We start from the raw sequence: 46,688 nt of genomic DNA, 5'->3' as shown, positions 1-46,688 counted from the left end.
TCGCCACCCGATATGAAAAACTTGCAGCCAATTATACAGCTATGATTACGATCGCCTGCATTTTGTTGTGGTTATAGTTTGAAAACACGCCCTAGCGAGGAGTACGCCTCGCGAACGAAGTTTCAGATTTTGGTGCGTAATACTGTTTGACTTTAATTAAATTATGATACAAATACGTTGGTGTCAACTTAACGTAGAATTTAGGCTTGGCAAGCTTTTGAGGTTTGACCCTCACCCCCAGCCCCTCTCCCAATTTTGGGAGAGGGGAGCAAATTCTCTAGTTCCCCGAATCCCAAGGTTGGAGAAGGGGTTAGGGGATGAGGGCAAAACGCCTTCTCAAAGCAGATTTTTTGTGAAGTTGACACCAATGGGCTTTTTCTGTGCCCCTACGCGAAATCTATATGTATCAGGGTTTTAGTGAAATGGTATAAGTCCAGTTAAATTCAGTCGCTAGTAGGAGGAGACACAGCACAATATTTATTAAAATAGTTCAGAAATATTCTAAACTACTTGGGAACAGCAGATGCCTCTTCACAAACTTGAACATTTTGACCCAGACTATCGAGAAACTTTTGACGGAGACGACGTTAAAGCGCTAGAGCTTTATACTGAGGGAGGAGAGAGAGTTGGCTCAGTGGCCGATGTTTTAGTTGATGACGATGGTCATTTTCGGTATTTAATTATTGATATAACCTTAGATTTTCTTACTAAGAAAATATTACTACCCATTGGTCTTTCCCGAATTGATTATCCTGCAAGACGCGTTTATGTTGATGGGTTAAGCAGGCAGCAAGTAGAAAGTTTACCTGATCACAAAGAAGACGCGATCCTTAATAATGATTATGAAGAAAAGGTACGTAGTGTATTTCGTTCTCCAACCAGTGGTGTAACTTACGATCGCGATACATACAATTATCAGAAAGAACCAGCTTTATATGGGTTAAATGAGCAATCTGATCAAATTTTTAAACTTTATGAAGAACGATTAGTTGCGAACAAACAACGCATAAAAAGCGGAGAAGTAACGCTTGGTAAGCACATTGAAACAGAAACTGCAAGCGTTACAGTAGATATTCAAAAAGAACGAGTTCTGATTGAGCGAGTTGTGCCAACAGAAGCAGGAAAGGTTGTAGATCCCAGTGAACTTCAGTTCCAAGAAGGAGAAGTAGCACGCATAGAAGTGTACGAAGAAACGCCTAAGATACATAAAGAAGCGTTTGTGCGTGAAGAAGTCCGAGTTAAGAAAGTAGTAGAACGAGAAACTGTGGAAGCACAAGACACTATTCGCCGAGAAGAGTTAGATCTTAATACTGTGGGTAATTTACATGTCGAAGAAAATCGTCCCACTACAGATGAAGCTATTTAAGTAGCTGGTCAATAAATTTGTGATATTATTTGAAAATAATCATGCAGGCAAAGTTAATTTTTATCTCTGCCTGTGTTTTTTTATTCAACAACAAGACACCTGACTTATTAGACAAGTTGGAAATTTTGGCCTTTACAAAATTTACATTCTGATAAACCCTGTAGAAATGCAAAATTTTGCGGTGAGTATTTTAATATATACGGCGAATTCCATGCACCAAGGCTAAACATATTTTTACAAAAGTTCAGATGCTCCCAATTTCGCATCTTTAGTTAGCCATAGATAGAACAATATCTATAACTTTTGATTATTGAACCATTGAAATAATTCATTCGGCAGAAGGAGGTAAACAAGTAAATAAATGTATAGTTTAGTTATTAGTAGATGAAGAGAAAATTTTTGAGGTAATATAATGGTTCTCTACAAACTGGAAGATTTTGAGCCTAACTACCGGGATACCATTGAAGGCCAGGACATTAAGGGGCTTGGGGTTTATACACAAGGAACTGAGGAAAAAATTGGCACTGTCAGCGATGTTTTAGTGGATGAAGAAGGTCATTTCCGCTATTTCGTCGTTGACTTAGGCTTCTGGATTTTTGGTAAAAAAGTATTACTACCAGTTGGTCGTGCCCGTATCGACTATAACAGTGATCGCGTCTACACAATTGGCTTGACTAGAGTGCAAGCAGAAGATTTACCTGAGTTCAATGAACGCCAAAGCCTTGATTATGACTATGAAGAACGGGTGCGTGGTGTATATCGCCAACCCACAGACTACGCCCTTCCTCTAGAAGCTTCATTAGCACAACCGGGAGACTACGCCCTTCCTGTAGAACCAGCATTACCATTGCAAGCGACAGCACCAGTAGATACAACCTATAAGCAGCCGATTACACCTACTTACAATCGTGATAGCTACACTTACGAAAATGAGCCTTCTTTATATGGGTTAAATGATCAAGATCATCAAACTCTAAGATTATATGAAGAACGCCTGATTGCTAATAAGAAACGCCAAAAAACTGGAGAAGTAACGATTGGCAAGCGTGTTGAGACTGATACTGCACGGGTTGCAGTGCCAATAGAAAGAGAACGAGTTGTGATTGAGCGTGTCACTCCAGCAGATGCAGGTACTGCCGCTTCTGGGCGCGGAGCAGATTTTCGTGAAGGCGAAGTTACTCGGATAGAACTCCACGAAGAAACTGCGGATATTCGCAAAGAAGCATTTTTGCGTGAAGAAGTCCGAGTTAAAAAAGTGGTAGATCAAGAGACAGTTGAAACTCAAGAAACTGTGCGTCGTGAAGAGTTAGATGTTAATTCTGGTAATCTTCCGATTGAAGAACGCTAAACAACGTAGTTATTAGTTAAGAACCAATAACTAATTTGACAGAGTACAGGTGGGGCTGTTTAATTAGCTTTGCCTGTACTTTTAAAGGGTCAAAAATAGATTTAATATAGCTAACTAGAAAGCAGTTCAGAAGTTTTGCATATGAATAGCTAACCGATGACCAAAAACATTGGACAGGCAAATACGAAGACTCGCACTAGCACCTCACTAGCAGATTTAAGAAAGAAGGTGAAGAATTTTGTTGTCATCGATAGGCAAGGTGAGCTAGTAGGAGTAGTTCATGATTTAATTGTTGATGCTAATCGCCGGCTAAACTTAATTATATCTAACCAGGCGAATCAAGAAACTCTAGAATATGGTCAGCAGTTAGCTAATAAACATCCTTCTTTATTTCAATTGCAGAGCCAGAGAATAAAACAAATTGACAAGCCGACTAAATCTGTTTTCATAGACTTAAACAAATCAGAAATTGAATATATGCCTGAATATTTAGAAGCAGAAACACCAGGCGATGGCACACTATCAGAAAACTCAACCAAGCAACTAGTCAATAATCAAAGTACAAATAGCCCAGTTGAGCCAGTAAATTTAGAATCGGTTAACGAACAACAGATTATTCGTTTACTAGAAGAACGACTAGTTGTTGAAAGCAGTAAGCGTAAAGTTGGTGAGGTGATTGTTCGCAAAGTCATCGAAACTCGGATGGTACAAGTTCCTGTCCGGCGTGAAAAGCTGATTGTGGAACAAATTAGTCCAGAACACAAACAACTTGCAGAAATTGATTTAGATGAAGGGGAAATTCTTGGCGTTGACTTGACCGAAGTAGAAAGACTTGAAGTTACACGCTTTGATAGCGGTTTAACGGTAAGTGGCGAATTTAGTTCCCCTAAAATTGCTAGTTTATTATTGAATGCGATCGCACTAGAGCAAAATCACGGATGCAAGCAGGTGCGAGTGACGATTGTTATTGAAGATGAGTCACACCAGAAAAAATACCAGGAGTGGTTTGACCGATGTTCTAAAAGTCAATCATTAAAGCCGGAAAAATAAGTTTATAGCAGATAAATTAGTGGGGTGGGCATTGTCCACCCTATTTTTTTACTAATTTAAGAAAAGAAAGTTAAATTTTCGTTCCTTTGCGGGTAAGTGAAATGTCTCGAAAGCAACTTAATTTACAATACTAAGCAGTTGCCGTTTTTTTGGCTACTTGCAATGAAATTTCGACTAAAGAGACTTTCACCGAAGAAACGACAGCGTTTTATCCCACTGATTCAGATTCAAGTTCGAGATGGAAAATTTGAGATTATGGGTATGGGTGCATGGTATTCCTACTGGCGTGATCCTTACCATCTGCTGCTAACGATTCCCTGGACTGCCTTTTTCATCCTGGTTTGTACTTTCTATGTAACGATTAATGCTCTATTTGCCCTAGCTTACTTGATAGGAGGAGATTGTATTGCCAACGCCCGACCTGGCTCTTTTTTAGATGTCTTTTTCTTTAGCGTGCAAACCCTAGCATCCATCGGCTATGGGGCAATGTATCCTAAAACAACTTACGCCAACATTATTGTCACCATTGAAGCAATGATCGGTTTGATGGGAATTGCTGTGATGACAGGACTAGCCTTTGCTAGATTCTCCCGACCTACAGCCCGTGTGCTGTTTAGTCGTGTTGCTGTAATTACATCTCATGATGCGATGCCGACTCTCATATTTCGCACCGCTAATAAGCGTCGCAATATGATTCTGGAGGCGCAGATGCGAGTTTACTTAATGCGCGACGAAGTAACCTTAGAAGGGCAGTTCATGCGTCGGTTCTACGATCTCAAACTGCTGAGGAACCAAACACCTAGCTTCACGTTAAGCTGGTCGGTGATGCATGTCATTGATGAGTTTAGTCCTCTATATGGGGTGACACCAGAATCCTTAACCCAGACAAATACTATGCTGGTGATCTCTTTGAGTGGCATTGATGAAACGGTTACACAGGTCGTCCATGCCCGTCATAGCTATGGTGCTAATGAGATTTTGTGGAACAATCAATTTGTCGATATCTTCCACCACGCACCCGATGGACATCGCTACATTGATTACAACCGCTTCCACGATGTTTTCCCTTTAGATGAAAAGAGTTAAAATGCCTGAAAGTTACTCAGAAGTCTGATTGAGTGGTGGTTGCAAGGGTTTAACCACAACTCGACCATTTTCAACTACAGTGCAACTTTTAACCATGCTCTTGCTGTAGTTAACTGCCACATCCTGGCACTGATTTTGGTAGCAGATATTTTGATTTTGCTCTTGTTGTTGATTGAGGACCACAACACAACACGCGCTGGAGGAGATGGACATATAACATATTTTGATCTCTATATCTATTATCGCTCTACTGATGCTGTTTAGCTCAAAAATTTGCTGCCCATGTGTTTTGATTTCTCCCTCTGCTAAAAATGTAGTAACTCGCATCAACTCAAGCCAAATGCATCTGAGATTTTCTCAAGATATAAAGTCCCTGTTGCAACGCCTAGCTGAACAACCCCTGACTCTAGGTGATATTCTATCAGAAACCTCAGAACGAGGGTTCAGCCTGGTAATTACATTATTAGTTTTGCCCTTTTTATTTCCTATGCCACCGGGATTAACTGGCCCTTTTGGTGGTGCTTGTTTACTGTTGTCAGTGCAAATGGTTTTAGGGAGGCGATCGCCTTGGCTGCCGAAAAGAATCGCTAACTACAAATTTCCTCGTCCCTTTGCCCAGTTACTTTTGCAAAATTTGGGACGTTTTACCAAAGTTTCACATAAAATCGCCCGTCCCCGATTGGCAAAAATAGCCCATAATCCTTTGATTTGGCGAATTAATGGGTTTTGTATCTCTTTATTAACAATATTACTAATATTACCAATTCCGTTTACAAATCCTATCCCCACTGTAGGTATTTTACTTTTGACTGTTGCCACCATTGAATCTGACGGTTTATTAATTGGCATCAGCTACGGCATCACTGTCCTGATTACCTTGCTGTTTGGATTTATTGGTTATGCAGTATGGTTAGCTCCCAGTTTGCTGCCATCTATATTTAAATAATAAAAGCCCCCAGCTTTCGGCTGAGGGCTGCAATTTATTAGGGTGCATCTACCATTTATTAATCCGCTTGATTGATTGCCATATCCGGGAAGATTTAACTTCTGAACAAAGTTATTTTCTTCACGTATTAAAAAATATCAGCAATAAAAAAGCCTTCAACTAAAAGCTGAGGGCTTTGATTTAATTAAGGTGCATCTACCATTTATTAATCCGCTTGATTGATTGCCATATCCGGGCAAATTAAACTTCTGAACAAATTTATTTTATTCTCAAATTAAAAAATATCAGTGATAAAAAAAGCCCCTAACTAAAAGTTGAGGCCTGTAATTTAATTAAGGTGCATCTACTATTTATATATCCGCCTTAATTATTGCTGCATCAGGAAGAATTGAAAAGAGAATGCTTTTGATTATCTTCACCAAAGATAAAATTTATTTCTACTTCCCTAGTTTCACTTAAGTAACAATAACTACCCTAGCCTCCCGGAGGATAACCTCCCGTATTTGACTAGGTAAGCATGGCTTATATTCACAATATTTTTACAAATAGTTGATATTTTCCCTGAATATACAAAGTTTCTGTCAATATTTTTGGCAGCATAACCGCAATATCACTAATTTAGTTTAGTACTTAGGTATATGACTATAAAAGTTAGATGCACCCAACTCAATGAAGCGATCGCAATTTATATTAGCCCTTGCTAGTTTTAGTATTGTCGGGGTAAGCTTTTTTCTGAGAACAACTTTTAGCAGTACTAGGGAACCTAAAATAATAACTAATACATCACGCTACAAAGAAATTCGTAATCAACTATGGTCTAATAAAGACGAAGTAAAACATTTTCCTAATGAGATTCCCACTGATGCCAAAGACGTTCGCCTTGCTTACTCTCCCCAATTTTTGCCAGCAGGTAGTTTTTTTCAAATTAGACTAAAAGAACCACCAAAAAAAATAGAAAAATTACTTTCACAATACAGTAGTAATGCAAAACACAAATATAAGGGTGGCAACACAAACGACCACATAAACCAGCCTAATGGTGTGCCGACAACTTTCTTCTACACCAGTGACTCTCATACAGAATCTTTTCCAGCTAATTATGAAATATTAGTATTAAATGCAGAGGATAAAGGTAGACCTGGCTTCAAGTGGAATCATGGAGATAGTTACGGTGTCGCAATTAATAGTTCAGCCTCAGAAATTATCTATTGGTCTGAAAAATGGTAATTAGCAATTCAATTATCCTTTTGAGGATATAGCATTTCCGAATAAGAATGAGGTACAGCTTAACCTCACCCCGATAAAGCTGTGTTTTATCTCCCCTCTCCTTAGTAAGGAGAGGGGTTGGAGGTGAGGTTTTGATATGATGTACTTCATGCACCTGGAAACCGCTATATCACTTTGGGTAGTTAAAACTTATAGCTAGCATCGCTAAGATTTTAATGGTGCTTAAAAACTATCTGAATATGTAGAATGCCAACTGCTTTAATTACTGGTGCATCTAGTGGTATTGGTAAAGCCTTTGCCCATGAACTAGCTGCACGCAAGACAAATCTTGTACTCGTTGCTCGTTCCGAAGAGAAACTAAGCCAATTAGCTAAACAACTACAAGAAGAACACAAAATTCAAGTAGACGTTATAGTTAAAGACCTCACAGAACCTAATGCAGCTGCTGCTGTATTTGATGCCACAAAAGCAAAGGGATTAACCATTGACTTATTAATCAACAATGCTGGTTTTGGTTACTATGGCGATTTTGCTGAAGGGGATGGAGAAAGACAAATTAAAATCGTACAATTAAACATTTTGGCATTGGTAGATTTAACCCATAAATTTCTACCCTTAATGCGGCAACGTCGTTCTGGAAGTATTATTAACGTATCTTCTATTACCGCATTTCAACCGATACCATACCTTTCTGTTTATGCTGCCAGTAAAGCTTTTATTCTCAGCTTTAGCGAAGCACTATGGGCAGAAAATCGTCAATATGGTGTGCGTATTTTAGTCACTTGTCCCGGGCCAATAGAAACAAACTTTTTTGCAGAAGCTAATTTTCCTCCAGCGCTGGCAAGTAGTACAAATAAAGTATATTCTTCTGAAAGAGTGGTTTGGGAATCTTTAGAGGCTTTGGAAAAAGGACATCCAACTGTGATTAGTTCTGATACTAACACTCAAATTAGAAGCAAATTATCTCGGATCGTACCGCGCAAACTTCTGCTGAATATGTTAGCAAAACACTTTAAAGCCTAAGTATATAGTTAGGAGTTAGGAGCAGAGACGCGATTAATCGCGTCTGTACAAGAGTTGGGAGCAGAGACGCGATTAATCGCGTCTATACAGGAGTTAAAGAAAGTGGTGAATTTAAAACTTCTAACTTTTTACTATTAACTCCTGACTTCTGACTTATTAGATATATCTTGTTAATTGAACTCGGTAACGGTCTTTTTTTGTAACGGCTATTTCCCCAACTTCTAAACGTCCTTTAGAGCGAATAGCAATTAAGTCGCCTGATTTTACTTGAGAACTGGCTTGAGTAACTTCCTTCCAATTGACGCGGACATCACCAGCATCAATGAAATCAACCATTTTGCTGCGGGACATCCCAAAACCAGCAGATGCGATCGCATCTAATCGCAAAGAAGCCTCCACAGTAGTTAATTCTTTTTTCTTGGGTTGCGGAACCTTTAATTCAGTTACCTGAATCTGCTGAGTTTTCACAGTAACCGATCGCACCTGGTTAAGACTCATTGACAAAAATTCCACTAACTCTGGGGCGACAATCGCCTGCGCCCCCCGTTCTCCCAAAACTATAATGTCTCCCGTCTTTTCACGAACAATTCCCGTTCCCAACATTGCGCCTAAAAAGTCGCGGTGAGAGGCAGTATCAAACAGGAAATTACCAGCAATTTCCACGGCGACAAGGCTGACTTGAGATTGATCTAAGGGAAGTTCCGAACGAGCGATCGCTATTCTTTGGCGTTCAGCTTGCGGATATCCACCCCACGCCACTAATTGCACTTCTGTTAATCGACTAAACACCCGTTGAATTTCCGCCAATTCTGGGGGAGATAGAAAATCTGTCAAAACCACTTCCCAAGTTTTGATCGCTTGTTCCGCTTGGTCAATTACACGAGCTAGACTATCTCGATTTTCAACACCTTTTAAAAGTTCTTCTCGTGGTAACATTCTTAAAAATTATGAGTTATCAATTGAAAATTAATCTGCTATAACTGTCTTGATTTTAGCTTTAATTCCCATTTCAGCAGGTTTTCATCTCTACCAATATGATTCATTCCACGGTATTTGTATCAGCATAACCTTGGATATTTTCGGGATCAAACTGACGTAATATTCGCGTTGCTTGCCGAGTTAGAGTTTCAGAACCTTGAACGGCAACTAAGTATTTACCTGCATCTAAGCGGTTACGATAAGGCAAAGCATCACCACCACCTACAAATAAACCGACTCCACCACCGACAAATACACCACCCATAGCACCACTAGCAGCACCCAGCAGTCCGCCAACGATGTGATTGCCAACTTTACCCGCCCAGGCAAAAGTATCTAAACCAGTGATCAGGCTGAATGTAAAACCGGCAAAAAAGCCAAATGGGATCAGCCAGGTTGCCATCAGTTGTGCTTGCTTTTTCGCTTGGTCTTTGGGGTCAATTAAGCCAAACTCATCAGCCGTTTTATACCCCCTCCCCAGAATAGTACTGTTTATGCCTTCTTTTTCTAAAGCTAAGTAAGCAGCTTCGGCTTGAATGCGGTCTGGTAATACGGCAACAAGGTAATTCATTGATTTTACAATTTGTTTAAGAGAACTTTTGCCTTAACTAACAGCGTATCAGTCCTGGTGGAATCAATTGCAAACCGCAATCGCGATCGCGGAGCGTCTCGTAGAGAAGCGCTGCGGCGTTCGCCCTTGGGAGAAGCCAAGGGCGAACGCTCAAGTTAAATCTATATTGGCTGATCACTTCAGCGAATCTAGTGGCTCACAAAAATGGTTCACGCCTTGCTTGAGGACATATATCAAAACTGGTGTTGCCAAAATCTTCGGAAACGTCGGCGTTGCTTTTAGATGTTCCATGATCTTTTGAAGTGAAGTATTAAGCAAATCTTCCCGATATTCTTGTTCGCAAATGACCACACGCCATTTTCTAGCCAAGGCATCTAACCATTCGGAATTTGCTCTTTCTGGTTGTTGTCCTGCCCGGATAGCTAGTGTCATCGCCGCATCTTCTAAATCTCCATCACAGTCTTCAATCAAATCCAGTGCTTCCATATCGCTGGGATCATCTGCCAATTGAGAGCGAAACTGTGCAATCTCTTGAGATGTTACTTTAGTCATGAGTCTTTGAGAAGGCGAGCGATGCCTACGGCGGTAAACTACGAACATTCAGTTATGGTACATCATTTCACAAAATTCCTGTTACAAATTTGAATTTTGATTCAAAACTATCATGAATTGAGGTTAGCCATAAACAGTAAAATACAAACATACAAAAATCTATGGTTAATATCATCGAAAACTTAGAACAGTCATATTGTGTAATCCAAATTGGTAAGGAAGTAACTGAACAAGATACTCTGAATTACCTTGCTCGCTTTACACATCTGATCAATCATCAAGAACGCATCGGCTTTGCTTTTGAATACTTAGGTGGGAAACCGAGAAAATCAAAAAATGTTGACAAAATGGAAGGTGATTGGCTACGTGGACACAAGAAAGAACTTGAGAAATATTGCTTGGGTATAGCTATGATTACTTCTCCTAGTTTGGAGTTCCTGCTACAACGAATAATCATGAAAGGATCTGGGAAGCGTTTATTTGGTTGTGATTGCGAACTATTCTATAGTTTGGATAAAGCAGAAGAGTGGTTTAAAACTCGTAGCCAAAGCAGATAATAGGAATTGGGGATTGGGAGGGCAAACGTATCTAATTTCACCAAAAAGCCTCATTTTTCAATGAGGCTTTTATAATTTTTAATTAGGAGATAAATCAGCAGTAAGGTGTTGGACATTTAACTTGCATATTACCTAGAAGTAAAACTCTTGTGGGGTAGGCCGGAAAGCTCGCCCTAGTTATGCAAATTAAAAGTACATTAGCTTACTAGCGTAGCGCTCTGAGGGTAACAGACCGTTGTAACTGAGCTAAAGCGCGGTTGTAATTCAAAATAGCTGTTACCCGATTACCTTCAGCTGTTGTGAGGTCATTTTCAGAGTTAATGACATCAGTTTGAGTACCTACACCAGCTTGGAATCGCAAACGGGCTAAACGTAGAGCTTCCCTAGCCTCTTCTAAACCAGTATTAGCGGTTTGAACATTGGTCAAACTAGATTGCTGGCTAGAATACGCTTGTTCTACCTGAAAGCGAATTTGGTTGCGCTGTTCGGCAAATTGAGTTTCGGCGATCGCAATATTAGCTTTTGCCTGATCTGCCCTTGCTACTGCTGCTCCCCCATCATATAAATTTAGGCTTGCCCTGACTCCTACTGCATAACCATCAGTGACGCTGATATTATCATTGAACTGATCTAGTAGGCTGTAGCTGGCTACCAAACTAACTTGAGGGCCTAGTGATGAAAGTGCTTGCCGTCGCTGTTGTTCGCCAATGTTACGTTGCGCCAATTGCTGTTGCAGTTCCGAACGGTTTTGAAAAGCCAGGACAATAGTTTGTTCTAGTGACTGGTTCCAAAGACCAGCTAATTCTACAGGGTCAGCTGCGCTGATATTCACTGACTGCGACAAACTTATGCGAGTAGCCAACTGACGACGGGCAACTTGCTGCTGGGAGATAGCATTAATCAGGTTTTGTTGGGAATTTGCTAAATTCACCTGCGATCGCAACACATCAAACCGCGTACCAACCCCAGCTCGCTCTAAAGATTGTGCATCACGCAAACTAGCTTCGGAGTTCTGCACAGCCGACTGGGAAATACGTACTTGTTCATCCGCTTGTTGCAGATTATAGTAGTCAGTGGCAACATTCAAACGGATTGTCTCAAACTGAGTTTCTACAGCCAGTTGATCGGAGCGCTCCTGTTCCTCTGCCTGTCTGATGGTAGCTTGCCGATTCCCAGAAGTATAAACGTTATATGTCAGTTGTGCAGATCCGTTGAAAGCTGTCGCAGGTATGCCTGCGTTAGGAGAGACTAAACCTTCCTGTTGGTATAATTTGTCCTCAAGCTGACCAGAAGCAGACTGACTGCGAGTGATATCACCAGTAAGACCAAGAGTCGGAAGCAAGGCAGCTTGTGCCTCGCGGACAGCAGCACGGCTGCGTTCTAGCTGCAATATCGACACCTGTAGATCGTGATTGTTACGCCGTGCTAGCTCTAGAGCCTGTGCCAAAGTAATCGCCTGATTTCCCTCAAGTCTTACTTCCTCTGGCTTGGTGGGAAATTGCAGGGGATTTGCATTGGGAGTGAGGTTCTCTGGAACTTGCACCGAACCTACCGATGCAGGAATGACATTTCCTGGCACATTCTGAGGTTGCACCGAACCTGCCGGTGCAGGAGTTACGTTTCCTGGAACAATTTGAGGTTGCACCGAACCTGACGGTGCAGGAGTATTACTCTGAGCTAAAAGTTCCCCAGACCCATTTTGTCCTAAACAGGTGCTTGATACTAGTAGCAAAGAAGCCGAGGAGTCAGTTTTGCTTTTCCCCAACTCCTGTGGACACCTCTGGGCTGACAACAGTTTTGCGGCTCCTGCACCTGTAGTTGAAGCTTCTAAAAATGTCTGCAACTGATTAACAGTATTTACCTGTTGAACCACTGGCGGCTGTAAAGAAGACAGGGACAAAATTTGTTTTTGGACAGAATGAGGTTTTGAAGTGTAGTTAGGAACTACTACGCTCTTTAATTTCTGCCCATTGGGGTCTGAATTACTGTTTTTTTGATTATTTTGAGCAGAACGGCTGACATCAGGCTGTTGGGAAGGATTAGAGGTAGGTATCAAACTGAAAAATCTACCTTTATCTTTCTTAATAACTTGTTCTATGGGTACACCAGTAGTTCCAGTGATTAACACTGGGATACTGTTATTCCTTAAAGGCTTCAGACTAAGTTTAGTAAAACCAAAAGCAGGTACTAGGGTTGGAACACTAACATCTGCACCATTAGGCAGTTGCGTATTCATGGTGTCCACAGCCAAGTCTTGACCAGAAGTAGAAGTCAAAACACTAGGAGAAGACGCCAGTTGTACCCCTGTTAGTTTCACAGTATCAGCCCAGGCGGGCCCAGTTGTTAAGACTGCTGCTGTCAAACCAGGTAAGAAGCTATAAAATAATTGCTGTCCTTTCACCGCATCCCCTCACACGAAAATCAATCTAGCGGCAGAAAACCTTTCTTCACCACAGAATATAGCACGATACTAAACTTAGGAAAGAATATACTACGATACTAAATTTAGGGTTCGGAACTCTGTTTGTCTTCAAAACGTCTAACAATGCGAGAAAGTTCCGCCTTTTCATCGATATTAACGCGAGTAGGAGCACCACTGATAATCCGTTCGTAGTTTCGGAAAGAATCTTTAATATCGGGACCATCCGCAGTGATATTATACTCACGAATGCCCTTATCATGCCAAGAGCCTCTCATTTTGAAGACGTTAATTACCCGCGACATTTCTCCGCGAATTTCTACGTACTGTAACATCAGAATTGTATCGGTAATCGTGGAAATATGGGAGTCAGTAATCGAATGCGCTCCCAGAAATTGCTCAGTTGTGTTGGTAAAGAAACCAGTAATTTCTTCTTGTTTAGCATAACCCGTTACACCAATTACAAACTGCCTAAATGCATTATGGCTCACTCCTCTCGCTAGTGCTGAAAGGGAATCAATGGCGATGCGAGCTGGTTTGAATGCAGCAATTTCTGATTTAATAATTTGTAGGTGGTCTTCTAAACCAGTTGATTCGGGATAGGTACAGATTATTTTGAGTAAACCTTGATGTTCTAATTCTTCAAAATCAATTCCCCAAGAGGAAGCATTACGAGATAGTTGGGCGCGTGATTCTTCATAAGCAAATAATATTACCTGTTCTCCATTCAGGCAGCCCTCTTGAATAAACTTACTAACTAACAAGGTTTTACCAGTACCGGTGGCTCCTGTTACTAAAATAATTGAATCTTTAAAGAAACCACCACCGCACATTTCATCTAAGGTTTGGACACCAGAAGATACTCTGACATTAGAAGATCGTTGACTTAAGCGCATTGCCCCCAATGGGAAGATGTTAACTCCTTGATTAGTAATTGTGAAGGGATACTCACCTTTCATATGAGTTGTGCCGCGCAATTTGAGGATTTCAATTGTGCGACGGCGGCGTTCTCCTTCTAAAATATTGCGAACAATTACGACATTATCGGAAACAAATTCTTCTACTCCAAAAGAGGCAACAGGTCCATATTCTGCACTACGTTCAGTGGTAATTACAGTAGTGACACTTAGTAGTTTCAGACGTGCTACTAGGCGAAAAATCTCGCGTCGCACTACTCCCATCGCTTCATATTGCTGAAATACTGCTGTTATTGAGTCGATTGAAACTCGTTTAGCTTTGTATTTGCGGATGGCATATTGCAAGCGCTCAATGAGCGCAGAAAGGTCAAAATTCCCCACGATATCTTGACCTTCTGGATCTGGAGAAGCATCAAGAATAAACAACTTGCCTTCTTCGATTAGGTGCAGCAAGTTCCAACCAAAAATATGGGAATTTTTAATAATATCAGTGGGTGATTCTTCAAAGGTAACAAACACTCCTGGTTCATCAAAGTAGGTAATACCGTTATAAAGAAACTGAAGAGAGAATAAAGTTTTGCCTGTGCCGGATGTCCCACTAATCAAGGTAGTTCTACCAATTGGGAAACCACCATGAGTAATATCGTCAAATCCTTCGATCATCGTCCGAATTTTTTCTACACCCCCAATTTTCGGTGGTTGCTTTGGTTCTACTTGCTCGTTTTCACTCATTGCTTGATCACAAAAGGGTATTAAAATAATTCGTAATTCGTAATTCGTAATTCAGTTTTGTAAGGGTGATAAAGACAATAACTACAAAACTTACCGCTTGTTAGAAGCTCAAGCGACTTAAACTCACAGAATTGGTTAAAGCCGATTTTTTATTACTAAAGTTTGGACTCAATTTTTTGATGATTAAAATTTTACTCTTCAAAATCTTCTTCACTGAGTTCTTCATAGAGCAAATCTAATCCAATCAATACTCTTTCTCTATCTGAAAGATCGCCGATAATTTTGCGAACGGGTGGAGGCAAAATTTTAGATAGTGTTGGCGTTGCCAATATTTTATCTTCTTCTGCCAGTTGCGGGCTTTTCAGGACATCGATGACTTTTAAAGCATAAACACCTTCAAACTCCTCTTCTAAAATGTTTTTGAGTGTTTTTAACGCCCGGACTGAATTCGGGGTGTTCCCTGCTACATAAAGCTTGAGAACGTAGGTTTTTCTGGCTTTATTCATCTACTTAATGGTTATTCATGATCAGAAAAATATAATATTTGTTCGCGGATTGGGAGTCTGTAACAGCAGTAGCTTGTTCCAAGTTGAATATCGATAAATTTAATTTATTTAGAAGTAGAACTCCTATAGACTTCGCACAGGTGAGCCAGGATATCTATCAACGTTAGGCGGTAATCAAGTAAAGTTTCATTGCTCCTTCCTTCTAATTTTAGCTGGTGAGAAAATTCTTCAATTAACTCCATGTGAATTTCGATGATTTGGGGCACAGGAATATGAGCATAAAATATAGTATTGATAAATTTATCAATTTTTTCTGGGAGTGTTTTGTCTGTGGTAAAATAATATATAAGAATCAGGCTGTAATCTGATTTAAGCTCTTTTAATAATTTTTGCCTTTCTGGTGTAGTCATCTCCTGGAAATGCTGTTGGCTTTTTTGCATGTGACTGGCAAATACCTGTATGTATTTGCCAATGTATGCCTTACTTGGATTTTGTCGCGGCCAATTTGGTAAGTAGTTGATTTTTCCACAGGTAGTTGCAGCAACAGGTAAATAGCAAAATTGGGCAATGATTCCATCAATCAATTCCCACGCCCACACGCTCAAACCTTTTTGGTTGGCTAAGTCAACTCGATTATCTAAACATTTGTTAATATCAGGTTGCAGAATGAATATCGGTAATAACATCTATTTTTGAATATATCCCTTTGATCGCCCTGACCAATAAACGTGGGTTGATAAGTTTGGTAAAGGCTTCTAGGGTAATGCTGGGTGTGCAGTAAACTGGTGATTCTAACCCCAAAATAACACTATGTGTTAGCAGATAGTGCTAGCCACTCAGTAACTTAGTTGTATGACTTAGTAGGTCTTTGATGATCAGGTATATGTCGGCATAGCAAGACACAGGAGCTAATTTATTATTTACATATCTCTGTATCTAAATAGATTTTTTTATTTTGCTCATTGATAAGATACTTAAACGAAGTTAAAGGTTTGTCGCATTCTAAATCATTATAATTCCTCAAGGTTCTAAAGCGAATCTTTAGGGTGATAATTGTTTTAACCGTCGCTATCGATCAGGAGTTTAAATACCAGTAAGAGACTGGGGAGGCTAGTTGCTAGAAATCAGAAACGTCGCCTCTTTTGAAAAATGCACTTGTCCGCAAGCAAGTGTCCGTGAGGTAAAATCCCGTTGTTTTAATGGCGTTGAAATAACCAGAGTTGCTTAGATGAGTCTTCTTAGAGGATATGACTTCAGGCGAAAAAACCATCAACTGGCAGATGGAAATGCCGGAGGTTTCCAGAGGAAGAATGACCCCCAAAGCCCTATGTTAATGCTACATTACCCGCTTTATGACTTTCAGGCAACCGTACCTAGCTGCCCCCAAACAAGTTCTCTGGCAGTGGTGTTGGAGATTTTTGAGCAGGAGCAGTGCGATCGCTTGGTAGTAGTGAATCAACAGCAATGCCCCATCGGATTGCTGTATTCTGTCCGTTTAATCCCAAAATTATTAGCAGATAGTGACGATAAAAATCTAAATTTACACCAATCACTCTCAACTTGGGGTCAAGCTCTAATTGAGCCAATACAGACAATATCAGCTTCTGAGTGTGTAGAGCAATTAAGTTTGCGCTTGGGTTATCTCCAAGGCGAAAAACCCCAGAACTTAGATTGGGCGTTGATTGACTCTGATGGTCGATATTTGGGACTGCTGGATAGTTCACGCCTGTTGCGATCGCTGGCTAAGGAACGCATGGCTGGGTTACAAAATTCAGGTGAGCATCGCCATGAATATGATCCTGGTGTGCAGAACCCAAATGAACCCAAGTCATTGGGACACCAGCCACTAGTACACTTGCTGGAAAGACTGCCTTGGCCTTTGATGTTGCAAACGGGTAATGGCGAGGTGGTAGCACGAAATCCCGCCTGGTGGCAGCAATTAGGAGCCTTGAAAGATCCAGAAGGAGTTAGGGAACAGGTGGAGGCAATACTTGTTCCTAAACCCTCCGAAAAACCAGAATATACCACCCAAGGAGCAATCAAGGTTCATCGCAATGGTCGGGAGAATCAGCTTGATGGTGAAGAGGAACCGACTCAGCAAGAAGCATCACCACAGGCTGTATACAGTCGGTGCTATTTGGATAGTCAGGTGGGGACTTGTACCTGCGTTCTCGAAGTGCAAAATGGTCAGGAGCAAATCTGGCAATTTGTCAAAATTCCCTTAGATAGTCCTGAGTTTAAAGTCATAAGTGCTGAGTCTGAGATTGCACTCAGCAATGATTTGTGGTTAATTTTAGCTACTGATGTGACTGAGCAGCAACAGCTTTGTAAAGAACTGGCAGCAAAAAATGCCGATTTAATTCAACTAAATCGGTTGAAAGATGAATTTTTAGCTTGTATTAGTCATGAACTCAAAACTCCCCTAACTGCCGTTCTGGGATTATCGCGGTTGCTCGTGGATCAACAGATGGGAGAACTCAACGAGCGTCAAGCCCGTTATGCGGGACTGATTCATCAAAGTGGACGCCACCTAATGAGTGTGGTTAATGACATTCTAGATTTGACCCGCATGGAGACGGGACAAATGGATTTGACGCTAACTCCGGTGAAAATTCGGGCTGTGTGCGATCGCGCCCTATCGGAGGCTAAAGCCATCCACACTCAAACTACCAAAGCGACATCTGCCTCGCCAACTCAAAATGCCCGTTTATCTGCTCCCCAATTCTGCCTTTCCATTGAACTAGGCTTAGATCAGATGGTGGCAGATGAATTGCGCTTACGCCAAATGCTAGTACACCTACTTTCCAACGCCTTTAAATTCACCGAAATATCTGGGGAAATGGGGCTGCGGGTGAGTCGTTGGGAAGGATGGATTGCCTTTACCGTTTGGGATACAGGCATTGGCATTCCTGAACACCAGCAACACTTAATCTTTCAAAAATTTCAACAACTAGAAAATCCCCTCACCCGCCAATTTGAAGGCACTGGTCTGGGGCTGGTATTAACTCGCGCCTTGGCTCGTCTCCACGGAGGAGATGTCAGCTTCTTATCTCGTGAAGGAAAAGGTAGCCAGTTTACACTACTTCTGCCGCCCAGTCCCCCGAAAACAGGCTTTTCGGAAGCAGATATGGGAATCAGAGAAGAGGAAGAAACACGACATCACCAGACACGGCAAAACCCCGTAGTATCGTCTACTTCCACACAGCATCATCCGGTTAGTTCGCAAGGGTTAGTCTTGGTAGTTGAGGCAGTAGCCCGATATATTGAAGACTTGACTGAACAACTCAAAAGTTTAGGATATCGCGTAATGATTGCGCGATCGGGGACAGAAGCAGTTGAAAAAGCTCGGCGCTTGCAACCAATAGCGATATTTTTGAATCCGTTGCTACCCCTGCTATCAGGCTGGGATGTGCTGACTTTACTAAAATCTGACACCGCAACCCGTCATATATCTGTAATTGTTACCGCGACGGGAGCGGAAAAGGAACAAGCATTTGCTAACCGAGCCGATGCTTTCTTAAGTTTGCCAGTAGAGCATCAGGTTTTAGCACCAGTTCTAGAAAAATTATGTGCTACACAAGCCGTTTTGCAACTAGGGTTAGATAACAGCGCAATTATACCAACTAAAACTCCACTGCGAATTCTCAGATTGGTGAATCCCCAGTTGGAATCGGTGAATCCCCATCTCTCACTTCGAGAACATCGGGTGATTGAAGTAGATGACCTAGATCAGGCAGAACTTTTGGCGCGGGTATGGCAGTTTGATGTCATTTTGCTAGATGTCGAAAGTACCACTGCCCAAATTTATCTGCAACAACTAATTGGGCATCCACGTTTGGCGGCTATACCACTGGTTACTTGCGATGTTGCAACTACCCTAATAGCTTCTAAAATACCAGAATTATCTGTATTTCCTTACTTAACACCATTTGCTAAAGACAACAGTAGTCGCACCGAGAAAACAGACGCCTTACTATCAGTACTGCAAATTGCTTCTGGTATTTGCTGCCCTCCTAACATCTTGGTAGTGGATTTGACAATGCTGCGTGATTTTCCCCAGGTAAGACGCAAGCAAGTTAAAGGTTATCAGACTGAAAAAAATTCCTTAATTAGTAGTGATGCTGAACGGGGTTCTGAGTGGTTCCAAGCTTTAATTCAGTATCTACAAACAGCAGGTTTTAAAGCGGCGATGAGTCCCTGTTGGGCAGAAGTATTACAACAAATTCGCCACCAAAGCGTTGACTTACTGCTAATTTGTTTAGGAGAATCAGCTATCCACAAAGACGTACTAAAAGCACTGAAAACATTGGGAGATTCGCCTTTAAAGTTACCACCAATTTTGGTACTGAATCAGCGATTAAATCACCCAAAAACCAGTTTTCACACTGGGGTAGCTTACAAGGAAATTGACAAGCAGAAGAAGAATATTTTGGAATCGATAGAAACTGTTGTTGGTGCGATCGCTACTCAAATATTACCGCGATCGATATCAATGGAAGACCTCTTAAATCAGATTAATCAAGCTTTAGTTGTCAATGGTTACAATGGCAAATGTTAATGGGAGTAAGAATTTTAGATTTTAGATTTTGGATTTTAGATTGAAATTTAATCCAAAATTGAATTGCCCAATTATGATATGTCTATTTTTTCATTTTTCTTTTTCTTAAAAGGAACTCGAACCAAGTTATAAGCACCCTTGGTCGATAAATTCTTGTAATCATCTGGCTGTAAGTCCATTTGTAAAAACTTTTTCTGTTCCGCCAACAGCAGCAGTGAGCGAGGTTTTAGCCCCTTGGCAGCCTGGTTTTTAATATGCTCTACAGCCTCTTGGGGAAATCCTAAATAATTTACGTGAATGTGGCTGTAAAAGACTACACTAGGCTTTTTGAAGCCAAGCATGATCAATTCTTCATCTGGTTGTTTTGCTTCTAGGATGACCGCAGACAACTCTCTTAAGGGTAATTGACGTTCTTGATCAATGAAAAAGGAAGCAGGTGATAAAACAAAAATTAAAAACGCCGCAAATCCTAGCAAGTTAATACTGATAATGTAGTTCCAACGGCGATTTAGTAAAAAAACCGCAACCAAAACAGCACAAACAAACCAAATCACGCCGGCTATGACTGGTAGACCAGATTGTTGAATTACTTCGTGGAAGTTGGTTATCGCTGGATCACTACCTAATATATGGGTTATGTTAAACAGTGCTATTGCCAAAAATGATAAAAACACTACATTCACCCAACCACTCCAGACGAGTAAGGGGGAGATGGAAGAAGACGCGGGGAGATGATCAAATACTCTCTCTGGATCATTTTCATTCTCCATGTTTGGTAAAAGGTCGCTCCACAACAGGGCTACCAGAATTGCTGCTGCTGGCATTAAAGGCAAGACGTAACTAGGGAGTTTGGTAACAGCAATGGTAAAAAAGCTAAAGATGCTAGCAAACCAGAACCAGGCGAATAAACCAAACTGCTGAAAACGTTCTTGAGAACGCCAGTGCGATCGCTGCCAAAACTTTAGTCTGATTATAGAAGCTGGTAAATACACTGAGTATGGCGTAAAACCCAGCAACACCACTATAAAGTAAAAATACCAAGGTGCTGAATGACCATTAACTACTTCTGTAAAGCGTTCCAGGTTGTGATAACCAAAAAATGAGTTAATGTAATTCCAGCCATTGCGCCAAATGACTAAAGCATACCAGGGCACTGACAAACCGATAATTATCAGTATACCCATGAAGAGGCGCATTTCCCGCAATACCTCTGGTAGCTTTCCCACGTAAAGCAAAAAGGCACCAACAATTAGCCCTGGCAAGACAATTCCGACTGGACCTTTAGTCAAAATTGCGCCAGCAATCAGCACATAAAAAGCTAAGTACCATTTATTAGGGAATGGGGCATGGGGCACTTGTACTGAGCGTTGCCGAAGTATTGGGGATTGGGGATTGGTTATTAATGCTGCTCCCCTGCTCCCCTGCTCCCCTGCTCCCCCTGCTTCCTGCTTTCCGCTTCCTTCCTTCCCTGCGTACCCTAGAAAGAAACATAACAAAGCTGATGCCATGCATCCGGTGAGCAACATATCAGAAACACCCGTTCTCGCCCAAATAATGGTTTCGACATTGAGTGCCATCAGGGCTGCTGCTATAGAAGATGTTAAGTAGCGGCGAGTCGGACGTGAAACTTGCTCTAATTCGTCTTGTTTAGCCAAATACCAGTGTACGGTGTAAAAAGCTAAACAAATTAAGCCGAAGGCCGCGATCGCAGAAGGAAGGCGTACTGCCCACTCATTCACGCCAATCATTGCATAAGCGATCGCCTGACACCAGTAAATTAAAGCAGGTTTATCGAAACGAGTGTCACCATCGAAAAATGGGGTTATCCAATCACCTGTGACTAACATCTGGCGGGAAGCTTCGGCAAACAGTGGCTCTGTCTCATCAACCAAGCCAGTGTTGCCCAAATTCCACCCAAAAGCTACCCAGCCAATCACTATCAACCACAAAATCGACACAGTTATACCAAGGGCTGGATTCTTTTCTATTTTGTGGAACCACTGATCAACAGTGCGCTTAACACTCAATTTCATTCTCATTAGTCAATAGTCAACAATCACTAATCAATAGTCGTTGGTTATCTATCTTTTGTTCTTCGGAGTTTTAAATTTAATAATTTTCCTCTACTCAGTACTTTATTGGACTTTGGACAAAAGTCCAGATTCTGGGAAGCTTGTAGCCGGAGAGAATGATTTGTTGTAGAGGCGATAATTGGTTCTATTATAAACAGAGCGATCGCACATCGACGATCAGTTTTCAGTAACGCCACCCGCGCACCTTCGACTATCGAAGGCGGAAATCTCCACCACTTTTGTTTTAAGGGATGAAAATAGCCAAAACGCCACCTGATGAGTTGTCCGACAAATTCTCTACTTAAGGAAGAGTCTGCAAACTCAGGAACTGCGACTTACATACACAATTGTTCATACCACTTAAGTGATGAATTGCTGCTTTCAAGGAATGATATTCTCGTGGCGTAATCTCTCGAAGAGATCAAGGAAGGACAGCAGCGTTTTTTGATAATCGAGAAATCCAAGGCCCCTGCTCTTCGACATATCGTAGAGGCATTCGATTTCCCGACCCAAATCTGCATCGGTATGCCACCAAGAGGCAAGTTGGGTCAACAAATGCGGCTTGAGACCGTGTTGAGCAACAATACCATCCCACACTGGTCCAGCCTCTCTCATCTGCTTAGCCAAAGGAGTCGCATACCCTGGGTAAGGTGCGGCCTCTATGCCAAAGAATGCCGCGAGTTCTGGCCACAGCCAGCGCCAGCGGAAGATATCACCATTGACGATGTTGAAAGCCTGGTTGGCGGCTTCAGGCGTAATCGAAGCCCACTCAAGATGCCGTGCGAGCAGATGTGCGTCAGTGACATCAAACAAGCCGTTGTACTGCTGGGGCGAGCCGGGGAAGAGAAAGGGGTGTCCGGTTTCGCGGCAGATAGTCGCGTACACTGAGAGTGTGACGCCCATGTTCATCGCGTTGCCGAGTGCGTAGCCAATGATCGTTGATGGCCTGTGAACACTCCACTCGAAGCCTCGCTGCGCGGCCTTTTCAAACAGAATGTCTTCCTGCACATAGTAGAAGTTCAGACCGGGGACGCGAGGCTGCTCCTCCCGGAACGGCGTATCCAACGTGCTTTGTCCATAGGCCTCGAACGAGCCTAGATAGTTCTTCCCGCCGGTCACAAGGGCAACGTGAGTAAGCCTGGGTGCAGCATCCAGCGCCTCAAGCAGGTTGCGAAGCATCGCACCGTTCACATCGCAGTTCTCTTGCTCGGTAGCCTGGCGGGACCAGGTACAGAAAAAAACGTGCGTCACATCGATTCCTGCCAGCGCCGACTTCAGTTCGTCACCGTCGAGCAGATTTGCCGAAACGGGAAGGATTCCTTGCTCTGTCGATGGGTTGCGGGCTAGCCCGTACACCGTCCAATCGCTCGTCCTTACAAGGTGGTCGGAAAGGTTCTTGCCCACAATGCCTGTCGAACCTGCGACAAGGGCAATTTGTCTGGTGCTCATCAAGATCGTCCTTTCTACTGTAACTGTCAGTTTCAATAGTGCCACAGGTTGAAAACAAGTACCATCTGTGTAAATTTTCTTAGGCTTTAGGCGTTTAACTCAGTTTGAAAAATAGCTGGGGTAATTATGATGCCTAGATTTTTTATTCGCGACAGATTTACGCGAACACTTCTTTTTGTCCAAAATCCAATACTTTACACTTTACCAACTGTCGGGTATGGATGTAAAAATAAAGATATCAGCGAAGGGTAAATAATGCCCCTTCCGCACGGGCTAAACCTAGCTATCCGCTAACAGCACTATTTATGGACTCAACACTAGTTGCCATTCTCTGTTTTGGGAATTCCACTTAGGTAATTGAGTTTCGCCGACAACATAGGGACCCCAGTAACGACGCGAACCATCTTGTGCAAAAGCAACTAAAATATCTCCCTTCTCCAGCTTTAAATTATTCTCAGGTAGGGATAGAATCAGCCCTTTATCACTACCTTCTTCGGGAGCAAAATCCCAATGTGCCGGTACATCATAGTTCGTCTGTTTAGTACCAGAGCCTTTTCCTACCGACTCTCGCGCCAGTAGAGCCAGCCGCACAGGCTGATTTGTTTGATTGCTCATCCGCAAAGTCCCTTGATATTTGACTTTGCTAGCTGATTTATCACGATCTGCCAAGACAGGATGAGTATTCTCTCTACTGTTATGTTCTACTTGATTGGTTAAGGGGGAAATACCTTTTTCAGGTGAAACGGGTGTAGATGAAGTTCTTTCCAACTGGGTAGTTTCATTTGGCAGTTGTGAAGATGTATCTGGGTTTGTGGACTCAAAGGATACGCTCACTCCAAAGCATCCTACCAAAGCAACAAACAGTCCCAAGCAACAAGCTGTAACACCGACGTTACGATACACTGAAGATTTCATATTGATAGTTATTAGAAATAAATATTTTGTCTAGGCTTGACCAAATAGTAGCCTATTATCACAAAAGGCAATCATAAAAAGTAGCTTAATATAGACTTTCTGAAAATTAAGGGCACAAATGTATTATAAGTATCATTTTAAAAAAAACATTTTAAGTAAGTAATTTCTTTGATGTTTGACAAAAAAGGGATAGAGTTACCCATTGCTTCGGATCTTGACCGTAGGCTTAGATAAAAACAAAAAATTAGATACCGAGCCAGCTAATTCATTTTGATCAAAAAATAAAAGTTTCCTGAAACCGCTAACGGTTTCAATCAGGCGTCCTTGGCCACAGTGAAAGCCCAGCACATATAGGACTCATACTTGATTTTTATAATACAGGTATGGTGCGTTCCCATAGCGTAACGCACCTCTGTAGGGTTTTAGTACCGTAGTCTCGGCGATAACACACCCTACATATACTTAAGTTTTTTCAAAAATCAAATTGGATTGCTATATGTATAATATTAACAAACAAGCTTAGGCTAAAACCAATATCTTCTTTAATAAATATAGAGATATTTTAAGATATCTTGACTTTCCCCCAGAAGTCTATCTGATGCAAAACACTCGTCTCAATAACTTGTTCGATGCCATTGCTAGAGGCTTGGGGCAATGGTTTTTAAATCCTTGGCGGCGACTATCGTTGCTGATAATTAGTTTTTTGTTCGGTTTTTTTCTGGGAAACGCAGTTTCCACTACATCTGGTCAACAGGGTATATTGGACGTTGTGATAGCTGGTTTTTTAGTACTGTTGACGGAAATTACCAGCAGGATATTTTATAGTCGCAGCTTTTTGTCAAAGCGATCGCTCTTGGTAGAATCACTAAATCTCCTGAAAGTTGGTTTTACCTACAGCCTGTTTCTCGAAGCCTTTAAGCTGGGATCGTAGGGAGATGGGGAATTTATGGATTTGTGGCTGGGTGAAATTTTGGCAACGGATGCGGTGGGGGAAACTTGGCATCAGCAAGCAAGAGAAGCAGCGCTGGTAAATAAGTTAAGGGCTAAAGCTTTTGGGATCACGCCGGAAAATGTCGATGAAGTGATAAAAAGGCGATCGCATTTACTAAAATCTATCCTCCCAGCTTTTAGCCAATTTTGTCAAACTACTCTCCAGGTACAACCCCAGGAAATGTTACAGGTATTGTGGGACTTGTGGCTTCCTTTGGGGATCAAACTCGCATTACAGCGCCAACAGTTGGGACGCCCCCTGATTCAGGGAATATTGGGAGGACAAGGTACTGGTAAAACCACAATATGCAAAATTCTCAGCTTGATTCTCGATCAGTTGGGATACAGAACTCTGAGTTTGTCTTTGGATGACTTATATAAAACTTACAGCGATCGCTTGCTTTTAACACAGCAAGATCCCCGCTTGATTTGGCGCGGGCCACCAGGAACTCACGATGTAGATTTAGGCTTAAATGTACTAGATCAAATCCGCCAGTCGCAAAGCCCAGTTATGGTTCCCCGTTTTGATAAATCTGCATACAGAGGCGCTGGCGATCGCACGACTCCAGAAATGGTAACAGGTGTAGATATTGTACTATTTGAAGGTTGGTTTGTGGGTGTGCGCCCAATCGTTCCAGAGGCATTTAATACTGCACCGCCGCCAATTCTCACAGATGAGGATAGAGCATTTGCCCGTGATATTAATCGTCGCCTCCACGATTATTTACCACTATGGGAGCGATTAGACAGCTTAATTTTGCTCTATCCCACCGATTACCGGTGTTCTTTGGAGTGGCGCAAACAGGCGGAACAGCAGATGATTGCTGCGGGGAAGTTGGGGATGAGCAATGTAGAGATAGAGCAATTTGTCAATTATTTTTGGCGATCGCTTCACCCGGAATTATTCATCAAGCTGTTGGTAAAAGATGCGACAGTGGTTGATATGGTGATTGAGATTCATCCCGATCATAGTTTTGGTGAAGTATATTGCGATCGGATTAATTCATATTATTCTCAATATTACAGCAGTTTTCATGTATTTGAACCACATCTGTCGTAGGGGCACAGAAAAAGCTCATTGGTGTCAACTTAACGTAGAAGTTAGGTAAGGCATACTTTCGAGGTTTGACCCTCACCCCCAGCCCCTCTCCCAAAATTGGGAGAGGGGAGCAAATTCTCTAGTTCCCCTTCTCCCAAGTTGGGAGAAGGGGAGCCAGAATTTCAAAGTCCCTCTCCCAGATTTGGGAGAGGGATTTAGGGTGAGGGCAAAAACTACGCTTATAAACTTAGATGAAGTTTAAATTTTTGGATTAGGGGACTTGAATTTGTCCACCCTGTGGTTTTGATAATGCTTGTAATTCTTCCCAAGAATAGTGAGGGAGTAGTTCAATAGGTTTGTGATTGGCTCCTAATCCCAATCCACTTGTCGGCTGGAGTTCTGTAATTAATTCTTCAGCGTACCCTACCAGCTTATTGGCTGCAACCCCACCAGTAATTGCCCCTGCAATCCCACCAATTGCAGCACCTAACTTACCACCAATGGAGCTACCCAGTGCGGCTCCTGCAACACCACCTCCCAGAGCACCTACACTTGTAGCCAGGGGATGAGGCGAATCTGTCGCTTCTAAATTGTCCGGTTGAGATTGAATCTGTGGTTGCTGTTGTGGTGTAATTTGCTGTTCATTGTTCGTCATAATTTTTGCCCTTTTTGAATCGTTCAGCTATGCGTTAGCGTTCCCGGAGCGTCTGCTTTGCATTCAGCGTTGCTGCAAGTAGGTTGCCAACGCGCAACGCATTCGCCATAATCGTTAATGTCGGGTTAGCACCGGAATTTGACGGGAAAAAACTACTATCTACCAAGTAGAGATTATCGACATCATGGGTACGGCAATTGACGTTAAGGACTGAGGTTTTGGGATCTGTCCCAAATCGACAACTACCACATTGATGGGCAACTGCTTGTTCAGGTAGGTTAGTACGGGGATAAAGGCTAAATGGCAGGACGTGTTTAGCAGAGTCAGGGATTGATTTAAGTACAGATGTCCAGCGATGGATTAAGCGATCGCTTGCTTCGGTATTATTAAGTGTATAGTCAACGTGAATCTTGTCACCCATCACCCGAATCCGATTATTCGGATCTGGTAAATCCTCTGTTTGCAACCACCAGCCAACCGATCGCTCGGCTAGCAAATGGCGCTCATAATGAGGAATCAGCTTGACAAATGGTGCCATCAGTGGTGGAGCTTCTCCGGGAATCATATCGGCTAGCACATTACCTGTATTTTGTACCATGCCCATCGGATAAGGAAAATCCGGCTCTCCCCAATAAAAATCGTTGACAGCGATCGTTTTTTGAAAGTTGGCGTGATTCACCTCTAGATGTATGGAAACTATAGCTGTTTCCAGTTGCTTCATGAAATTCCGCCCCACCTGATCGGAACTGTTTGCTAATCCGTTGGGATGCTGATCGTTAGCAGATCGTAGCAGCAAAGCAGCTGAGTTGACAGAACCACAGGCAACAACCACAATATCGCTTGTGAACCAATGTTTTTCCCCGGCAATTTCAGTTTCTACTCTTGTAACCTCTCGCCCCGACTCATTGGTATGCAGCCGCAAGACTTTGGCATTAGTTAAAAGGGTCAAATTGGCATACATCTCGCGGGTAGGACGAATGGCGTTAACATCGGCATCGGCTTTTGCACCTACGAGACAAGGATATCCGTCAAAGGTATCGCAGCGAATGCAGGGACTCTTGGTGCGATCGCTTTCATTGAGCTTTAATCCTAGTGGTAGGTGAAATGGGTAGTAACCCAGTTCGCGGATACCATCAGCAAGTGACTCCATATCTGGCTCATGACTAACTGGCGGATAAGGATATGGTTCGCTGCGAGGTGGTTCTGTGGGATCTTCCCCTTCCTTGCCATGCACATCATACAGCTTTTCTGCCTGTGTGTAGTACGGCTCAAAATCTTGATACTTCAAAGGCCATTCTGGAGAAATTCCTCCCTTGTGAATTACCCTTTCAAAATCTCGCTCTCGGAATCGAATTAAGGCCGCACCGTAGAGTTTAGTATTGCCACCAACCCAATAACCTGTCTGGGGCTTAAAAGCTTTGCCTTCCTTGTTATACCATTGCTCATCTGTATGGTAGCGATGTTTTTCATAAACCTCCTCTGGATTCCAGTTAGCTTTTTCTCTGGGCAAAAAGTCGCCTCGTTCCAGCACTAGAATTTTTTTACCTGTAGGTGCAAGGCGGTGAGCCAGTGTCCCTCCACCGGCTCCCGTACCGATAATGATGATGTCGTAGCGCTCAGTGATGTTCATCATATATGTAAGATGTTTGTACGATCTATATCGATGGTTTGAGGTAAATTAAAAGTCATTTAATAATAATTATCTTTATACCAATTACCTAAAGAATTATACTTAACAATTAGCGATAAACATATAAATATAAGTTATAGAGGACTCGTATTTGATTTTTGAAAAAAATCAGTACACCCCGAAAAGGCTTCTTCCCATTCGGCTACGGTCACGGCAAGCCCACTCCTTGTCTACGCAAATAATTTCAAAAATCAAAGCAGACTGCTATACACTCCGTTGGGAAAAAAGATTTAAGTATACCTTTATATAGAACTAGTATTTGATTTTTGAAATGAACGTAGTGCACTGTCTAGGCTAAAATAGTGCATTAGACGTAGGTTGGGTGGAGCGGAGCGCAACCCAACTGATTATCAGGATGTTGGCTTTGGCAAAGCCTCCACCCAACCTACAATTTTTTTGTAACATTCTAGCTTAGACAGGCTACTACAAGACTATCGAGATTTTTTCAGAAATCAAATATGATTCCTATAGCAATTTAATATTAACTTGAACCGACTATTTATCGCCAGTAAGCAAGTTAAATAATAAGATATTCCTATGCCTGAAGCCATTGAGATTTATGACGATCGTATGTCTGCCTTACTACGCCCAGGTGCTTCACTCCAAGAGCTAGCCAACGGTGCAGTCCATAGCGAAGGCCCTGTTTACTTCCATGAAGATGACAGTATTGTGTGGAGTGATGCTCACGGCAACCGCCTGTTGCACTGGAGTCCTACCAACAACGTCAGTGTCCTCCGAGATCCATCTGATTACCAAAGCGGTAATTACCGCGATTTGGAGGGTCGTCTGGTTGGATGTTCCTCCGGTCTGCGTGCGATTATTCGACGCGAACATGATGGTGAATGGAAGGTTTTAGTCGATCGCTACCAAGGCAAACGCCTTAACAGTCCAAATGATTTGGTAGTCAAAAGTGACAACACAATTTGGTTCACCGATCCGCCCTATGGTATCACCGAGCCGAACCAAGGTTACGGCGGTGAACAGGAACAACCGGGAAGTTACGTATATCGCTTCGATCCGGCTAGTGGTGAGATTTATCCGGTAGTAACAGACATGGTGCGCCCGAATGGACTGGCTTTCAGTCCAGACGAAAGCCTTTTGTATGTCTCAGATACAGCTGGGTTTAATATTCCTGGTGGACCTCATCATCTTCGCGTCTACGAGGTTGGAGACGTAGGCGTAGCCCGTCGTAGACATCGCCATCTGAAGAATGGCCGCGTTTTCTGTGTCATCGATCCAGGACAACCGGATGGACTGCGGGTTGATGAACATGGCAACATTTTTACTAGTTCTCAAGACAGTGTGCAGGTATACGCCCCCGATGGAACTCAGTTGGGAAAAATTCTTGTGCCAGAGATCAGCACTAATCTAACTTTCGGTGGAAAGGAAGGCGATCGCCTTTTGATCACAGCCGGTCATTCCTTATATGTTATCGACCTGAATACCCGTGGTGTACGACTATGATTTATCAATTTGGGCTGGGTGTAGCGATCACCTTTTTTCTAGCTGAATTTAATTACCCACAGCTAGGACTACACTTGTTAAGTTCACTCTCTGGTGTGTATGCTGACGGACTCCCAGGATTGGCACTTTTACTACTAAGAGTTAGTCTTGGCGGGTTGTTTATACTACACGGCTATCCAAAAATAATGCACCTTCGACGCTGGGCTGAGGCTCTAAAAATGCCTGTCTTTCTTTGCTTTTTATCAGCTGCGTCGATGTTAGGTGGCGGAATTTTTCTCATAATTGGATTCCTCACCCTCTTAGCAACCTTGCCGATTCTCGGCTCAATGATTTATGCGATATATTTAGATATTTCTGGAAGTAAGCCTTTTGTAGCCCAAGATCCCTACTTAATTCCTGAAGAACAGTATCAGGGACCTTTAGGAAAAGGTGAACCGCCAAGTTGGGAAAAAGCCTTTATGTACTGCGTGATGCTGATTGCGATCGCGGTTTTAGGCCCTGGTGCTTATTCGCTGGATGCTGGGATTTTTGGAAGATGAATCATTGAATCCTTACCAAATATTTATGATTCAGTTATTAATCAAGGCTACATCATAAAATTTAAACTTCTGAGCTACAGTAATTATCGTTAGACCTTCTACCAAAGCCTGAGCAATTAACATCCGATCAAAAGGATCTTTATGATACATTGGCAAATCAGCAACCTTTATTCCATGTGCCAAGGTAATCGCTAAAACCTCTAACTGACTAAAGCGCAAAGCCTCCTCTAAATTACTAGGAGCTATTAACTTTCCTAAAAACTGTTTAATCGAAATTTACCAAGCACTAATAGCACTTACAAAAATTAAATTCTCAGGGTTAGTAATTACTTCTCGTACCTGATTTGACAACTTAGAATCATTTTCTAAAAACCATAGCAGGATATGAGTATCTAGCAGAAAACTCATTAATCTTCCCCATAAAAAGCAGCGATCGCCTCTTCTGAAGTGTCATCAAAATCATCAGAAAGCTTAACCTGTCCTTGCCAAAAACCCGCAACTCTGGGTTCTAAAACATCTTCACTACTGATCACCAGCGAGCCATGATTTAAACCCGCTTTTTCAACTATAGAGTCTGCTTGAGACAGAGGTAAAATTTTTGCCCAAGGAACCCCTTGACGAGTTAGCGTAATTTCAACATGATTTTGGATATCTGATAATAAATCAAGTAAGTTATCAGATAAGTAAGCAATATCGAAAGTTTTTTCTGACATTTGTATTTATGTCCTACTGACTACAAGCATTATAGCCAGAGAATAAAGTCAGAGTTTTGATGACACAAGGCTTTTGACCAAAAAATCCTGATTAATAGCATTGTGTGAGAAAATCAAGGCTTAAATCCGCTTCCTATTTCAAGATTCCGCAATTAGCAATATTGCGTGTCCATCAGGGTCTTTAACTAAACAACCGTTACGATCAGGACTTGCACTATCAGTAAACTGCACAATCCGCGATGACACAAACTGAACCCCATTCTGCCGCAGTATCTCTACTGCTTGCTCAATGTCATTGACAACAAGTTCAATTTGCACCTTCGCAATATCGCAACTTTTCCAGTCACTCGGTATAGGACGGCCTTTTCCAGGCAAAATATAGTCTAACAGTTCAATTCCCACACCATCTTGAACAGTTCGTAGTGCTGTAATTTGGACTTTCGCTCCTGGTAAATTATCCAAGCGAGTTTGGGTTGACTGCCAGTTAAGACTGCGGCTATCAATTTGCATTCCCAGGAGATCGCAGTAAAAGTGTAGACTTTGCTCGGTGTTAGAAACTGCGATTGCACTATGATCAATTCCCAAAAATAAGCGGTCGCTGTTTTGATGCCATTTATCTTTTCCTTTATCAGGCGGAAACCAAATTAACTCTAAATCATGACCGTCAGGGTCTTTAAACTTGAAGGCACGCACACCAGCAGATGCTTCATTATCAGGTGGCATTGTCTGAGGAGAAACTGAAATTGCTTCAATGGGAAATGAACGCAAGTGAGCATAGGCGCGATCCATATCACTGACCACAATCGCCAGATGTTGAAACCACAGGTCATTACTTTGTGAATCGCTGGGAATGGGTTTACCCTGAATCTTGAGATACTCCATCAACTCAATAAGTTCATCACCTAGTCGTAAAGTGATAATGCGAACTTTTGCCTCAGCCACATCTTGTAGATCGCTGTAATCCTGTCCTTCAACAGTGATGTCGGAAACTAGTTCAAAACCAAGCGCTTCTTTATAGAACTCCAAAGAGCGATGTCTACGACGGGCTACGCCTACGCAGTTCGTCACAGTTAATCCAATAGCTCGAATTCTTTGTACCTGTATATACTTTTGACTAGGCATCTTCGACAGCCTCTGTACTTACAATTAAGGGCAGCCAGACATAATACAATTGATATAATTGCCTCTGCTTGAAATGCGGATAAAATATCTTAATTTTATTATTATATATAGCGGTTTTACTTTGGATGCAACCTCACTTCCATTCCTCTCTCCTTTTAGGAGAGAGGCTTTGAATCTAACTCCCCAACGCTAGTAGGGAAGGGGCTGTTCTTGTTAGGTCTGTATTTCACTCAACTGAGAACTGCTATAGTTTTCTTCTTTAGGTCATTTAGATTGATTAACTAAGAATTTCACCTTAACTAATAACCCAAGTCTGAATATACCATAAATCTTTATTGAGATTGATATTAGCTTAAAAATTCAAATTTTACAAATCTGAAAAAATAAAGACATACTCTTGTCACAGAAATGACAAATAATTGAAATATTAGTCAGTAAAAAAATATACTGTTTATCTTTCTCTAGATAGATTAGAAAAATCCTCAATATTTCTTAAAATCAGAAAGCAAAAGTTTTTCTTCTTGAATCTATAATTGACCGATTATGACAATCTAAATTCCCAAGGTAATACTACGCCCAGAAAGCAAAAATATTATACAAATGCAATACAAATGCAAGTTTTAAAAATATCGAAAGCATTATGAGCTATTCCCCTTACTTACTCAAAGGTCAAAAAGCACTTGTGACGGGTGCTAGTTCTGGCATTGGTGAAGCGATCGCTCGCTATTTAGCTTTATCAGGTGCCGCAGTAGCTGTAAACTATCATTCTGAAGCCGAAGAAGCGCAAAAAGTTGTTGATGATATCAAAGCCGCTAATGGTGAAGCATTTGCCATTCAAGCTGATGTCAGCAAAGAAGACGAAATAAAGGCGATGTTCAGCCAGACGCTCCAGCAATTCGGCACTCTTGACATTTTAATAAACAACGCGGGTCTTCAAAAAGATTCACCCCTTGTAGATATGACCCTTGACCAATGGAATACAGTCATCGGGGTAAACCTGACAGGACAATTCTTATGTGCTAGGGAAGCTGCAAAGGAATTCTTGCGCCGAGGCGTACAGCCCGATATTTCATCTGCCGCAGGTAAGATTATTTGTATAAGTTCAGTGCATCAGGTAATTCCTTGGGCAGGACATATTAATTATGCCGCGAGTAAGGGCGGTATAAATATGATGATGCAAAGTATTGCTCAAGAACTTGCACCCCACAAAATTCGCGTCAATAGTATTGCCCCTGGTGCAATCAAAACTCCAATTAATAAATCAGCTTGGGATACTCCAGAAGCAGAAGCGAAGTTACTAAAACTGATTCCAGCCAAACGTGTGGGAGATGTAGAAGATATCGCCAAAGCAGCAGTTTGGTTGGCTTCTGATGACTCTGATTATGTTAATGGTACAACACTGTTTGTAGACGGTGGTATGACCTTGTACCCCGGTTTTACAGAGAATGGCTAAAATAATTCGTAATTCGTAATCAAGTTTTGTAACTGGAATTTAGAAAGAGCCACAAAACTTGCTGCTTGTTAGAAGCGGGGGAATTAAAATCACATAATTGGCTAATTGAGAATGCCTACAAAAGTTACTGTCAATCCTGGTTTGATAACCATCAACGATGGTTCCTCTTTTCTAGTAACAGCTAGTGATGGTTCCATCGACGAAAATTTAGCTCAAGGTTTTTTTGTTTGGGACACACGCCTAATTTCTTACTACGAAATTTCTCTGAATCGCTACCCCCTTTCGCTGCTAGCCTCTAGCAATATCACCCATCATAATGCGCTTTACCAATTCACCAACCCGCAACTTACTACTATCAATAGCTCTTTACCTCCAGGTAGTTTGCTTATAACTGTTCGGCGCGACATTGTGGAAGGTATGCATGAAGATATTGATATAACTAACTATCACAATGAAGTTGTTAATTTTCAATTAATGCTAGCTGTGCGCTCAGATTTTGCGGACATTTTTGATGTCAAATCACAGCGACTCTTGACGCGGGGTGAAACAGAAACCAGATGGAAAAATGGTGTACTCACAACTGAATATCGGAACGGTTCTTTCTTCCGAGGTATTGAGATTGAACCAGTTTGTGGTACTTCTGAGCCACGCTATGCCAATGGTCGTTTAATGTTTGATGTGGCGATACCTCCGGTGAGCTGCGCTAACGCTCCTGGCAAGACATGGCACACTTGTATCAACTTTACAGCCTTAGCTGATGGAAATGTCTTCAAACCTCAAAACACCTGTGCTATACCTCACAATACAAAAGCCGGAAAAGTCAGGGATGAGTTTCTGATTAATGCCACAAAGTTGCGATCGTCTAATGCTGAAATTGCCGAATATTATCAGCAAGCGATCGCGGATATGGGAGCGCTACGGATTGAGGTGTATGATAATGGGCATCAATTTTGGATGCCTGCTGCTGGTATTCCTTGGTTTGTCGCCGTTTTTGGCCGCGACTCAATAATTGCTAGCTTGCAAGCGATCGCAGTTTATCATGAATTTGCCCGTGGCACGTTGCTGAAACTGGCTCAACTCCAGGCAACTGAGTTGGATGATTGGCACGATGCCCAACCGGGCAAAATGCTGCACGAAATGCGGCGCGATGAGTTAACTACACTCAACCTACTTCCATATCATCCCTACTACGGAACAGTAGATACTACCATCCTTTGGATTGTTACTTTATCTGAAGCCTATAACTGGAACGCCGACCTCAGTATGCTTGATGAGTGTCGAGCGCCACTGGAAAAGGCGCTAAATTGGATTGATAAATACGGCGACTTGGACGGGGATGGATTTGTTGAGTACTTAACTCATTCGTCAAAAGGATTACGCAATCAAGGTTGGAAAGATTCGGGTGACGCAATAGTTTACCCAAACGGTGAGTTAGTTGAGCCGCCAATCGCTTTGTGTGAAGTTCAAGGCTACGTTTATGATGCGTGGCTAAGGGCAGCTTTAATTTATGAAGTCTGGGGCGAAAAAGAACAAGCGAAAAAGCTGCGTCAAAAAGCCGAAGAACTTTATCAACGATTTAACGATCGCTTTTGGATGGATTCAGTTGGCTTTTACTGTTTAGGATTAGACGATAAAAAGCAGCAAATTCAATCAATTACCTCAAATCCGGGTCATCTGCTCTGGTCTGCTATCGTCCCACAGGAACGAGCAAAAAAACTTGTTAACCGACTTTTTCAACCCGATATGTGGTGTGGTTGGGGTGTTCGGACTCTTTCATCTGAAAATCTGGCATATAACCCGATTAGTTATCAACGCGGTAGTGTTTGGCCTCATGATAATTCGATCATCGCGGCTGGATTAAAAAAGTATGGCTATCACGAAGAAGCTAACCGGATTGCTGAGGGTATTTTTGCTGCTGCTAGTTATTTTCAAGCTGGGCGAATGCCAGAATTGTTTGCGGGAATTGAACGCCAAGATGATAACTTTCCAGTCCCCTACCCAGACGCTAATATACCCCAGGCTTGGGCTGCTGGTTCAATTTTCTTACTGATTCGTACCATTTTAGGACTTAAAGCTGATGCCTCAAAACAACAGTTAAAAGTACAGCCCTCACTCCCAGATTACTTACCGGATTTAGAACTCACAAATTTGTCCGTGGGAGAAGCTACGGTGGGATTGCGCTTTTGGCGCGATGGCGAACAAACCCAATGGGAAGTTACCCATCTAGATGGTGAATTAGAAGTTTCTACATAATTATTAATTACTCTTATGGCATCTGATTCATCTAATAAATCTATATTTGCGGCGATGGGTGCTAACTTAGCGATCGCTATTACTAAATTTCTCGCCGCCTCTTTTACTGGCAGTTCTGCCATGATGTCTGAAGGGATTCATTCAGTTGTAGATACTGTTGATCAACTGGTACTTTTGCTGGGAATTCGCAGGAGCCAAAAGCCAGCAGATGCTAGCCATCCCTTTGGTTATGGTCAAGAACTTTACTTCTGGACTTTCATCGTTGCTCTCCTCGTCTTTGCCATTGGCGGCGGTATGTCAATTTACCAAGGAATCATTCATTTAATTAATCCTAGTCCTTTAGAAGACCCAAAATGGAATTATATTGTGTTAGCTATAGCAATATTATTGGAGGGTTTTTCTTGGATTGTAGCTTTAAGAGAGTTTTTGCCAACCAAGGGTAAACAAAATTTTTGGCAAGCAATCAAAAATAGTAAAGATCCCACAGTAATTACAATATTATGTGAAGATACTGCGGCAATTTTAGGTTTAATCGTTGCCTTTATCGGAATCTTCTTAGGACATTTATTCAATAATGTTTATTTGGATGGCATCGCCTCGATTATTATTGGCATTATCTTGGCTATAGTAGCGGTGGTACTAGCGAGAGAAAGTAAAGGATTATTAGTTGGTGAAAGTGCTGCTCCTAAAACCATAGCTAATATCCGTTCTTTGTCAAAAACAGAACCAGGAGTGAAAGAAGTTATCCGTATACTAACAATGCAGCTTGCTCCACAGGAAGTATTACTCAACTTAGAAATTCAATTTGCTCAAAATCTGACAGGTGAAGAAATAGCATTAACTGTAGAAAGTTTAGAAATAAAAATTCGCGAAATGCATCCTGAAATAAAACAAATTTTTATTGAAGCCAAATACTTAAGTGCCGCTCGCAGATATTCTCAACCTTCCGAATAAATCTCAAACACAGGATTTTTAAATAGTAGTTAAAGCTGATAGGTACAATAAATTATGGTAAAAATTCTTGGTCAAGGACAGGCTTTTGGCTCACCGGGTATCGAGCCTCGATGGACTCAGGCGAATAAAGATGGAGTCGGAACAGCTTACTCTACCTCTAGTAACATTTGGTTTACTATCTGGAACGGTGTTCTCACTGAAATCTACCATCCCACAGTAGACAAACCCCAAATTCGGGATTTGCAATATCTGATTTCTGACGGGAAAAGCTTTTTTCACGAAGAGAAACGCCATCTCGAATCAAAAATTGAACCGATGTGGACTCATGGTTTAGGATACCGCATCACTAATTCCGATCCACAAGGGCGTTATGCCGTAATCAAAGAAGTGATTGCAGATCCGCATTTATCCTGTATTTTACAACACACAAAATTAACAGGAGAGTCCAAGTTTATCTCCCAACTCCAGCTATACGCCTTGTGTGCGCCACATCTGGAAGTTAGCGGCAGAGGTAATAATGGTTACGTCATAGAAGTTGCTGGACATCACATTTTAACGGCCGAAAAACAAGGAACATGGCTAGCGATGGGTGCAACAGTTCCCTTTACCCATCTTTCTTGTGGTTACGTCGGTGAAAGTGATGGCTGGACAGACCTAGCTGATAATTTTCAGATGGATTGGGAGTTTGATAGTGCTGTAGATGGCAACATTGCTCTGACTGGAAAACTAAATTTAGATAGCACTAAAGAGTTTACTTTAGGACTGGCGTTTGGTACAAATCTGCACAATGCAATTTCCACACTTTTTCAGTCGCTAAATATTCCTTTTGAACAGCAGAAGCAGCTATATAACGAACAGTGGAAGCGATCGCGCGATCGCATCAAACCATTAGAAAATGTTTCTTATGATCAGGGTAAGTTGTTTCACAACAGCATTAGTTTGTTGTTAGCACATGAAGACAAAATTTATCCCGGTGCATTGATTGCATCTCTGGCTATCCCTTGGGGTGAAGCCAAAGACGACCAAGACCAAGGAGGATATCACCTTGTCTGGACGCGGGATATGGTTAGCAGTGTATCAGGTTTAGTGGCAGCTGGGGAAACAGCGACGGCAGTGCGATCGCTAATTTATCTTGCCACTAGCCAGCAACAAGATGGTGGTTTTCCCCAAAATTTCTGGGTTGATGGTAAACCTTACTGGAAAGGCATCCAGCTTGATGAGGTGGCATTTCCCATTCTGTTAGCATGGCTACTGCACCAGCAGAAAACTTGTTTAAACTTTGATATTTATCCGATGGTTCTGCGGGCGGCGGGTTATTTAATTCGTCACGGCCCAGCTACCCAACAAGAACGCTGGGAAGAAAATAGCGGTTATTCACCATCAACACTAGCATCCAATATTGCCGCCTTAATCTGTGCTGCCGAATTTGCCCATGAACGTGGGGATGAAGCAACAGCAAAGTTTATAGAAGAGTACGCTGACTTTTTAGAATCTCACATCGAAGCTTGGACAGTTACTACCGAAGGAACTTTAGTTCCCGGCATCAAACGGCATTATATCCGAATTACTCCTTCAGATATTAATAATCCTCAACCCAACGAAAATCCTAACCAAGGAACTCTTTTTATCAGCAGTCAACCTCCTGGTGAACCGGCAGAATTTCCGGCAAAGGAAATTGTTGATGGCGGGTTTCTGCAATTGGTACGCTATGGAATTCGTAAACCAGATGACCCAATTATCGTTGATTCTGTCAAAGTAATTGATGCAGTCTTGAAAGTAGATACAGCCGTTGGGCCTTGTTGGCATCGTTACAACCACGACGGCTATGGTCAGCAAGAAGATGGCAGTCCTTATCTCAGTTGGGGCCAAGGACGTGCTTGGCCTCTGTTGACAGGAGAACGAGGACATTATGAACTAGCTGCTGGCGGCGATGTCAAAACATATATCAAAGCGATGGAAGGATTTGCTTCAGACACTTGTTTGCTAGCAGAACAGGTTTGGGATGAAGCAGATACACCTGAAATCCATATGTATTTAGGAAAACCAACAGGTTCTGCTATGCCTTTAATGTGGGCGCATGCAGAGTATATCAAGCTGCTACGGTCAAATAATGAGGGTCAGGTGTTTGATTTTATTCCAGAGGTGGCAAATCGATATTTGGGCGAAAGACAAGAGTGTAAATCATTGGAAATTTGGAAGTTTAACCGACAAATCAGCCAAGTTAAAAAAGGTTACACATTGCAAATTCACGCTTTAGCATCTTTTCAATTGCACTGGTCAGATGATAATTGGCAAAGCGTGAAAGATACGTCTTCTACTTCCACAAAGTTAGGAGTGAATTTTGTCGATATCTCTGTTTGTGATCAGCAGCAACAGCCCATCAGCTTTACCTTTTTTTGGATTGAAAGCAGTAAATGGGAACAACGCAATTATACCGTTGCGGTTAATTAGTAACAATTACTACCACAATAAAAAAGAGCCATTTTTATGCCGAATAACTCATCACACAAACCAACAATTGACTACTGGCACGTCTGGACTGACCACGACGGTATAAGTCACCAGTCTCGTTGTCAAATTGAGGACTTCATTGAGAAAGGCATAGCCCCAGATACCTCGCCGCAGTGGCTTTCTAAATTGAAGCAGTCTGGTGCTACAATCACCTTTACTGTGCTACCCGTGGGATGGGTTGGCAACTGGCATGAGAACCCAAAGCCTCAATGGATCATCCCGGTGTCGGGACGCTGGTTTGTGGAGACTATGGACGGACAGCGAGTCGAGATGGGTCCTGGCGAAATTTCATTTGGAGAAGACCAGGGTACAAAAGCAGACACTCAAGGTCATAAAGGTCACTTATCTGGAACAGTAGGCGATGCGCCAGCTGTTCTAATAATGGTGCAACTCGAAGAGACTCCGACTATACAGCAATCCTGTCGCTTTAGGTAAGGCTTCCTCAAAGCTTTCGAGGTTTGACCCTCACCCCCAGCCCCTCTCCCAATTTTGGGAGAGAGGAGCAAATTCTCTAGTTCCCCTTCTCCCAAGTTGGGAGAAGGGGTTAGGGGATGAGGGCAAAACGTCTTCTCAAAGCAGATTTTTTTTTCTGAAGTTGAAACTAATGGTTCATGAATTGCCCCTAAGAAGAAAATCACGGTTTCGGCTATTGTTTGCATAAGTCCTGAGTCATTGCGAGGGAAGCAAAGCATTTAAAGCTGACAAATTGCTTTTAGAACTTGTAGCAACTGACTTGAACGCTCTCTTTCCATTAAATTTAATTCTGGCAACAGGTAATAAATCGGGGGATTTCCTTGTTCAATATAGATAAACTGATAACTTCTACCATTAGTTGTTAATCCCCAAACTGATTTTTGATTATCTAAATTTTTATAAGCGTATGTGAGTAGCTGAGCTAAACCTGTGGATATATCAACCTGACTATTTTTCGATTCAATTAACAATATCCAAAAGTATGTTTGAGGTTTTGGATGTTGAGCTTTACTAACAGCTAAAATATCAAATCTTCCTTTAATTTTGATATCTTCATCTTCAACTTCAATATCAGCAATATTCTCCTCCAAAACAATCTCGATAGGATAGCGATAAAAACCAGCTAATCTTAGTAAAGGAGCAACTACAAGAAACTTTACCTGACCTTCAGAAACCTTGCCTGCTGTCAGATATCTATCAAAGTCATTTCTAATTTGCAGAAGTTCCTGCTGTTCTGCTTCCGTGAAAGGCTCCAAAGATAAGTAGTTAGAAAATGAGTCACTATATTGTTCTTGAAAGCCAAACAAACGCTGAACTTCTTGTAAGGATAAATTACGAGCGTTGAGAATTGTCATATATTTTTGCTTGATTCAAGTGAAACCCAATCCAAATTTCCTACATAAAATCTATTTTAACGCCTGGTTGACTGACAACTTCGTTAGCGCTCTTTTATTACTCTGAAAAAAATAAAATATTTGTAGGTTGGGTTGAACAAAGTGAAACCCAACAAAATCAAGGATTCTTGGTGGTGCGTTTCCTCCCTCAACCCAACCTACCCTTAGAACTTTTGTAGTTTCTTAGCCAAGCCTTCTTTTAACTTCCTCAGCCAAATCTACCAGTAGCACTTCTACTTGCTCACCTGTTTTCAAATCTTTGAGTGAGGACTTTTGTGTTGCTGCTTCCTCAGAACCAATAATTACACAAAATTGAATTCCTTGTTTGTCAGCTAGTTGAAATTGTTTACCCAAAGGGCGCTTATCAAAGTTAGTTATAACATTAATTCCAGCCTGACGCAGATGTTGAGAAACTTTTAAATAAATTGGCATTAAATCATCTTGCATATTCACTACCATCACCTGGGCTGGTGTAGCAGCTAAGGTACTAAGAATTCCAGCTTTTAGTAAACGACTAATTAAGCGAGTTAAACCGATAGAAATGCCTACACCCGGCATCTTTTCACCCAAAAATACTCCGACTAATTCTTCATATCTACCGCCAGAACAAATACTACCTAAGGCTTCATGTCCTAATAAGGTTGTTTCATAAACAGTACCTGTATAGTAATCAAGACCACGGGCAATGGATAAATCAATACAGAAACGATTTTCGGCAACTCCGAGATTACGCACGCCTGCAATTACCGTTTCTAATTCGGTAACTCCCAGGCTCAATTGCTCAGTTTCTGATAGATTTTCTGCGAGGTGATTGAGCTTATCTAATACTTCATCAACCAAACCATCAATTTTAATAAAATCAATAATATTTTGCGCCTGTTCTGCTAAAATACCTTCTTTTTCTAAATCTTGTTTGACTTTATTTTCACCAACTTTTTCGAGAGTATCAACGATACCAATACAGGATTTAATTTGGTTTTCAGCAATTCCCACTGACTTAAAGAAACCAGTCAGAACTTTGCGATTATTGATGCGAATTAGAAAATCACCAATATTAATTGCTTCAAATATCTCAGTGATAATTGCAGGCATCTGAGCATCATAGAGCAAGCTGAGTTCACGACGGGCTACTACATCAATATCACACTGACGAAACTGACGAAAACGCCCATCTTTTGCTCGTTCTCCCCGAAAAACCACATCCATTTGATAGCGGGCAAAGGGAAAGGTTAACTCATTCAGGTGACGGGCAATATAAGCCGCCAAAGGAACCGTTTGATCAAACTTTAAAGCTCTTGCTTCCGAACCAGTTTCGCCCGATTTATCTCTCTCGGCTTGTCGATTTGGTGGCAGTATGGGATCAATGCCATAGATGATGTTGTCGCCTTGATTTCCTTTAGCTTGCAGCACTTCTAAACGTTCTACAGCAGGTGTTTCGATGGGCGTAAATCCATAGCTTTCAAAAACTCTACGGATGATATCTAGCAAATATAATTCTAGACGCTTTTCGCTAGGAAGAAATTCTGGGAAACCGCTAGGAGTAGAAAAGTTTATTTTGTCACCTTTGGCCATGCGTGTACCTTACTAAGTTTAAATTTGAGATGAGCATCTCACTTTCGTATAAAGCTCTTTAAACCTCACCCCAACCCTCTCCTTATTAAGGAGAGGGAGCAGAAATCTTGTTTCCCTGCTTGCTAAGGGGAGAACTTACTATCTTAGCCGTTCTTCTTGAATTAGGGTGCGTTGAAAAATTTGATTATTCTTAAACCAATGCCAAGTGCGGGCACGATTGTTATCGTCAGGACTAATGTAGATCATTTCATATAAGCTCATTTCTGGGTTTGTCTTATAACCAAACCACAAAATAACAACTGAATCATCGACTTCCCAAGCTTTTCCTTGAATGCGATCGGTGTCAAACCAGAGCTTATTATCTTTATAGGTTCCGGGAAATTCATGCTCCTCTTGTTTACCATCAGACCACTTATAGCGATTTATTTGGTAGTAGGGATGAAGGCCATTTTCTGGAAACTGACAACTTAAGTGAGACTCATGCTTGTCAAGGATTTTTCCTGCTGTATCAATTAATGTATAAGTTCCTACCCAATCTCCTTCATGACGGGCAAGTACAGGCATTCCTTCTCGAATATTTGACATTACAATTCACCTCTTATTGTTCTAACATCTAGAAAAATCGAGTCACCTGGCGCTAAGTCCGCAACAAGTAATGCCCGATTGGTAATACTTTTAGAAACAGGAATTTCTCCCGTGGCATCTACTGGGCAATTCAGAACAGGGATTGCAATGGTATCCATTTTAAACCTCTGTGCAGGTAGTCAGCTACAACTTAATTATGTTCGCATATTATGAGTGGGGAGTGTGGAAGGTATCAAAGACGGCTTTAATCATCGCTGGCGTAAATTCTTTATAAGATAAACTGGCAAAACTAGTACCCCGGGCTGCCATGACATCGCTGTGGCCGCCAAAAATTGAGAGGGCTTGAGCGGCTAGCGATCGCCTTCTGGTCTGCCCAGTTGAGCAAATTCATATCTAGCAACCTTTTTGGCCTTTCCTATCCATCTAACTCACGTTAATTAGTGCCGAAATCCTGACTGAAAATTCTGCAATGCAAAGAGTCTGCGAAAAATTGGGCTTCTGTATTCATCCCACTGCTGAGACTTCAGTCGTGAGAGCAGAAATTATAACTTGACGTGAAGCATAACGAATTCCGTTTTTCTTCCAAGCGATCGCGTTTCTCGTTGAGCTAAGTTAAGCGGCGGCTAGTATCCTTTATTTAGATATCCTCTTTATTTTCGATCGCCCGTTGCTCATATTCTGTAATGATGCTCTGAATGCCATCTGCGGCAATATCGACTTGTTCAGATTTTGCATAAATAGTTAGCAAAATAATTCCCGTTGCTGTCTTGACATAGTAAATCAGACGATAGCCACCGCTTTTACCTTTTTGAGTGTCGCTATTTCGGACTCTTAACTTGAAGACCGCATAAGCAACCCCAGGTATTTGATCTCCTGGCAACTCTGCCTTCTCAAGTTGTTCGATGACGGGTTGTATATCATTCTGAATACTGCGATACTTCTTGGCAAGAGTACGTAGATTTCGGTTGAACGTTGGCGAAACTTCAACTTGAATGAAAGGCTGTTCAGTCATTTTCAAGCCCTTCCCAAAGTTGAGCCACCGGGATAGTTTGCCCAGTCATGGCTTCGTGCCAAGCTTGCCGGAAATCTGCTAAGACTTCTGCTTGAGATTGATCATCTAGAACTTCCTCTTCTGGAATTAGAATAATAACTTCTACACGCCTGTTTTGATCTGTTATGAGAGGATGATCTAAGGTTAGTTGTCCTTGCTCATTAATCGTTGCCATGACTTTAACTGCTTTCATTGCTAATCCAAGATATTAAGTGGTAGTGGTTAGGTTAATGTCCAAGGCTTGAAGTTGCTGATTGATCCAAGTCCTGACTGCCTAAGAGGTTAAAAACTTGGGAAGCATTCTTAACGTTTTATGGGCTACCACGCCCAGGCAATTCAGTTTAGGCTTTAAGCCTGTAAGCTAGACACTTTTTTAGTCTTGGGTGAAAAAGGTGGTTAGTCTTTGTCTTGCAAGCCCCGCGTTTTTAAACCGGGGTCTGTGACCAGGCGCTACAGGATCTACATAAAGGCTTAGTCCGTTATAGAGTGTAACGCTATTGTAGAAACCGACCTATAGGTTTTCTTAATAGTTTGAACTTTTTTTGCGTGACATCAATGCACACCTTTGACTAAACTTATTTTTCTAGGGTGTCTCAAAGACTTGTGCTCTGAACAAACAGACTTGTGTTCTGAAGGAAGGCAGAGGCGATCACCTCTAGTAAAATAAATATTTTGAACACAATGAGAATGCGATGCCTTCTCTACGAGACGCTTTGCGTAGCTTGCTTCCACGAAGTGGTACGGCGGCAAGCTACGCCATTGGTTAGGATGATGGCATTGGTCACTCCCCATTCTCAAACCACCAAGGGTCATTAGTAGCGTTAGTTTTAATCAAAATAGCTTTTTTTCGCATGAACCGTTTCAGCGCCGCCGCACCCATGCGTGACCCTCCCAGACTAGAGAATTTAAAGGCGTTTTTCTCTCCCTCATGTATCATAGCGGTGAGTCCAGCATCGTTGATACTGATAGCACCTGCATCTATCTGTTGGGCAATTTCTAAGGCTTCGGCTTCCGAGGCAAACACAGCAGCACTCAATCCATAAATTGAGTCATTTGCTAAAGAGACTGCTTGTTCTACTGTGGAAAAAGGCATTACTGGCATAATTGGCCCAAAAGTTTCTTCGGTCATCACTTTCATGGAATGATTAACCTGGGTAAGCACTGTGGGGCGACACCACCAACCCCCACCTAAGTCCTCAACGACACCGCCGCAGTGAATTACTGCTCCCTTTTCAACTGCATCTAAGAGATGGTCGCTAATAATTGCTGCTTGTCTTTCGGCGATGATCGGGCCAATTTCTCCACTTTCAATTGTAGGGTAGGCTAGCCCCAGGCGATGTGCTTTAGCTACTAGTTGATGGTAAAACTTTTCAAATATCGATTCAGCAACATAAATTCGCTCAATTGATAGGCATGACTGTCCGGTGTTGACGACGGAACCCCACAATATTGCTGAGGTTGCTAATTCTAAATTGGCTGATTCTAAGACGATCGCCGGATCTTTTCCCCCTAATTCCAAAAAAGCTGGAATAAACCGTTTAGCAGCAGCTTCTGCTACTTTTCGCCCCGTGGCTACACTGCCTGTAAAACATACCAAATCTACATTTTCAATCAAAATAGATCCGGTTGTGCCTGCTCCTTCAACAAAAGTTAATACATCGTGCAATTTGGGGACGGCGTTGAGTGCTGTTATCAGTGGTGCTACGAAGCGGGGAGCAATTTCACTGGGTTTAACAATCACGGCACAACCCGCCAGCAATGCCGGAATGGTATCAATGGTAGACAGCAACAAGGGAAAATTCCACGGGCTAATTATCCCAACTAGGGGATAAGGAACAGATGTTTGTTGCAAGGCGATAAACGGAATAGCTGTATTTTTTGCAGATTCTTGCAGCAACTCCGGCGCTAACCGACACCAGCGATCGATGCTAGAGAAGAAGGAATCTATTTCTAATACTGAGACTGACAATCTTCCTGTATCATTTACCAAAGCTTCCGTTAAGCGATCGCGTCCAGATAATATCGCTTGTTTCCACTGCTGTAAAGCTTCAATTCTCCCCTCTAAACCCAACTGCTGCCAGTGAACTTGCGCCCGGCGCGTGCGCTTACATTGTTGTACCAGCAGCTTTGAGGGCGGCGGGATAATTACGTAGTCAAATTTGCCAGTTCGGGGATTGCGGACTTCTATTGGTTTTGTCATTAGGAGTTAAGAATTAGGAGTTATTTTATTTGTATTCCCATGCCCAATACTTTGACTTCGCTCAGTACAAGTGCCCAATACTTCTCTACGAGAGGCTGCGCCAACGGCTTCGCTCAGTACAAGTGCCCAGTACTTCGACTTCGCTCAGTACAAGTGCCCAATGCCCAAATTCAAATTATCCCCAGGTTGCTTAACCGCTCAATGGTGGCTTGCTGCGTTTGGAGGAAGTGTTTGCGGTCTACTTCTCCTTCCAGCATA

Annotated in this window: 43 protein-coding genes; 19 read left to right on the top strand and 24 right to left on the bottom strand. The window is 42.0% G+C overall.

From position 1 onward, the window contains the following. The first annotated feature begins 523 nt into the window (after nt 1-523). The 4 genes from ACYTXL_RS08765 to ACYTXL_RS08750 all read left to right on the top strand — a co-directional run bounded on the left by ACYTXL_RS08765 (nt 524) and on the right by ACYTXL_RS08750 (nt 4,850). Complete coding sequence (locus ACYTXL_RS08765; RefSeq protein ID WP_461924378.1) at nt 524-1,366, top strand: DUF2382 domain-containing protein; 843 nt, start codon at nt 524-526, stop codon at nt 1,364-1,366. A 412-nt stretch (nt 1,367-1,778) separates the two neighbouring features. Continuing rightward, a complete protein-coding gene (locus ACYTXL_RS08760; RefSeq protein WP_461924377.1) occupies nt 1,779-2,714 on the top strand; it encodes a DUF2382 domain-containing protein in 936 nt (311 codons plus the stop codon). Nucleotides 2,715-2,870: 156 nt separating this feature from the next. Further along, the gene (locus ACYTXL_RS08755; protein WP_461924376.1) at nt 2,871-3,764 is read left to right on the top strand and encodes a YsnF/AvaK domain-containing protein; all 894 of its coding nucleotides are present in this window, start codon (nt 2,871-2,873) and stop codon (nt 3,762-3,764) included. Nucleotides 3,765-3,926: 162 nt separating this feature from the next. Beyond that, entirely contained in the window at nt 3,927-4,850 is a 924-nt protein-coding gene (locus tag ACYTXL_RS08750) for an ion channel (RefSeq protein ID WP_461924375.1), read from the top strand. A gap of 12 nt (nt 4,851-4,862) precedes the next feature. On the opposite strand, the gene ACYTXL_RS08745 is transcribed toward ACYTXL_RS08750, so the two are convergent. Continuing rightward, entirely contained in the window at nt 4,863-5,177 is a 315-nt protein-coding gene (locus ACYTXL_RS08745) for a hypothetical protein (RefSeq protein ID WP_461924374.1), read from the bottom strand. Nucleotides 5,178-5,190: 13 nt separating this feature from the next. Here ACYTXL_RS08745 and ACYTXL_RS08740 point away from each other — a divergent pair, with 13 nt between their 5' ends. From ACYTXL_RS08740 to ACYTXL_RS08730, 3 genes are all read left to right on the top strand, one after another. Beyond that, nucleotides 5,191-5,796 carry an exopolysaccharide biosynthesis protein gene (locus tag ACYTXL_RS08740; RefSeq protein ID WP_461924373.1) on the top strand — a complete coding sequence of 202 codons (606 nt, stop codon included), beginning with the start codon at nt 5,191-5,193 and terminating at the stop codon, nt 5,794-5,796. Nucleotides 5,797-6,465: 669 nt separating this feature from the next. Next, nucleotides 6,466-7,023 (top strand): hypothetical protein, encoded by a 558-nt coding sequence (locus ACYTXL_RS08735; RefSeq protein WP_461924372.1) that lies wholly within the window; start codon nt 6,466-6,468, stop codon nt 7,021-7,023. A 246-nt stretch (nt 7,024-7,269) separates the two neighbouring features. Further along, nucleotides 7,270-8,046, top strand: coding sequence for an SDR family NAD(P)-dependent oxidoreductase (locus tag ACYTXL_RS08730; RefSeq protein ID WP_461924371.1), 777 nt, complete (start codon nt 7,270-7,272; stop codon nt 8,044-8,046). A 156-nt stretch (nt 8,047-8,202) separates the two neighbouring features. Here the strand turns inward: ACYTXL_RS08730 and ACYTXL_RS08725 are convergent, their stop codons facing one another. The 3 genes from ACYTXL_RS08725 to ACYTXL_RS08715 all read right to left on the bottom strand — a co-directional run bounded on the left by ACYTXL_RS08725 (nt 8,203) and on the right by ACYTXL_RS08715 (nt 10,147). After that, nucleotides 8,203-8,982, bottom strand: a complete 780-nt coding sequence (locus ACYTXL_RS08725) for a photosystem II S4 domain protein (protein ID WP_461924370.1) — start codon at nt 8,980-8,982, stop codon at nt 8,203-8,205. Between the two features lie 103 nt (nt 8,983-9,085). Further along, on the bottom strand, nt 9,086-9,595 hold the full coding sequence (locus ACYTXL_RS08720) for a hypothetical protein (RefSeq protein WP_461924369.1): 510 nt from the start codon (nt 9,593-9,595) through the stop codon (nt 9,086-9,088). A gap of 174 nt (nt 9,596-9,769) precedes the next feature. Then, nucleotides 9,770-10,147 (bottom strand): hypothetical protein, encoded by a 378-nt coding sequence (locus tag ACYTXL_RS08715; RefSeq protein WP_461924368.1) that lies wholly within the window; start codon nt 10,145-10,147, stop codon nt 9,770-9,772. Between the two features lie 161 nt (nt 10,148-10,308). Here ACYTXL_RS08715 and ACYTXL_RS08710 point away from each other — a divergent pair, with 161 nt between their 5' ends. Beyond that, a complete protein-coding gene (locus ACYTXL_RS08710; protein WP_461924367.1) occupies nt 10,309-10,704 on the top strand; it encodes a hypothetical protein in 396 nt (131 codons plus the stop codon). Between the two features lie 205 nt (nt 10,705-10,909). Here the strand turns inward: ACYTXL_RS08710 and ACYTXL_RS08705 are convergent, their stop codons facing one another. From ACYTXL_RS08705 to ACYTXL_RS08690, 4 genes are all read right to left on the bottom strand, one after another. Next, complete coding sequence (locus ACYTXL_RS08705) at nt 10,910-13,105, bottom strand: TolC family protein (protein ID WP_461924366.1); 2,196 nt, start codon at nt 13,103-13,105, stop codon at nt 10,910-10,912. Between the two features lie 104 nt (nt 13,106-13,209). Continuing rightward, a complete protein-coding gene (gene kaiC / locus ACYTXL_RS08700; protein ID WP_461924365.1) occupies nt 13,210-14,772 on the bottom strand; it encodes a circadian clock protein KaiC in 1,563 nt (520 codons plus the stop codon). Nucleotides 14,773-14,963: 191 nt separating this feature from the next. After that, the gene (kaiB, locus tag ACYTXL_RS08695; protein WP_461924364.1) at nt 14,964-15,278 is read right to left on the bottom strand and encodes a circadian clock protein KaiB; all 315 of its coding nucleotides are present in this window, start codon (nt 15,276-15,278) and stop codon (nt 14,964-14,966) included. 104 nt (nt 15,279-15,382) lie between these two features. Continuing rightward, entirely contained in the window at nt 15,383-15,964 is a 582-nt protein-coding gene (locus ACYTXL_RS08690) for a KaiA family protein (RefSeq protein WP_461924363.1), read from the bottom strand. A gap of 542 nt (nt 15,965-16,506) precedes the next feature. On the opposite strand from ACYTXL_RS08690, the gene ACYTXL_RS08685 reads away from it, so the two are divergent. Next, a complete protein-coding gene (locus tag ACYTXL_RS08685; protein WP_461924362.1) occupies nt 16,507-19,836 on the top strand; it encodes an ATP-binding response regulator in 3,330 nt (1,109 codons plus the stop codon). 71 nt (nt 19,837-19,907) lie between these two features. Here ACYTXL_RS08685 and ACYTXL_RS08680 read toward each other — a convergent pair whose 3' ends face one another. The 3 genes from ACYTXL_RS08680 to ACYTXL_RS08670 all read right to left on the bottom strand — a co-directional run bounded on the left by ACYTXL_RS08680 (nt 19,908) and on the right by ACYTXL_RS08670 (nt 24,272). Continuing rightward, nucleotides 19,908-21,875 carry an ArnT family glycosyltransferase gene (locus tag ACYTXL_RS08680; RefSeq protein ID WP_461924361.1) on the bottom strand — a complete coding sequence of 656 codons (1,968 nt, stop codon included), beginning with the start codon at nt 21,873-21,875 and terminating at the stop codon, nt 19,908-19,910. A gap of 414 nt (nt 21,876-22,289) precedes the next feature. Next, nucleotides 22,290-23,357, bottom strand: coding sequence for an SDR family oxidoreductase (locus ACYTXL_RS08675; RefSeq protein ID WP_461924360.1), 1,068 nt, complete (start codon nt 23,355-23,357; stop codon nt 22,290-22,292). A gap of 303 nt (nt 23,358-23,660) precedes the next feature. Next, nucleotides 23,661-24,272, bottom strand: coding sequence for a hypothetical protein (locus ACYTXL_RS08670; RefSeq protein WP_461924359.1), 612 nt, complete (start codon nt 24,270-24,272; stop codon nt 23,661-23,663). Nucleotides 24,273-24,870: 598 nt separating this feature from the next. Between ACYTXL_RS08670 and ACYTXL_RS08665 the strand changes: the two genes are divergently transcribed. Continuing rightward, nucleotides 24,871-25,203 carry a DUF565 domain-containing protein gene (locus ACYTXL_RS08665; protein WP_461924358.1) on the top strand — a complete coding sequence of 111 codons (333 nt, stop codon included), beginning with the start codon at nt 24,871-24,873 and terminating at the stop codon, nt 25,201-25,203. A 15-nt stretch (nt 25,204-25,218) separates the two neighbouring features. Continuing rightward, nucleotides 25,219-26,322, top strand: a complete 1,104-nt coding sequence (locus tag ACYTXL_RS08660; protein ID WP_461924357.1) for a glycerate kinase — start codon at nt 25,219-25,221, stop codon at nt 26,320-26,322. Nucleotides 26,323-26,572: 250 nt separating this feature from the next. On the opposite strand, the gene ACYTXL_RS08655 is transcribed toward ACYTXL_RS08660, so the two are convergent. Continuing rightward, nucleotides 26,573-26,956, bottom strand: coding sequence for a hypothetical protein (locus ACYTXL_RS08655; protein WP_461924356.1), 384 nt, complete (start codon nt 26,954-26,956; stop codon nt 26,573-26,575). Between the two features lie 34 nt (nt 26,957-26,990). Then, nucleotides 26,991-28,586: a GMC oxidoreductase gene (locus ACYTXL_RS08650; RefSeq protein ID WP_461924380.1), complete on the bottom strand. Its 1,596-nt coding sequence runs from the start codon at nt 28,584-28,586 to the stop codon at nt 26,991-26,993. A 597-nt stretch (nt 28,587-29,183) separates the two neighbouring features. Here ACYTXL_RS08650 and ACYTXL_RS08645 point away from each other — a divergent pair. After that, on the top strand, nt 29,184-30,110 hold the full coding sequence (locus ACYTXL_RS08645) for an SMP-30/gluconolactonase/LRE family protein (RefSeq protein WP_461924355.1): 927 nt from the start codon (nt 29,184-29,186) through the stop codon (nt 30,108-30,110). Beyond that, a complete protein-coding gene (locus ACYTXL_RS08640; RefSeq protein ID WP_461924354.1) occupies nt 30,107-30,649 on the top strand; it encodes a DoxX family protein in 543 nt (180 codons plus the stop codon). The genes ACYTXL_RS08645 and ACYTXL_RS08640 overlap by 4 nt, the downstream gene beginning before the upstream one ends. A 30-nt stretch (nt 30,650-30,679) precedes the next feature. Here the strand turns inward: ACYTXL_RS08640 and ACYTXL_RS08635 are convergent, their stop codons facing one another. The 4 genes from ACYTXL_RS08635 to ACYTXL_RS08620 form a co-directional block, all read right to left on the bottom strand. Next, entirely contained in the window at nt 30,680-30,895 is a 216-nt protein-coding gene (locus tag ACYTXL_RS08635) for a type II toxin-antitoxin system VapC family toxin (RefSeq protein ID WP_461924379.1), read from the bottom strand. Between the two features lie 30 nt (nt 30,896-30,925). Then, a complete protein-coding gene (locus ACYTXL_RS08630) occupies nt 30,926-31,057 on the bottom strand; it encodes a DNA-binding protein (protein WP_461924353.1) in 132 nt (43 codons plus the stop codon). Further along, a complete protein-coding gene (locus ACYTXL_RS08625) occupies nt 31,057-31,362 on the bottom strand; it encodes a hypothetical protein (protein WP_461924352.1) in 306 nt (101 codons plus the stop codon). The genes ACYTXL_RS08630 and ACYTXL_RS08625 overlap by 1 nt, the downstream gene beginning before the upstream one ends. Nucleotides 31,363-31,500: 138 nt before the next feature. Then, nucleotides 31,501-32,484, bottom strand: a complete 984-nt coding sequence (locus ACYTXL_RS08620; protein ID WP_461924351.1) for a VOC family protein — start codon at nt 32,482-32,484, stop codon at nt 31,501-31,503. Between the two features lie 640 nt (nt 32,485-33,124). On the opposite strand from ACYTXL_RS08620, the gene ACYTXL_RS08615 reads away from it, so the two are divergent. The 5 genes from ACYTXL_RS08615 to ACYTXL_RS08595 all read left to right on the top strand — a co-directional run bounded on the left by ACYTXL_RS08615 (nt 33,125) and on the right by ACYTXL_RS08595 (nt 40,090). Next, nucleotides 33,125-33,937, top strand: a complete 813-nt coding sequence (locus ACYTXL_RS08615) for an SDR family oxidoreductase (protein ID WP_461924350.1) — start codon at nt 33,125-33,127, stop codon at nt 33,935-33,937. A gap of 111 nt (nt 33,938-34,048) precedes the next feature. Continuing rightward, entirely contained in the window at nt 34,049-36,190 is a 2,142-nt protein-coding gene (locus ACYTXL_RS08610; RefSeq protein WP_461924349.1) for an amylo-alpha-1,6-glucosidase, read from the top strand. A 15-nt stretch (nt 36,191-36,205) separates the two neighbouring features. Beyond that, the gene (locus ACYTXL_RS08605; RefSeq protein ID WP_461924348.1) at nt 36,206-37,144 is read left to right on the top strand and encodes a cation diffusion facilitator family transporter; all 939 of its coding nucleotides are present in this window, start codon (nt 36,206-36,208) and stop codon (nt 37,142-37,144) included. A gap of 54 nt (nt 37,145-37,198) precedes the next feature. Beyond that, entirely contained in the window at nt 37,199-39,595 is a 2,397-nt protein-coding gene (locus tag ACYTXL_RS08600) for a glycoside hydrolase family 15 protein (protein ID WP_461924347.1), read from the top strand. Nucleotides 39,596-39,631: 36 nt separating this feature from the next. Then, nucleotides 39,632-40,090, top strand: coding sequence for a cupin domain-containing protein (locus ACYTXL_RS08595; RefSeq protein WP_461924346.1), 459 nt, complete (start codon nt 39,632-39,634; stop codon nt 40,088-40,090). Nucleotides 40,091-40,347: 257 nt separating this feature from the next. On the opposite strand, the gene ACYTXL_RS08590 is transcribed toward ACYTXL_RS08595, so the two are convergent. The 7 genes from ACYTXL_RS08590 to ACYTXL_RS08560 all read right to left on the bottom strand — a co-directional run bounded on the left by ACYTXL_RS08590 (nt 40,348) and on the right by ACYTXL_RS08560 (nt 46,430). After that, nucleotides 40,348-40,983 (bottom strand): restriction endonuclease subunit R, encoded by a 636-nt coding sequence (locus ACYTXL_RS08590; protein WP_461924345.1) that lies wholly within the window; start codon nt 40,981-40,983, stop codon nt 40,348-40,350. A 222-nt stretch (nt 40,984-41,205) separates the two neighbouring features. Beyond that, entirely contained in the window at nt 41,206-42,594 is a 1,389-nt protein-coding gene (hisS, locus tag ACYTXL_RS08585) for a histidine--tRNA ligase (protein ID WP_461924344.1), read from the bottom strand. Between the two features lie 138 nt (nt 42,595-42,732). Beyond that, nucleotides 42,733-43,179: a DUF3598 family protein gene (locus ACYTXL_RS08580; protein WP_461924343.1), complete on the bottom strand. Its 447-nt coding sequence runs from the start codon at nt 43,177-43,179 to the stop codon at nt 42,733-42,735. Continuing rightward, nucleotides 43,179-43,337 carry a hypothetical protein gene (locus tag ACYTXL_RS08575; RefSeq protein ID WP_461924342.1) on the bottom strand — a complete coding sequence of 53 codons (159 nt, stop codon included), beginning with the start codon at nt 43,335-43,337 and terminating at the stop codon, nt 43,179-43,181. Before ACYTXL_RS08575 ends, ACYTXL_RS08580 begins: the two co-directional genes overlap by 1 nt. Nucleotides 43,338-43,816: 479 nt before the next feature. After that, the gene (locus tag ACYTXL_RS08570; protein ID WP_461924341.1) at nt 43,817-44,191 is read right to left on the bottom strand and encodes a type II toxin-antitoxin system RelE/ParE family toxin; all 375 of its coding nucleotides are present in this window, start codon (nt 44,189-44,191) and stop codon (nt 43,817-43,819) included. Beyond that, on the bottom strand, nt 44,184-44,423 hold the full coding sequence (locus ACYTXL_RS08565; RefSeq protein WP_461924340.1) for a type II toxin-antitoxin system RelN family antitoxin: 240 nt from the start codon (nt 44,421-44,423) through the stop codon (nt 44,184-44,186). The genes ACYTXL_RS08570 and ACYTXL_RS08565 overlap by 8 nt, the downstream gene beginning before the upstream one ends. A gap of 588 nt (nt 44,424-45,011) precedes the next feature. Continuing rightward, nucleotides 45,012-46,430, bottom strand: a complete 1,419-nt coding sequence (locus ACYTXL_RS08560; RefSeq protein ID WP_461924339.1) for an aldehyde dehydrogenase family protein — start codon at nt 46,428-46,430, stop codon at nt 45,012-45,014. Between the two features lie 39 nt (nt 46,431-46,469). On the opposite strand from ACYTXL_RS08560, the gene ACYTXL_RS08555 reads away from it, so the two are divergent. Next, nucleotides 46,470-46,688 (top strand): hypothetical protein (locus ACYTXL_RS08555; RefSeq protein WP_461924338.1); only part of this gene is annotated, 219 nt, incomplete at its 3' end.

This window comes from Nostoc sp., from assembly GCF_054880495.1.
This window is presented reverse-complemented; position numbering and strand designations above follow the sequence as displayed.

Excerpts from the sequence above, each read along its gene's own strand:
- ACYTXL_RS08765 (WP_461924378.1), top strand. The coding sequence starts at position 524 with ATGCCTCTTCACAAACTTGAACATTTTGACCCAGACTATCGAGAAACT.
- ACYTXL_RS08760 (WP_461924377.1), top strand. The coding sequence starts at position 1,779 with ATGGTTCTCTACAAACTGGAAGATTTTGAGCCTAACTACCGGGATACC.
- ACYTXL_RS08755 (WP_461924376.1), top strand. The coding sequence starts at position 2,871 with ATGACCAAAAACATTGGACAGGCAAATACGAAGACTCGCACTAGCACC.
- ACYTXL_RS08750 (WP_461924375.1), top strand. The coding sequence starts at position 3,927 with ATGAAATTTCGACTAAAGAGACTTTCACCGAAGAAACGACAGCGTTTT.
- ACYTXL_RS08745 (WP_461924374.1), bottom strand. The coding sequence starts at position 5,177 with ATGCGAGTTACTACATTTTTAGCAGAGGGAGAAATCAAAACACATGGG.
- ACYTXL_RS08740 (WP_461924373.1), top strand. The coding sequence starts at position 5,191 with ATGCATCTGAGATTTTCTCAAGATATAAAGTCCCTGTTGCAACGCCTA.
- ACYTXL_RS08735 (WP_461924372.1), top strand. The coding sequence starts at position 6,466 with ATGAAGCGATCGCAATTTATATTAGCCCTTGCTAGTTTTAGTATTGTC.
- ACYTXL_RS08730 (WP_461924371.1), top strand. The coding sequence starts at position 7,270 with ATGCCAACTGCTTTAATTACTGGTGCATCTAGTGGTATTGGTAAAGCC.
- ACYTXL_RS08725 (WP_461924370.1), bottom strand. The coding sequence starts at position 8,982 with ATGTTACCACGAGAAGAACTTTTAAAAGGTGTTGAAAATCGAGATAGT.
- ACYTXL_RS08720 (WP_461924369.1), bottom strand. The coding sequence starts at position 9,595 with ATGAATTACCTTGTTGCCGTATTACCAGACCGCATTCAAGCCGAAGCT.
- ACYTXL_RS08715 (WP_461924368.1), bottom strand. The coding sequence starts at position 10,147 with ATGACTAAAGTAACATCTCAAGAGATTGCACAGTTTCGCTCTCAATTG.
- ACYTXL_RS08710 (WP_461924367.1), top strand. The coding sequence starts at position 10,309 with ATGGTTAATATCATCGAAAACTTAGAACAGTCATATTGTGTAATCCAA.
- kaiC (WP_461924365.1), bottom strand. The coding sequence starts at position 14,772 with ATGAGTGAAAACGAGCAAGTAGAACCAAAGCAACCACCGAAAATTGGG.
- kaiB (WP_461924364.1), bottom strand. The coding sequence starts at position 15,278 with ATGAATAAAGCCAGAAAAACCTACGTTCTCAAGCTTTATGTAGCAGGG.
- ACYTXL_RS08690 (WP_461924363.1), bottom strand. The coding sequence starts at position 15,964 with ATGTTATTACCGATATTCATTCTGCAACCTGATATTAACAAATGTTTA.
- ACYTXL_RS08685 (WP_461924362.1), top strand. The coding sequence starts at position 16,507 with ATGAGTCTTCTTAGAGGATATGACTTCAGGCGAAAAAACCATCAACTG.
- ACYTXL_RS08680 (WP_461924361.1), bottom strand. The coding sequence starts at position 21,875 with ATGAGAATGAAATTGAGTGTTAAGCGCACTGTTGATCAGTGGTTCCAC.
- ACYTXL_RS08675 (WP_461924360.1), bottom strand. The coding sequence starts at position 23,357 with ATGAGCACCAGACAAATTGCCCTTGTCGCAGGTTCGACAGGCATTGTG.
- ACYTXL_RS08670 (WP_461924359.1), bottom strand. The coding sequence starts at position 24,272 with ATGAAATCTTCAGTGTATCGTAACGTCGGTGTTACAGCTTGTTGCTTG.
- ACYTXL_RS08665 (WP_461924358.1), top strand. The coding sequence starts at position 24,871 with ATGCAAAACACTCGTCTCAATAACTTGTTCGATGCCATTGCTAGAGGC.
- ACYTXL_RS08660 (WP_461924357.1), top strand. The coding sequence starts at position 25,219 with ATGGATTTGTGGCTGGGTGAAATTTTGGCAACGGATGCGGTGGGGGAA.
- ACYTXL_RS08655 (WP_461924356.1), bottom strand. The coding sequence starts at position 26,956 with ATGACGAACAATGAACAGCAAATTACACCACAACAGCAACCACAGATT.
- ACYTXL_RS08650 (WP_461924380.1), bottom strand. The coding sequence starts at position 28,586 with ATGAACATCACTGAGCGCTACGACATCATCATTATCGGTACGGGAGCC.
- ACYTXL_RS08645 (WP_461924355.1), top strand. The coding sequence starts at position 29,184 with ATGCCTGAAGCCATTGAGATTTATGACGATCGTATGTCTGCCTTACTA.
- ACYTXL_RS08640 (WP_461924354.1), top strand. The coding sequence starts at position 30,107 with ATGATTTATCAATTTGGGCTGGGTGTAGCGATCACCTTTTTTCTAGCT.
- ACYTXL_RS08630 (WP_461924353.1), bottom strand. The coding sequence starts at position 31,057 with ATGAGTTTTCTGCTAGATACTCATATCCTGCTATGGTTTTTAGAAAAT.
- ACYTXL_RS08625 (WP_461924352.1), bottom strand. The coding sequence starts at position 31,362 with ATGTCAGAAAAAACTTTCGATATTGCTTACTTATCTGATAACTTACTT.
- ACYTXL_RS08620 (WP_461924351.1), bottom strand. The coding sequence starts at position 32,484 with ATGCCTAGTCAAAAGTATATACAGGTACAAAGAATTCGAGCTATTGGA.
- ACYTXL_RS08615 (WP_461924350.1), top strand. The coding sequence starts at position 33,125 with ATGAGCTATTCCCCTTACTTACTCAAAGGTCAAAAAGCACTTGTGACG.
- ACYTXL_RS08610 (WP_461924349.1), top strand. The coding sequence starts at position 34,049 with ATGCCTACAAAAGTTACTGTCAATCCTGGTTTGATAACCATCAACGAT.
- ACYTXL_RS08605 (WP_461924348.1), top strand. The coding sequence starts at position 36,206 with ATGGCATCTGATTCATCTAATAAATCTATATTTGCGGCGATGGGTGCT.
- ACYTXL_RS08600 (WP_461924347.1), top strand. The coding sequence starts at position 37,199 with ATGGTAAAAATTCTTGGTCAAGGACAGGCTTTTGGCTCACCGGGTATC.
- ACYTXL_RS08595 (WP_461924346.1), top strand. The coding sequence starts at position 39,632 with ATGCCGAATAACTCATCACACAAACCAACAATTGACTACTGGCACGTC.
- ACYTXL_RS08590 (WP_461924345.1), bottom strand. The coding sequence starts at position 40,983 with ATGACAATTCTCAACGCTCGTAATTTATCCTTACAAGAAGTTCAGCGT.
- hisS (WP_461924344.1), bottom strand. The coding sequence starts at position 42,594 with ATGGCCAAAGGTGACAAAATAAACTTTTCTACTCCTAGCGGTTTCCCA.
- ACYTXL_RS08580 (WP_461924343.1), bottom strand. The coding sequence starts at position 43,179 with ATGTCAAATATTCGAGAAGGAATGCCTGTACTTGCCCGTCATGAAGGA.
- ACYTXL_RS08575 (WP_461924342.1), bottom strand. The coding sequence starts at position 43,337 with ATGGATACCATTGCAATCCCTGTTCTGAATTGCCCAGTAGATGCCACG.
- ACYTXL_RS08570 (WP_461924341.1), bottom strand. The coding sequence starts at position 44,191 with ATGACTGAACAGCCTTTCATTCAAGTTGAAGTTTCGCCAACGTTCAAC.
- ACYTXL_RS08565 (WP_461924340.1), bottom strand. The coding sequence starts at position 44,423 with ATGAAAGCAGTTAAAGTCATGGCAACGATTAATGAGCAAGGACAACTA.
- ACYTXL_RS08560 (WP_461924339.1), bottom strand. The coding sequence starts at position 46,430 with ATGACAAAACCAATAGAAGTCCGCAATCCCCGAACTGGCAAATTTGAC.